Source organism: Ewingella sp. AOP9-I1-14, assembly GCF_052375995.1.
Lineage (GTDB): Bacteria > Pseudomonadota > Gammaproteobacteria > Enterobacterales > Enterobacteriaceae > Ewingella > Ewingella allii.
This window is the reverse complement of the sequence record NZ_JBQSVA010000002.1, coordinates 55,795-113,465: the sequence shown is the minus strand read 5'-3', so window position 1 is coordinate 113,465 and position 57,671 is coordinate 55,795. Positions and strand designations below refer to the sequence as shown.

56 protein-coding genes and 1 other annotated feature (2 of these 57 only partly in view) are annotated in these 57,671 nt (G+C 52.0%); of the genes, 44 read left to right on the top strand and 12 right to left on the bottom strand.

Annotated elements, in window-relative coordinates:
• The 5 genes from hisB to hisL form a co-directional block, all read right to left on the bottom strand.
• Positions 1 to 688, bottom strand: the 5' portion of a protein-coding gene (hisB, locus tag ACT3RT_RS05725; protein WP_353501834.1) for a bifunctional histidinol-phosphatase/imidazoleglycerol-phosphate dehydratase HisB. The gene continues 395 nt to the left of window position 1, outside the view; 688 of the gene's 1,083 nt are visible here — the first part of the coding sequence; its start codon is at positions 686 to 688; its stop codon lies beyond the left edge, outside the window.
• A complete protein-coding gene (gene hisC, locus ACT3RT_RS05720; RefSeq protein WP_496202641.1) occupies positions 685 to 1,821 on the bottom strand; it encodes a histidinol-phosphate transaminase in 1,137 nt (378 codons plus the stop codon). Before hisC ends, hisB begins: the two co-directional genes overlap by 4 nt.
• Complete coding sequence (hisD, locus tag ACT3RT_RS05715; RefSeq protein ID WP_396132473.1) at positions 1,818 to 3,134, bottom strand: histidinol dehydrogenase; 1,317 nt, start codon at positions 3,132 to 3,134, stop codon at positions 1,818 to 1,820. Before hisD ends, hisC begins: the two co-directional genes overlap by 4 nt.
• 4 nt (positions 3,135 to 3,138) lie before the next feature.
• A complete protein-coding gene (hisG, locus tag ACT3RT_RS05710; protein ID WP_353501837.1) occupies positions 3,139 to 4,038 on the bottom strand; it encodes an ATP phosphoribosyltransferase in 900 nt (299 codons plus the stop codon).
• A gap of 68 nt (positions 4,039 to 4,106) precedes the next feature.
• Positions 4,107 to 4,229, bottom strand: a sequence feature (His leader region).
• A complete protein-coding gene (hisL, locus tag ACT3RT_RS05705; protein WP_128124630.1) occupies positions 4,205 to 4,252 on the bottom strand; it encodes a his operon leader peptide in 48 nt (15 codons plus the stop codon). (Overlaps the previous feature by 25 nt.)
• A 350-nt stretch (positions 4,253 to 4,602) precedes the next feature.
• On the opposite strand from hisL, the gene ACT3RT_RS05700 reads away from it, so the two are divergent.
• From ACT3RT_RS05700 to ACT3RT_RS05555, 30 genes are all read left to right on the top strand, one after another.
• Entirely contained in the window at positions 4,603 to 5,433 is an 831-nt protein-coding gene (locus ACT3RT_RS05700; RefSeq protein WP_353501838.1) for an SDR family oxidoreductase, read from the top strand.
• 1,313 nt (positions 5,434 to 6,746) lie between these two features.
• Positions 6,747 to 7,091: a flagellar transcriptional regulator FlhD gene (gene flhD / locus ACT3RT_RS05695; protein ID WP_353501839.1), complete on the top strand. Its 345-nt coding sequence runs from the start codon at positions 6,747 to 6,749 to the stop codon at positions 7,089 to 7,091.
• A 2-nt stretch (positions 7,092 to 7,093) separates the two neighbouring features.
• Positions 7,094 to 7,723 (top strand): flagellar transcriptional regulator FlhC, encoded by a 630-nt coding sequence (gene flhC, locus ACT3RT_RS05690; protein ID WP_353501840.1) that lies wholly within the window; start codon positions 7,094 to 7,096, stop codon positions 7,721 to 7,723.
• 196 nt (positions 7,724 to 7,919) lie between these two features.
• Positions 7,920 to 8,807: a flagellar motor stator protein MotA gene (motA, locus tag ACT3RT_RS05685; RefSeq protein WP_353501841.1), complete on the top strand. Its 888-nt coding sequence runs from the start codon at positions 7,920 to 7,922 to the stop codon at positions 8,805 to 8,807.
• Entirely contained in the window at positions 8,804 to 9,979 is a 1,176-nt protein-coding gene (motB, locus tag ACT3RT_RS05680; RefSeq protein WP_353501842.1) for a flagellar motor protein MotB, read from the top strand. Before motA ends, motB begins: the two co-directional genes overlap by 4 nt.
• A 10-nt stretch (positions 9,980 to 9,989) precedes the next feature.
• Positions 9,990 to 12,017, top strand: a complete 2,028-nt coding sequence (gene cheA / locus ACT3RT_RS05675; protein WP_353503950.1) for a chemotaxis protein CheA — start codon at positions 9,990 to 9,992, stop codon at positions 12,015 to 12,017.
• A 77-nt stretch (positions 12,018 to 12,094) separates the two neighbouring features.
• Positions 12,095 to 12,592 (top strand): chemotaxis protein CheW, encoded by a 498-nt coding sequence (gene cheW / locus ACT3RT_RS05670; protein WP_034789926.1) that lies wholly within the window; start codon positions 12,095 to 12,097, stop codon positions 12,590 to 12,592.
• Positions 12,593 to 12,943: 351 nt separating this feature from the next.
• Entirely contained in the window at positions 12,944 to 14,632 is a 1,689-nt protein-coding gene (locus tag ACT3RT_RS05665; RefSeq protein WP_486030403.1) for a methyl-accepting chemotaxis protein, read from the top strand.
• Between the two features lie 135 nt (positions 14,633 to 14,767).
• A complete protein-coding gene (cheR, locus tag ACT3RT_RS05660; protein ID WP_496202640.1) occupies positions 14,768 to 15,640 on the top strand; it encodes a protein-glutamate O-methyltransferase CheR in 873 nt (290 codons plus the stop codon).
• Entirely contained in the window at positions 15,640 to 16,689 is a 1,050-nt protein-coding gene (locus ACT3RT_RS05655) for a protein-glutamate methylesterase/protein-glutamine glutaminase (protein ID WP_034789950.1), read from the top strand. The genes cheR and ACT3RT_RS05655 overlap by 1 nt, the downstream gene beginning before the upstream one ends.
• 51 nt (positions 16,690 to 16,740) lie before the next feature.
• Positions 16,741 to 17,130 (top strand): chemotaxis response regulator CheY, encoded by a 390-nt coding sequence (gene cheY, locus ACT3RT_RS05650; protein ID WP_100938303.1) that lies wholly within the window; start codon positions 16,741 to 16,743, stop codon positions 17,128 to 17,130.
• A 38-nt stretch (positions 17,131 to 17,168) separates the two neighbouring features.
• Positions 17,169 to 17,798 carry a protein phosphatase CheZ gene (gene cheZ / locus ACT3RT_RS05645; protein ID WP_353501843.1) on the top strand — a complete coding sequence of 210 codons (630 nt, stop codon included), beginning with the start codon at positions 17,169 to 17,171 and terminating at the stop codon, positions 17,796 to 17,798.
• Between the two features lie 516 nt (positions 17,799 to 18,314).
• Positions 18,315 to 18,512: a DUF4762 family protein gene (locus ACT3RT_RS05640; protein ID WP_353501844.1), complete on the top strand. Its 198-nt coding sequence runs from the start codon at positions 18,315 to 18,317 to the stop codon at positions 18,510 to 18,512.
• A gap of 99 nt (positions 18,513 to 18,611) precedes the next feature.
• Complete coding sequence (locus ACT3RT_RS05635; RefSeq protein WP_496202639.1) at positions 18,612 to 19,286, top strand: DsbA family protein; 675 nt, start codon at positions 18,612 to 18,614, stop codon at positions 19,284 to 19,286.
• Positions 19,286 to 20,233, top strand: a complete 948-nt coding sequence (locus ACT3RT_RS05630; protein WP_496202638.1) for an ABC transporter — start codon at positions 19,286 to 19,288, stop codon at positions 20,231 to 20,233. The genes ACT3RT_RS05635 and ACT3RT_RS05630 overlap by 1 nt, the downstream gene beginning before the upstream one ends.
• A 55-nt stretch (positions 20,234 to 20,288) precedes the next feature.
• The gene (locus ACT3RT_RS05625; RefSeq protein WP_496202637.1) at positions 20,289 to 22,412 is read left to right on the top strand and encodes a peptidase domain-containing ABC transporter; all 2,124 of its coding nucleotides are present in this window, start codon (positions 20,289 to 20,291) and stop codon (positions 22,410 to 22,412) included.
• Positions 22,409 to 23,590 carry an efflux RND transporter periplasmic adaptor subunit gene (locus ACT3RT_RS05620; RefSeq protein ID WP_485900305.1) on the top strand — a complete coding sequence of 394 codons (1,182 nt, stop codon included), beginning with the start codon at positions 22,409 to 22,411 and terminating at the stop codon, positions 23,588 to 23,590. The genes ACT3RT_RS05625 and ACT3RT_RS05620 overlap by 4 nt, the downstream gene beginning before the upstream one ends.
• On the top strand, positions 23,583 to 25,535 hold the full coding sequence (locus ACT3RT_RS05615) for a MacB family efflux pump subunit (RefSeq protein ID WP_496202636.1): 1,953 nt from the start codon (positions 23,583 to 23,585) through the stop codon (positions 25,533 to 25,535). The genes ACT3RT_RS05620 and ACT3RT_RS05615 overlap by 8 nt, the downstream gene beginning before the upstream one ends.
• Positions 25,532 to 26,902, top strand: coding sequence for an efflux transporter outer membrane subunit (locus ACT3RT_RS05610; protein WP_496202635.1), 1,371 nt, complete (start codon positions 25,532 to 25,534; stop codon positions 26,900 to 26,902). The genes ACT3RT_RS05615 and ACT3RT_RS05610 overlap by 4 nt, the downstream gene beginning before the upstream one ends.
• 31 nt (positions 26,903 to 26,933) lie before the next feature.
• Complete coding sequence (locus ACT3RT_RS05605; protein WP_496202634.1) at positions 26,934 to 28,205, top strand: beta-ketoacyl-[acyl-carrier-protein] synthase family protein; 1,272 nt, start codon at positions 26,934 to 26,936, stop codon at positions 28,203 to 28,205.
• A complete protein-coding gene (locus tag ACT3RT_RS05600; RefSeq protein ID WP_496202633.1) occupies positions 28,205 to 29,020 on the top strand; it encodes a MaoC/PaaZ C-terminal domain-containing protein in 816 nt (271 codons plus the stop codon). The genes ACT3RT_RS05605 and ACT3RT_RS05600 overlap by 1 nt, the downstream gene beginning before the upstream one ends.
• A gap of 33 nt (positions 29,021 to 29,053) precedes the next feature.
• Entirely contained in the window at positions 29,054 to 29,302 is a 249-nt protein-coding gene (locus ACT3RT_RS05595; protein WP_353501852.1) for an acyl carrier protein, read from the top strand.
• A gap of 3 nt (positions 29,303 to 29,305) precedes the next feature.
• Positions 29,306 to 30,040, top strand: coding sequence for an SDR family oxidoreductase (locus ACT3RT_RS05590; protein WP_496202632.1), 735 nt, complete (start codon positions 29,306 to 29,308; stop codon positions 30,038 to 30,040).
• Positions 30,041 to 30,734: 694 nt separating this feature from the next.
• Positions 30,735 to 31,403: a fimbrial protein gene (locus ACT3RT_RS05585; RefSeq protein ID WP_441656110.1), complete on the top strand. Its 669-nt coding sequence runs from the start codon at positions 30,735 to 30,737 to the stop codon at positions 31,401 to 31,403.
• A gap of 102 nt (positions 31,404 to 31,505) precedes the next feature.
• Positions 31,506 to 32,192, top strand: a complete 687-nt coding sequence (locus ACT3RT_RS05580) for a fimbrial biogenesis chaperone (RefSeq protein WP_496202631.1) — start codon at positions 31,506 to 31,508, stop codon at positions 32,190 to 32,192.
• Positions 32,193 to 32,295: 103 nt separating this feature from the next.
• Positions 32,296 to 34,851: a fimbria/pilus outer membrane usher protein gene (locus ACT3RT_RS05575; RefSeq protein WP_496202630.1), complete on the top strand. Its 2,556-nt coding sequence runs from the start codon at positions 32,296 to 32,298 to the stop codon at positions 34,849 to 34,851.
• The gene (locus tag ACT3RT_RS05570) at positions 34,848 to 35,951 is read left to right on the top strand and encodes a fimbrial protein (RefSeq protein ID WP_353501857.1); all 1,104 of its coding nucleotides are present in this window, start codon (positions 34,848 to 34,850) and stop codon (positions 35,949 to 35,951) included. Before ACT3RT_RS05575 ends, ACT3RT_RS05570 begins: the two co-directional genes overlap by 4 nt.
• Positions 35,952 to 36,021: 70 nt before the next feature.
• Positions 36,022 to 36,555 carry a fimbrial protein gene (locus ACT3RT_RS05565; protein ID WP_496202629.1) on the top strand — a complete coding sequence of 178 codons (534 nt, stop codon included), beginning with the start codon at positions 36,022 to 36,024 and terminating at the stop codon, positions 36,553 to 36,555.
• A gap of 150 nt (positions 36,556 to 36,705) precedes the next feature.
• Positions 36,706 to 37,425, top strand: a complete 720-nt coding sequence (locus tag ACT3RT_RS05560; RefSeq protein ID WP_496202628.1) for a LuxR C-terminal-related transcriptional regulator — start codon at positions 36,706 to 36,708, stop codon at positions 37,423 to 37,425.
• A gap of 66 nt (positions 37,426 to 37,491) precedes the next feature.
• On the top strand, positions 37,492 to 38,136 hold the full coding sequence (locus tag ACT3RT_RS05555) for a response regulator transcription factor (protein WP_353503954.1): 645 nt from the start codon (positions 37,492 to 37,494) through the stop codon (positions 38,134 to 38,136).
• Positions 38,137 to 38,233: 97 nt separating this feature from the next.
• Here the strand turns inward: ACT3RT_RS05555 and ACT3RT_RS05550 are convergent, their stop codons facing one another.
• Positions 38,234 to 38,779 carry a tyrosine-type DNA invertase gene (locus ACT3RT_RS05550; protein ID WP_353501860.1) on the bottom strand — a complete coding sequence of 182 codons (546 nt, stop codon included), beginning with the start codon at positions 38,777 to 38,779 and terminating at the stop codon, positions 38,234 to 38,236.
• A gap of 335 nt (positions 38,780 to 39,114) precedes the next feature.
• Between ACT3RT_RS05550 and flhB the strand changes: the two genes are divergently transcribed.
• The 3 genes from flhB to ACT3RT_RS05535 are packed head-to-tail and all read left to right on the top strand — an operon-like array spanning position 39,115 to position 42,759.
• Positions 39,115 to 40,266, top strand: a complete 1,152-nt coding sequence (gene flhB / locus ACT3RT_RS05545) for a flagellar biosynthesis protein FlhB (RefSeq protein WP_353501861.1) — start codon at positions 39,115 to 39,117, stop codon at positions 40,264 to 40,266.
• Positions 40,259 to 42,337, top strand: a complete 2,079-nt coding sequence (gene flhA / locus ACT3RT_RS05540) for a flagellar biosynthesis protein FlhA (RefSeq protein ID WP_353501862.1) — start codon at positions 40,259 to 40,261, stop codon at positions 42,335 to 42,337. Before flhB ends, flhA begins: the two co-directional genes overlap by 8 nt.
• On the top strand, positions 42,337 to 42,759 hold the full coding sequence (locus tag ACT3RT_RS05535) for a flagellar protein FlhE (protein WP_496200358.1): 423 nt from the start codon (positions 42,337 to 42,339) through the stop codon (positions 42,757 to 42,759). Before flhA ends, ACT3RT_RS05535 begins: the two co-directional genes overlap by 1 nt.
• 140 nt (positions 42,760 to 42,899) lie before the next feature.
• Here ACT3RT_RS05535 and ACT3RT_RS05530 read toward each other — a convergent pair whose 3' ends face one another.
• The 3 genes from ACT3RT_RS05530 to flgA form a co-directional block, all read right to left on the bottom strand.
• Positions 42,900 to 43,337, bottom strand: coding sequence for a flagella synthesis protein FlgN (locus tag ACT3RT_RS05530; protein WP_034789986.1), 438 nt, complete (start codon positions 43,335 to 43,337; stop codon positions 42,900 to 42,902).
• Positions 43,338 to 43,372: 35 nt separating this feature from the next.
• Positions 43,373 to 43,672 (bottom strand): flagellar biosynthesis anti-sigma factor FlgM, encoded by a 300-nt coding sequence (flgM, locus tag ACT3RT_RS05525; protein WP_353501865.1) that lies wholly within the window; start codon positions 43,670 to 43,672, stop codon positions 43,373 to 43,375.
• A gap of 107 nt (positions 43,673 to 43,779) precedes the next feature.
• A complete protein-coding gene (gene flgA / locus ACT3RT_RS05520) occupies positions 43,780 to 44,478 on the bottom strand; it encodes a flagellar basal body P-ring formation chaperone FlgA (RefSeq protein WP_496202627.1) in 699 nt (232 codons plus the stop codon).
• Positions 44,479 to 44,659: 181 nt separating this feature from the next.
• Here flgA and flgB point away from each other — a divergent pair, with 181 nt between their 5' ends.
• From flgB to flgL, 11 genes are all read left to right on the top strand, one after another.
• Complete coding sequence (gene flgB, locus ACT3RT_RS05515; RefSeq protein WP_034789994.1) at positions 44,660 to 45,070, top strand: flagellar basal body rod protein FlgB; 411 nt, start codon at positions 44,660 to 44,662, stop codon at positions 45,068 to 45,070.
• Between the two features lie 5 nt (positions 45,071 to 45,075).
• Entirely contained in the window at positions 45,076 to 45,480 is a 405-nt protein-coding gene (gene flgC, locus ACT3RT_RS05510) for a flagellar basal body rod protein FlgC (RefSeq protein WP_034789996.1), read from the top strand.
• Positions 45,481 to 45,491: 11 nt separating this feature from the next.
• On the top strand, positions 45,492 to 46,172 hold the full coding sequence (flgD, locus tag ACT3RT_RS05505; RefSeq protein WP_485900318.1) for a flagellar hook assembly protein FlgD: 681 nt from the start codon (positions 45,492 to 45,494) through the stop codon (positions 46,170 to 46,172).
• Positions 46,173 to 46,308: 136 nt separating this feature from the next.
• Entirely contained in the window at positions 46,309 to 47,565 is a 1,257-nt protein-coding gene (flgE, locus tag ACT3RT_RS05500) for a flagellar hook protein FlgE (protein ID WP_396130881.1), read from the top strand.
• Positions 47,566 to 47,599: 34 nt separating this feature from the next.
• Positions 47,600 to 48,355: a flagellar basal body rod protein FlgF gene (locus tag ACT3RT_RS05495; RefSeq protein WP_353501870.1), complete on the top strand. Its 756-nt coding sequence runs from the start codon at positions 47,600 to 47,602 to the stop codon at positions 48,353 to 48,355.
• A gap of 21 nt (positions 48,356 to 48,376) precedes the next feature.
• The gene (gene flgG / locus ACT3RT_RS05490) at positions 48,377 to 49,159 is read left to right on the top strand and encodes a flagellar basal-body rod protein FlgG (RefSeq protein WP_353501871.1); all 783 of its coding nucleotides are present in this window, start codon (positions 48,377 to 48,379) and stop codon (positions 49,157 to 49,159) included.
• Between the two features lie 111 nt (positions 49,160 to 49,270).
• A complete protein-coding gene (locus ACT3RT_RS05485; protein ID WP_084674068.1) occupies positions 49,271 to 49,993 on the top strand; it encodes a flagellar basal body L-ring protein FlgH in 723 nt (240 codons plus the stop codon).
• 10 nt (positions 49,994 to 50,003) lie between these two features.
• Positions 50,004 to 51,113: a flagellar basal body P-ring protein FlgI gene (locus ACT3RT_RS05480; RefSeq protein ID WP_353501872.1), complete on the top strand. Its 1,110-nt coding sequence runs from the start codon at positions 50,004 to 50,006 to the stop codon at positions 51,111 to 51,113.
• Positions 51,113 to 52,063 carry a flagellar assembly peptidoglycan hydrolase FlgJ gene (gene flgJ, locus ACT3RT_RS05475; protein WP_353501873.1) on the top strand — a complete coding sequence of 317 codons (951 nt, stop codon included), beginning with the start codon at positions 51,113 to 51,115 and terminating at the stop codon, positions 52,061 to 52,063. The genes ACT3RT_RS05480 and flgJ overlap by 1 nt, the downstream gene beginning before the upstream one ends.
• A 143-nt stretch (positions 52,064 to 52,206) precedes the next feature.
• Positions 52,207 to 53,859: a flagellar hook-associated protein FlgK gene (gene flgK / locus ACT3RT_RS05470; protein WP_353501874.1), complete on the top strand. Its 1,653-nt coding sequence runs from the start codon at positions 52,207 to 52,209 to the stop codon at positions 53,857 to 53,859.
• Positions 53,860 to 53,893: 34 nt separating this feature from the next.
• A complete protein-coding gene (gene flgL / locus ACT3RT_RS05465) occupies positions 53,894 to 54,856 on the top strand; it encodes a flagellar hook-associated protein FlgL (protein WP_353501875.1) in 963 nt (320 codons plus the stop codon).
• A 582-nt stretch (positions 54,857 to 55,438) separates the two neighbouring features.
• On the opposite strand, the gene ACT3RT_RS05460 is transcribed toward flgL, so the two are convergent.
• The 3 genes from ACT3RT_RS05460 to xylB form a co-directional block, all read right to left on the bottom strand.
• A complete protein-coding gene (locus tag ACT3RT_RS05460; protein WP_396130877.1) occupies positions 55,439 to 56,131 on the bottom strand; it encodes a CidB/LrgB family autolysis modulator in 693 nt (230 codons plus the stop codon).
• Positions 56,128 to 56,526, bottom strand: coding sequence for a CidA/LrgA family protein (locus ACT3RT_RS05455; protein WP_485900320.1), 399 nt, complete (start codon positions 56,524 to 56,526; stop codon positions 56,128 to 56,130). The genes ACT3RT_RS05460 and ACT3RT_RS05455 overlap by 4 nt, the downstream gene beginning before the upstream one ends.
• Before the next feature lie 201 nt (positions 56,527 to 56,727).
• Positions 56,728 to 57,671 carry the 3' portion of a xylulokinase gene (gene xylB / locus ACT3RT_RS05450; RefSeq protein ID WP_485900939.1) on the bottom strand. It continues 511 nt past the right edge of the window, so 944 of the gene's 1,455 nt are visible here — the last part of the coding sequence; its start codon lies off the right edge, out of view; it ends in the stop codon at positions 56,728 to 56,730.

Sequence of the window (57,671 nt, the reverse complement as noted above, 5' to 3'; positions counted from 1 at the left end):
ACAAATCACCTTTCACTTCAATATTCATGCGGAAGCCGCCGTGGGTGGCGATTTGGTCCAACATGTGGTCGAAGAAGCCGACGCCGGTGCGAATTTTGCTGTCGCCTTCGCGATCCAGCCAGACATCTACGTCAATGGCGGTTTCGCGCGTCACGCGGTTAACCTGGGCGTGGCGGTCGCGTTTGGTCAGCTGTTCAGCAATCGCTGGCCAGTTGAGCGTATCGCGCTGGTAACGTAAGCCAGCAATGCCCATATTGGCCGCCAGCTGCAGGTCCGTGTCACGGTCGCCAATCACATAGCTGTTAACGACGTCCATCACGCCGCTGTCCAGATAACCCTTCACCAGCTCGGTTTTCGGCTTACGGCACGCGCAGTGGTCAGCAGGCAAGTGCGGGCAAATCAGCACTTCGTCAAACACAATGCCTTGTGAAGTGAGGATCTGCATCATCAGGTTGTGAGGCGGGTCGAAGGTTTCTTGTGGGAAGCTCGCCGTACCTAAACCATCCTGATTGGTGATCATCACCAGTTTGAAGCCTGCGCCTTGCAGGGCCAGCAGAGCGGGGATCACTCCCGGTTCCAGCGCCAACTTATCCAGACGGTCTACCTGAAAATCTTCAGGCGGCTCGGAAATCAGCGTACCATCGCGGTCAATGAATAAGATCTTTTGTACTAACGGGCTCTGGCTCACATAGGCTCCTTGCTTGGGGCAAATTCATTATTAGTGGTTACTGCCGTCTGGCCTGCACCGGGCAGTGGGCGCAGTGCGTCGATGACTCGCTGGCACTCGGCACGGGTGCCTACGGTAATGCGTAAGCAGCCGGAAAGACCCGGTTGTTTATTCTGATCACGTAAGATAATGCCCTGATCCCACAGTGTTTTAAAGACCTGACTGGAAGCAGTGAAGCGAGCCAGCACGTAGTTGGTTTCGCTGGTAAATACCTGTTCTACGCAGTCGCACTGATTTAATTGGTCGATCAGCCAGCCACGGGTTTTACTGATCTCTGATACCCGCGCACGCATAACCGCCAAGCCTTCATCACTCAGCGCCTGCGCGGCAATGTCGGCGACCGGCGTTGCCAGTGGATAAGGTGCGATCACTTTCATTAATAGAGCAATCAGTTCACTGCTGGCTAAGGTGAAGCCACAGCGCAGTCCGGCCAGAGCAAAGGCTTTGGAGAGGGTGCGCAGCACGGCGAGGTGCGGATACTCTTGCAGCCAGCCGGCGACCGAGGCCTGCGGGCAGAACTCAATATACGCTTCATCTATAGCAACAATCGCCTTGCCGCGCGTGAATTCCAGCACGGCTCGCAAATCATCGGGATTGATCAGGTTGCCGGTCGGGTTGTTTGGGCTACAGATATAGACCAGCTTTACGCCGTCGAGCGCCGCCTCTATGGCAGGCAGGTTCAGCGACCAGTCTTCATTGGCGTCAACCGTGCGACCTTCCACGCCGATAGTCTCGGCGCTGACGCTGTACATGCCGTAAGTAGGCGGGCAATAAAGGATGGCGTCTTTGCCCGGCTCGCAGAACGCGCGGATCAGCAACTCAATGCCTTCGTCGGCGCCACGGCTGACGATTACCTGACTGGCATCCAGACCGGCGTAGGCCGCGTAGCGCTCCACCACCAGCTTCGGCTGGCATTCTGGGTAGCGGTTGAAAGTCTGCGCGGTGAGTTCGAACTGCGGAGCCAGCGGGTATTCATTGGCATTTAACCAGACATCGCCATTGCCACCCAGACGACGAGCTGACTGATAAGGTGTCAGCTCGCGAACGTTTTTACGGGCCTGCGCCTGAACGCTGAGATTGCTTTTATCACTCATTGTCCTTGCTCCTTCAGCGCATTGACGCGCAGGGTTACGGCATTTTTGTGAGCAGTCAGTTGTTCAGCCTGCGCCAGCGTCTCGATGGTGGTCGCCAGACCCAGCAAGCCCTGCGGCGTAAGCTGTTGTACCGTCATGCGTTTCTGGAAATCCGCCAGCCCGAGGCTTGAGTAAGTGGCGGTATACCCATAGGTCGGCAGCACGTGGTTGGTGCCCGAGGCGTAGTCTCCGGCAGATTCCGGTGACCAGTCACCGAGAAACACCGAGCCCGCGCTGGTGATGCTGTCTACCAAGGCTTCCGGCTCGCGGGTTTGTAAAATCAGGTGCTCCGGGCCGTAGGCGTTACTGATTTCAATACACTGTGCTAAGTCTTTCGCCACGATTAGGCGGCTGCTTTCCAGCGCCTGGCGGGCAATTTCTTTGCGCGAAAGCAGGGCAAGCTGACGCTCTACGGCTTCGGCCACGGCTTTTGCCATCTCCAGACTAGGCGTCAGCAGCACCACCTGTGAATCCGGGCCGTGTTCTGCTTGCGACAACAGGTCAGAAGCCACGAAGTCAGGCGTTGCGCCACTGTCGGCAATCACCAGCACTTCGGACGGTCCGGCTGGCATATCAATCGCCGCGCCATTGAGGCTTTGGCTAACTTGACGCTTGGCTTCGGTGACGTAGGCATTGCCCGGCCCGAAGATTTTAGCCACTTTAGGCACGCTTTCTGTCCCGAAGGCCAGAGCGGCGATGGCCTGCGCGCCGCCGAGTTGGTAAACCTCACTGACGCCACACAGCTTGGCGGCATATAAGATTTCATCGGCAATCGGTGGCGGTGAGCACAGCGTCACACGCTGACAGCCCGCAATCGCGGCAGGCGTCGCTAACATTAATACCGTCGATACCAACGGCGCAGAGCCGCCAGGAATATACAGGCCTACCGACTGAATCGGGCGGGTCAGCTGCTGGCAGCGCACCCCCGGCTGGGTTTCAATATCTACCACCGCCAGCTTTTGCGCTTCGTGGAAGGTGGTGATATTGCGTACCGCGTGCGCCATCGCCTGTTTCACGTCGTCGCCAAGGCGAGCCGAGGCGTCTTCGATTTGCCGGGCGGTGACGCGAATGTCGGCGACATCGGTTTTATCGAATTTGGCGCAATACTCGCGTAAGGCGCTGTCGCCTTCGTTGCGAACGCGGCTAAGGATCTCGCTGACTGACTCGGTGATTCGGTCAGAGGCGGAGATTGCCGGACGAGTCAGCAAATCGCGACGCTGCTCTTCGCTACACTGCTGCCAGTCTATAGGGGTGCTGAACGCGGTTGGCTGCATGGTCTTACTCCATCATTTTTTCGATTGGTAAGACCAATATGGAGCTGGCGCCGAGGGCTTTCAGCTTTTCCATGGTTTCCCAGAACAGGGTTTCACTGCTGACCATGTGCATCGCCACGCGCTGCTGGTCGCCCGCCAGAGGCAGAATAGTAGGGCGCTCGGCACCTGGCAGCAGGCTGATGATTTCGTCCAGACGCTCGCTTGGCGCGTGCAACATAATGTATTTGGATTCGCGAGCCTGAATCACGCCCTGAATACGGGTCATCAGGCGGTCGATCAGCAGCTGTTTCTCTTGCGGCATTTCGCCGTCGCGCTGAATCAGACAGGCTTTCGAACGGTAAATGACTTCCACTTCGCGCAGGCCGTTGGCTTCTAAGGTTGCGCCGGTAGAGACCAAGTCACAAATGGCGTCGGCCAGACCGGCGCGCGGTGCCACTTCGACAGAGCCGTTCAGCAGGCAGGATTTGAACTCTACGCCTTGCTTGTCGAGGTACTGTTTAAGGATGTGTGGGTAAGAGGTGGCGATACGGGCATTTTGCAGGCTTTGCGGGCCGGTGTAGTCGCAGTCCAGTGGGGTGGCCAATGAGAGGCGGCAGCCGCCGAAGTCCAGACGACGTAGGGTGAAGTAACGCGGGTCTTCGCCCTGTGCGCGGCGGTTCAGCAGCTCTTCTTCCAGCACGTTTTCGCCGATAATGCCTAAGTCCACCACGCCGTCCATCACCAGCCCTGGGATATCGTCATCGCGCACGCGCAGGATATCGATCGGCATATTCTCTGCGAAAGCGATCAGGCGTTGCTCTTGCAGGTTAATTTTGATCCCACAGCGTGCCAGCAGTTCGCGTGAATCGTCGCTCAGGCGACCTGACTTCTGCATTGCTATCCGTAAACGTGATTTATCCAACATAAAAACCTCGACCTTATAAGTATTTAATTTTGTTGTGTTTGCTTAATTCTTTCTGAAGGGGGAGGGGCAAAAAAAAACCCTCGGAAGTCAATCTTCCGAGGGCTCTCTTTAGGTTCTGCGCCACTGGAAGATCTAAACAGTCTCCCAGCACCAAACGCCTGAAAGACTAGTCAGGGTGATGGTGATGATGGTGGTTGAACAGAACGTTAGTCATGAGTCTTTCTCTTATTGGTGGTGCTTAGTGTTTTAACTGCGTCGTCAATGCCATTAAAGGTATCATTCACAGCGCGTATCAATTCTTGTGTCAATAAAACTAAACTATGAGGTAGCCGCGACGCAACCTTTTTTTAGGAAGATAAATTTTTCTTATCACCGGCGCTACTTTCATCTAAAACGTGAATGATCGCGTAGGAGAACCAGTCTGTAACATTTATAAGAAAAAGCTGACAGCTTCCGACATTGCCTGAACGAATGAACAGGCATAAATTGTTAAACTAAGTGGGATGAGAACTTTTCGGCCTTGATCATGCAGGAACGCATGGCGCGAACAGAATGGAGTAATAAATGAAAAAAGTCGCAATAGTGGGGTTGGGGTGGTTAGGTATGCCACTCGCAATGTCTCTGGCCATGAAGGGGTATGAGGTTGTCGGCAGTAAGACCACGCCGGACGGCGTCGACGCCGCGCGCATGTGTGGTATCAACTGTTTCCCTCTGGTCTTTAAGCCGGAGATGGAGTGTGAAGCGGCCGATCTGGATGTACTATTAAATGTCGACGCGCTGATCATCACCTTGCCGGCGCGCCGGACGGTGGAGGGCAGTGAGCTCTATTTTCAGGCGGTTCAGCAGCTGGTGGACAGCGCGCTGGCGTACAATGTTGGCCGCATCATCTTTACTAGCTCGACATCTGTCTATGGTGATGGCACGGGAACCATGCGTGAGAACTCACCGCTGCGTCCGGTAACGCCAAGCGGCAGAGTGCTTGAGGAGCTGGAAAACTGGTTCCATCGCTTGCCTAATACCTCGGTTGATGTACTTAGACTGGCGGGGCTGGTGGGCGCGGATCGTCATCCGGGACGCTTCCTTGCCGGCAAGACCGACGTACAGGGCGGGGACGATGGCGTCAACTTGGTCCATCAGGATGATGTTATTCAGGCCATCACTCTTCTGCTCGGCTTGCCGAAGGGCGGACATACTTATAATTTGTGCGCGCCGGTGCATACCCAAAAACGTCATTTCTATCCTGCCTTTGCTCGCCAGCTTGGGCTTACGGAACCGCAGTTTGCTGAAGTTGCTGAAGGGCAGCCGAGCGGCAAGCTGATCGACGGCAGCCTCATCTGCAAAGAGTTGGGTTTCGAGTATCAATACCCAGATCCTGAAATGATGCCGGTTAGCTAATCTGCCGCAAGCTAATCAATCGGAAAACCCTCTTAAAAGCAGAGGGTTTTTTTTGGGTTTATAAATAAAGAAAACCGATTAATAAGAGTAAATAGGGTGATAAAACTTAGCTGTTAACGTTTTCAGTTGAGCTTTTAATTATTTATTGATCGATATTGGAGGGTTTTAATAACTCTTTAGATGACAAATTGGTGATGGATATTTTAATTCTTCTTTACTATTACTCTGCGAAATAAATTTTCACCGCCCTTGGCTACGCTTCTGCTAGCACTTTTTGGACCTAAAACCCCATGGCTTATGTTGCCTTAATAATAAAAATCCTAAGACTGGTCTGAGCTTTTACTCTTTGCTGGTCTAAATCCCCTTATGCATTCGGCACTAAAGTTTTTGTTTTCGGTGCCGATACCTCTCTTGCCCCTACATTGGGCCACTCACTTTACCGCCACTTCTGTATCCTCCCTGAGGGCAGAAGGTTTTGTGCTGCAAAAATTATTTGTTACACACCTTGACTTTATGCGCTTATAAAGCCGTACTTACTGACGCAATCCCCTCGTTTATCCCAGATTTACCCTGAAAAACCTTCCTAAACAGCACTCAATCTAGCCATTTTTGAATAAAAAGTTATTTTTCAGTCAATCTGGATTTATTGCTAATTCAGGTCTTAAATGTAGATTATAAATCTAAATAAAATGTGTTAATCATGTTTTTGTATGGTTAATTTCGCTTTAATTAGAAGTTGTACAAAATGATCTAAAAATGAATGAAAAAACGGGGCTGAGAAGGGATTTTAAGACGCATTTTTACTTTTGGTTAAATTCTGAGCTGATTTTTTACCCAAATCACTCTTTTTGGATAAAAATAAGTTTTATTTTTGTGATCTACGTCACACTTTATCCAAAATTCGCTGAGGCCTAGATTGTATGTGCTAATGATTCGGGGTTACATTTGCGTCGTATTAAGATTAATCCTAATAATGTATGTAAAAGCGTTTCACTGAATGACACGCAATCACAGCAACGGACCCTGCCGAAAAGCTACAACTGATAAATTATTAAATTTAATTAGCCGTGAAATTGTCACATTTATAGTTTACATCAGGAACTACTTTGTATTGGCGGTGAATATAAAACCGCGAGATAAACCTGTTTTGTCCTCGCAAACATTTCTTTGAAAAAATGAAATGTGATGTTCATCGTCCAATGAGCCAATTGTTTTGATAGTAAAAAAATACTCTGTCGGACTAAAAAACCAAGCAGTGATTATATCTATCAACCAGTTATGAATTCATAGCTGACGGTATGGGGTAAACAAGCATGTCAGAATTGCTTAAACATATTTATGACATCAATCTGTCATATTTGCTGTTAGCACAGCGGTTAATAAACGACGAAAAGGCTTCCGCGATGTTCCGGTTGGGGATCGACGATGTCATGGCTGACGCGTTAGCTGGCCTGACTTTGCCGCAAATGGTGAAGTTAGCTGAAACGAATCAGTTGCTGTGCCAGTTTCGTTTCGACGACAGCAAGACGATTGAGCGTTTGACGCAAGAGTCGCGAGTGGATGATTTACAGCAAATCCACACAGGTATTCTGTTGTCTAGCCATTTGCTGAAAGGGCTTTCAGCTAAAGACAGCAGCGCCTCTAAGAAAAGGGCATAACTATGTCCCTGATAAAAGCACCATCGACACCGAGAGAGGCTTCGGCCAAACCCGTCGAAAAAAGTATTGTTCAGGAAGCGCGGGATATTCAGTTAGCGATGGAATTGATTTCGCTGGGTGCCCGTTTACAGATGCTGGAAAGCGAAACGCAGCTTAGCCGTGGTCGGTTAATCAAACTCTACAAAGAGCTGCGTGGTAGTCCTCCACCGAAAGGGATGTTGCCGTTCTCCACCGATTGGTTCATGACGTGGGAACAAAACATTCACTCCTCGATGTTCTACAACGCCTACACCTTCTTGATGAAGAGCGGGCATTGCAATGGCGTTGAGGCGGTTATCAAGGCATATCGTCTGTATCTGGAGCAGTGTCCAGAGCAGCCGGGTGAAGCGCCGATTTTGGCCCTGACCCGTGCGTGGACATTGGTTCGATTTGTTGACAGCGGCATGCTGCAACTCTCTTCTTGCAACTGCTGCGATGGTTCTTTTATTACCCATGCACATCAGCCACGTCACGGTTTTGTGTGCAGTCTTTGCCAACCACCTTCACGAGCAGTAAAAAAACGTAAACTTTCCCCGGAAGCTGCCGATAGTACATCTCAAGAGCTGGACGAAAAGGTCAAGCGCGCAGTTTGAGATGATGTGGGCAGCAGAGTGCGACAGGTAACGTGATGATAAAGAGTGGTGAAATGCCACTCTTTACAATACCTCCCCAACATCCCCGATCGTTTTTTGTTGTCTCCTGACGATACAAAAACCTCAATTCTCTCCTCAAGCGCGCTTTCCCTGGTCTGGCCTATACCCAAAAGCCACATCGAATTAAGGAATTATCGTGCTAGTACTCATCGGTTACATCGTGGTCCTGGGCTCAGTCTTTGGCGGCTTCATGCTGGTTGGCGGCGAGCTGGGCGCGCTTTATCAGCCCGCAGAACTGCTGATCATCGGCGGCGCCGGTATTGGTGCGTTTCTGGTTGGTAACAACGGCAAAGCCATCAAATCAACGCTTCGCGCACTGCCGAAACTGTTCCGCGCATCGCGTTACAGCAAGGCGCTGTATATGGATCTGATGGCGCTGCTCTATCGTTTACTCGCCAAATCGCGCCAACAGGGGATGCTATCGCTGGAAAACGACATCGATAATCCGCAGGAAAGCGACATTTTCACTAATTATCCGCGCATTCTTGCCGATAAACATTTGGTGGAATTTCTCACGGACTATTTACGCCTGATGGTCAGCGGCAACATGAATGCTTTTGAAATCGAAGCGTTGATGGATGAAGAGATTGAAACCTACGAGCAAGAGAGCGAAGTGCCCGCCAACAGTCTAGCGCTGGTGGGGGATTCACTCCCGGCGTTCGGCATCGTGGCCGCGGTCATGGGGATTGTTCATACCCTGGCCGCCGCAGACCGTCCGGCGGCTGAGTTGGGTGCTTTGATTGCCCACGCGATGGTCGGCACCTTCCTTGGTATTTTGCTGGCCTACGGCTTTGTCTCCCCGCTGGCAGCAGTGTTGCGTCAGAAATGTGCTGAGAACACCAAGATGATGCAGTGCATCAAAGTGACTTTGCTTTCAAGCCTGAATGGCTATGCGCCGCAGATTGCCGTCGAGTTTGGTCGTAAAACGCTTTACACCTCCGAGCGTCCTTCATTCGTCGAACTCGAAGATCACGTTCGTCAGGTCAAATCGCCTAACAAGCAAGCGGAAGAAGAAAACGTATGAAGCATCAGAGTCATCCCATCGTTGTGGTGCGCAGGAAAAAGGCCAAGCACGGCGGCGGGCATCACGGCGGGTCGTGGAAGATTGCTTATGCCGACTTTATGACGGCGATGATGGCATTCTTCCTGGTGATGTGGCTTATCTCCATTTCCAGCCCGAAAGAGCTGGTGCAGATTGCTGAATACTTCCGTACGCCATTGGCCGTGGCCATTACCAATGGTCCGCGCAGCAGTGACGCCACCAGCCCGATTCCGGGCGGCGGGGATGACCCAACCCAGCAGGATGGCGAAGTGCATAAGATGATCCAGTCGCAGGGCGACCAGCGTGAAATCGGTGATTTGCAGCGCCTGCAAGAGAAGCTAGAGCAGATGCTGATTTCCGATCCGCGTCTGAAAGATTTGCGCCCGCACCTGATGATTAACCTCACGGAGCAGGGGCTGCGTATCCAGATTATCGATAGCCAGAACCGCCCGATGTTCCAACTGGGCAGCGCCACGGTAGAGCCTTATATGCGCTATATCTTGCGGGCGATTGCTCCGGTGCTGGATGATTTTCCCAACAAGATAAGCCTCGCCGGTCATACCGATGATATGCCGTACGCCATGGGCGAACGCGGCTACAGCAACTGGGAACTGTCGACCGATCGCGCCAACGCCTCGCGCCGTGAATTAACCGCCGGTGGCCTGAGCGAAGGCAAAGTGCTGCGCGTGATGGGCATGGGTTCCACCATGCAGCTGAAAGACCATCCGTCCGGCGACGCGATTAACCGTCGCATCAGTATTTTAGTGCTGAATAAACATGCCGAAGAGGCCATCGAGCGCGAAAACAGCGAGGGTGAAGCCGTCACCATTAGCGACGCGGGCGAATTGAAAAAGATGGTTCCGGGCAGTGACACTCAGGCTCCGGCCCCGGTTGAGCCACCAAGCGCCAAGGCGTCATCGGCTTTCGCGCCGCACCTGACATCCAAGGAACCGCCAACAGAATCAACAACACCACCAACATCAGGGCAATCTTTACCGACGCAGCCCTCACAAGAACAACAACAACCCAAGAGTGAGACGGTGACTCCGGAAAGTTCTTCTTCGTCTAACAGACCAACCACGGCGATCCCTGCCGCGGCGGACGTTACGGCGCAACCGGCATCATCGGCAAGCCGCGATTCACAGCAGAGGTGATCACGTGAGCATGGATATTAGTGATTTTTACCAAACGTTTTTCGATGAAGCAGACGAACTGCTGGCGGATATGGAGCAACACCTGTTGCTGCTTGACCCCCAGACGCCTGATATCGAGCAGCTCAACGCGATTTTCCGCGCGGCGCACTCGATTAAAGGCGGGGCCGCCACCTTTGGATTCTCAGTTCTGCAGGAAACCACCCATTTATTGGAAAACCTGCTCGACGGTGCACGACGCGCAGAAATGAGCCTGAGCACTGACATCATCAACCTGTTTTTGGAAACGAAAGACATTATGCAGGAGCAACTGGACGCCTATAAATCCTCTCAGGACCCTGATGCTGAAAGCTTCGAATACATCTGCGCCGCGCTGCGCCAACTGGCGCTTGAAGCTCAAGCACAGCTGCAGGGCGCACCGACGGTCGATCTTCACGTTGTGACGGAGTCAGCGGCGGTGAACTCTGCGCCGACGGCGGCCTCGAGCGGCGGTTTACGCATTCTGCTTTCTGGCTTGAAAGAGGCCGAAGTGCCGCTGATGCTGGAAGAGCTGGGCAATCTTGGCGATGTGCAGGACGCCGTACAGACAGCGAATAGCGTCGAAGCGACCCTCAACACCACGCTGAGCGAAGACGACATCAGCGCCGTGCTTTGCTTTGTTATCGAACCTGAACAAATCAGCTTTAGCCAGCCCGCCGCCAATGACGTCGAGCCGGCCGTTGCTGAACCACAGGCCGTGGCCGCGCAACCTGTCGCGCCAATTGAGGAGGCCGCGCCGCGCGCTGCGCCCGCTCTGGCTGTCGTGCCTGACTCGGCGCCACCGGCGAAAGCGCGCGCGCCAAAAGCCGCTGAATCAACCAGCATCCGCGTGGCGGTTGAGAAGGTGGATCAGCTGATTAACTTAGTCGGCGAATTGGTCATAACCCAGTCTATGCTGGCCCAGCGTTCTGACCTGCTGGACCCGGTGGCCCACAGCGATTTGCTCAACAGTATGGGGCAGTTGGAGCGCAACGCGCGTGACCTGCAAGAGTCGGTGATGTCCATTCGTATGATGCCGATGGAGTACGTTTTCAGTCGCTTCCCGCGTCTTGTCCGTGACCTTGCCAGCAAGCTGAACAAGCAGATTGAATTGACGCTGCTCGGCAGTTCGACCGAGCTGGACAAGAGCCTGATCGAAAGAATCATCGACCCATTAACCCACCTGGTGCGTAACAGTCTGGACCACGGCGTGGAGTCTCCCGACGTGCGTATCGCCAACGGCAAGCATCCGACGGGCAATCTGACCCTTTCCGCAGAACATCAGGGCGGGAATATCTGCATTGAAGTGGTAGATGACGGTGCGGGTCTGAACCGCGAGAAGATTTTGGCCAAAGCCGCGTCGCAGGGGATGAACGTCAACGACAATATGAGTGATGAAGAAGTCGGGATGCTTATCTTCGCGCCAGGTTTCTCGACTGCGGAAAAAGTGACTGACGTTTCAGGCCGTGGCGTGGGCATGGACGTGGTGAAACGAAATATCCAGGAGATGGGCGGTCACGTTGAAATCCATTCTCAACAGGGTAAAGGCACCACCATCCGCATTCTTCTGCCGTTGACGCTGGCGATTCTGGACGGTATGTCCGTCAAAGTCGGCGAAGAGGTGTTTATCCTGCCATTAAACGCGGTGATGGAATCTCTGCAACCTTTGGCTGAAGACTTACATCCGCTGGCCGGTGGCGAGCGCGTTCTGCAAGTGCGTGGCGAATATCTGCCGCTGGTCGAGTTGTACAACGTGTTTGACGTGACCGGGGCGAAAACCGAGGCGACGCAGGCCATCGTGGTGATCCTGCAAAGTGCCGGACGCCGCTACGCGCTGCTGGTGGATCAGTTGATCGGTCAGCATCAAGTGGTGGTGAAAAACCTCGAGAGTAACTATCGCAAAGTACCGGGGATTTCCGCCGCGACCATTTTGGGCGACGGCAGCGTGGCGCTGATTGTTGATGTATCAGCCCTGCAGGCGCTTAACCGTGACAAACGTGCCGTAGACTCGGCCGTTGCATAAAAAATTTAAAACGAAAAAGCCCTCACTGGTGACGCCGGTGAGGCTCAATTTTAGCCGAACGATGAAGGGTGAATAACATGGCCGGACTTGCAACCGTGACAAAAATGGCAGGTGAAACGGTAGGACAGGAATTCCTGATTTTTACGCTGGGTGATGAAGAATACGGTATCGATATTCTCAAAGTGCAGGAGATCCGTGGTTACGATCAGGTAACCCGTATCGCCAACACCCCGGCATTCATCAAGGGCGTCACCAACCTGCGCGGCGTCATCGTTCCAATTATCGACCTGCGGGTGAAGTTCGCCCAGCAGAACGTTGAATATAATGAAAACACCGTGGTTATCGTGCTGAACTTCGAAAACCGGGTAGTGGGTATTGTGGTTGACGGCGTGTCTGACGTGCTGTCGCTGACTCAGGAGCAAATTCGCCCTGCGCCAGAGTTCGCGGTAACGCTTTCTACCGAATACTTAACCGGCCTTGGTTCACTGGGCGATCGGATGTTGATTTTGGTCGACATCGAGAAGTTGCTGAGCAGCGAAGAAATGGCACTGGTAGAGAGTGTGGCAAAAGCTTGATTTTGCCATTGGGGGCTGTGAGCCCCCAATCCCCCGTTTTGGTTTTTCATTTCAAAGTTAAATCTAAATTCAAATTCAAGGTCGTGGGCGTCGGCCCACACCGACCAAGGGAGGCGTAAACGCGCCTCCCTTGGAACCCTGCGTTTTTTCTGCTGCGAAGCCTCGCTCTTCCAGTAGCAAAAAAACGCAGGATTCCAAAGGGTTTCGTTTAAAACCCTTTGGGCCCGTGTGGGCGGCGAGCCCACGGTTTAGAAGTTAAGTTTTCAGCGGTTTTACAAAACCGCTCTCAAGTTATACATCGCCCTGCCGATAACCCTCTGTAGATGAATTAATGGAAAAAGGCACAACATGATGTTTAAGCGTATGAAAGTGGTCACGGCCATCGTTGTCTTACTGGTGGTCTTTGGGGCGTTACAGTTGGTTTCTGGTGGGCTGTTCTTCAAATCGCTTAAAACCGATAAAGATAACTTCGCCACTTCGCAGCAAATTCGTGTGCAGCAGGCTGAGCTAAATGCCAGTTGGATTTATCTTCTGCAAACCCGTAACACCCTCAACCGCGCGGGCATTCGCTTTATGCTCGATGCCAACCAAATGGGGAGTGGGGCGACAGTTAAAGAGCTTATCGACGTCGCGCAAAAGGATTTGAAAGTTGCCGGCGAGCACTACGCCAAATATCAAAAAATTCCTAGCGATGCGAGCCAGAATCCGGCATTAGCGGCTGATATTAAAAAGAATTATGACGTTCTTAACGGCGCGCTGAGCGAGCTGATTGACCTTATCGGCTTGGGACGCATCAATGACTTCTTCGAACAGCCGACCCAGCAATATCAGGACGGATTTGAGAAAGCGTTCGTCAACTATATCGACCAAAACGACAAACTGTATAACCACGCGGTTAACGTCAGCGAAAACTCCTTTAGCAGCTCACTTTGGGTGCTGGGTGTGATCCTGACGGTGCTGGTGCTGTTTATCGGCCTGGCGTGGTTCGGCGTGCAGCGCGTGTTAGTTCACCCACTGCGTTCACTGGTGGAAAGCATTCAGCACATTGCTCGCGGCGACTTGACGCAGGAAGTGACGGTGGAAAGCCGTAACGAAATTGGTCTGCTGGCTGAAAGCATCAAAGACATGCAAAGCGAGTTGATCCGCACGGTGTCTGGCGTGCGTCAGGGCGCGGACGCTATCTATAGCGGCGCCAGTGAAATCTCTGCGGGTAACAACGATCTCTCTTCACGCACCGAACAGCAGGCGTCTTCTTTGGAAGAAACGGCCGCCAGCATGGAGCAACTGACCGCGACGGTGAAACAAAACGCCGAAAACGCGCGCCAGGCGAGCCAGCTTGCACTAAGTGCCTCCGAAACGGCGCAGAAGGGCGGCAAAGTGGTGTCTAACGTGGTGCAAACCATGAGCGATATCGCCGCTAGTTCGAAGAAAATTACCGACATTACCGGCGTTATCGACGGTATTGCTTTCCAGACAAACATTCTGGCACTGAACGCGGCGGTTGAAGCTGCCCGCGCCGGTGAGCAAGGCCGCGGATTTGCCGTGGTTGCTGGGGAAGTGCGCAGTCTGGCGCAGCGCAGCGCTCAGGCGGCGAAAGAGATTAAAGGCCTGATTGATGACTCGGTAAGCCGCATTAATACCGGTTCCGTTCTGGCCGAAAGCGCCGGTGAAACCATGAGTGATATGGTCAGCGCCGTCACCCGCGTGACCGACATTATGGGCGAAATCACCTCTGCTTCTGATGAACAGAGCCGTGGCATCGAGCAAGTGGCGCAGGCCATTACCGAAATGGACCGCGTAACCCAGCAGAACGCCGCGTTGGTTGAAGAATCAGCCTCGGCCTCCGCGGCGTTAGAAGAGCAGGCGAGCCTGTTGACGCAGTCCGTGGCGGTATTCAGCCTTGGACAGCATCAGGTGAATGTCGTTCGCCCGACCACTACCTCGGCCCGCCAGCCTTTGCTGACGCCAAATCTTTCTTCCACGCCAGCTGGCAAAGGTGCCGCCAGCAACAACCTGACTGAAAACTGGGAAACCTTCTAAGCAGTAAGTCATTGAGCATTTAACAGTAGCAATAGCATGACAGGGGCGGTTTCCGCCTCTGATGCGTCGGTAATGAGAGTAGGGAAAGCCATTTGGGCAACAGCAACAGAATCTGTCGTTTAAGGAGTCCGCATTATGAGTGCTCCTAATTCAAACCATGTTCCGGATAACGCGTCAATTATGGCGCAAATGATCCAACGGCTACCGCTGTCGGACATCCATTTTCGCCGTATCAGTGAGCTTATCTATCTGCGCGCCGGTATCGTTCTGGCGGATCACAAAAGAGAGATGGTTTACAACCGACTGGTTCGTCGATTGCGAATTCTAGGAATTAATGATTTTGGCCAGTATCTGGCGATGCTGGAAAGTGATGCGAATAGCGCCGAATGGCAGGCATTTATTAATGCTTTAACCACCAACCTGACGGCTTTTTTTCGCGAAGCTCATCATTTTCCTATTCTCGCTGAACATGCTCGCTCTCGGCCGAACAATTACAGCGTCTGGAGTACCGCCGCCTCAACCGGGGAAGAGCCTTACTCCATCGCCATGACCCTGAGTGAAGCACTGGGGCCAAGAATGGCCAGTTGCAGCATTCATGCCAGCGACATTGATACGCAGGTATTAGAGAAGGCCGTTGCTGGCGTCTACCGACAGGAAGAGTTGCGCACGCTCAGTGCCCAGCAGATGCAAAAGTTCTTCCTGAAAGGCACTGGCCCGCACAGTGGGTTGGTGCGCGTTCGCCCGGAGCTGGCGCAAATGGTGGCTTTTCAGCAGATCAACTTGCTGGCTGGCCACTGGCAGCTTAATGGGCCATTTGATGCGATTTTTTGTCGGAACGTGATGATCTACTTCGACAAACAGACGCAGGAAAAAATCTTACGCCGATTTGTTCCGTTACTAAAACCGGGCGGCCTGATGTTTGCCGGACATTCCGAAAACTTCAGCCAGATTAGCCGGGAATTTTATTTGCGTGGCCAAACTGTTTACGGTCTCGCCAAGGAGAGGTAATGAATAAAATCAGAGTGTTGAGTGTCGATGACTCGGCGTTGATGCGGCAGTTGATGACCGAAATTATCAACAGTCATCCGGATATGGAAATGGTGGCAACCGCGCCTGATCCGCTGGTTGCGCGCGACCTGATAAAAAAATTCAATCCGCAGGTTTTGACGCTGGACGTCGAAATGCCGCGCATGGATGGACTGGATTTTCTCGAAAAATTGATGCGCCTGCGCCCGATGCCGGTGGTGATGGTTTCTTCTTTAACCGGGCAGGGGTCGGAAATTACCTTACGGGCGCTGGAGCTGGGGGCCATTGATTTTGTCACCAAGCCGCAGTTGGGGATCCGAGAAGGCATGCTGGCCTATAGCGAACTGATTGCCGACAAGATCCGCACGGCGTCAAAGGCGCGGCTGAATAAGAACGTCAATGCTGATATGCCGCGCATGCTGAGCCATACGCCGCTGCTCAGTAGTGAGAAGTTAATTGCCATTGGCTCATCTACCGGCGGGACCGAGGCGATTCGCCACGTGTTACAGCCGTTGCCGCCGACCTGCCCGGCACTGATGATCACTCAGCATATGCCGCCTGGGTTTACCCGCTCTTTTGCTGACCGGCTGAACAAGCTGTGCCAAATCACGGTGAAAGAGGCGGAAGACGGCGAGCGTGTGCTGCCGGGACATGCTTACATCGCGCCGGGGGACAGGCATATGGAGCTGACCCGCAGCGGGGCAAACTATCAGGTCAAGTTGAACGACGGCCCGGCGGTGAATCGCCATCGCCCGTCGGTTGACGTGTTATTCCGTTCGGTGGCGCAGTTCGCCGGACGCAATGCTGTTGGGGTGATCCTGACAGGAATGGGCAATGACGGCGCTGCCGGCATGCTGGAGATGCACCGCGCCGGGGCCTATACCCTGGCACAAAACGAAGCCAGTTGTGTGGTGTTCGGGATGCCCCGTGAGGCGATCGCCTCCGGTGGGGTCAATGAGGTGGTGGATCTCAGCCAAATAAGCCAGCGCATGCTGGCACAAATATCAGCCGGACAGGCTTTACGTATTTAATTTTTCATCCCGCTAGGGTGATGAAGCAGCACAATTTAGGAGCACTAAAACATGGCCGATCCAAATCTGCGTTTTCTGGTGGTAGATGACTTTTCAACTATGCGCCGCATCGTGCGCAACCTGCTGAAAGAACTTGGTTTCCAGAATGTGGAAGAAGCCGAGGATGGCGTTGATGCACTGAACAAATTGCGTGCCGGTGGATTCGACTTCGTGGTGTCTGACTGGAACATGCCAAACATGGACGGTCTTGATCTGCTGAAAACTATCCGCGCCGACGCCGCATTGGCAAAAATGCCGGTGCTAATGGTCACCGCAGAAGCCAAGAAAGAGAACATTGTGGCAGCCGCTCAGGCTGGCGCCAGTGGCTATGTCGTTAAGCCATTTACTGCCGCGACTCTGGAAGAGAAGCTCGGCAAAATTTTTGAAAAACTAGGCATGTAGGAGCAGATATGGCTGACTTACTTCCTCCAGGAATGACAATGCCTGCAAACGATGCAGCAACCGCGGGTGATATTATCGCCCGGATTGGGCAACTGACACGCATGTTGCGCGACAGTATGCGCGAATTGGGGCTTGATCAAGCCATCGCCCAGGCAGCGGAAGCCATTCCTGATGCCCGCGATCGTCTGGATTACGTTGTCACCATGACCGCTCAGGCGGCAGAACGTGCTTTAAACTGTGTTGAAGCGGCGCAACCGCGCCAAAACAAACTTGAATCCGCGGCGAAGAAACTGGATGCGCGCTGGGACGAGTGGTTCGAAAACCCAATCGAGCTGTCCGATGCTCGTGAACTGGTGACGGACACCCGAAGCTATCTGAAAGAAGTTCCTGAGCACACCAGTTTTACCAATGCGCAGTTGTTGGAAATCATGATGGCGCAGGACTTCCAGGACTTAACCGGGCAAGTTATCAAACGCATGATGACCGTGGTCCAAGAGATTGAGAATCAGCTGCTGTCCGTGCTGATGGATAACATTCCTGAGCAGAACATTAAAGCCAAGCGTGAAAACGACAGTCTGTTGAATGGCCCGCAACTCAATGCAGAAGGCGTCGGCGTGGTGGCTTCCCAAGAACAAGTTGATGACTTGTTGGACAGTTTGGGCTTCTAAATCGACGCCTTCCTCTCTTATCTCTACCTCCCATATTCCATCCGTTTGTATTCTGGGCAAACGGATGGAGTCAGTAATAGCGATCTTTAGCGCAGCTTAATCATTTTTTCTCAAAAAATAGTTACCCGGCTTATTAGAATAAATCTAAACCAATGATCCTTTTTTCTTAGTTAATTCTAAGCGAGAAATAATTGCCTCTACTGTTTAATTTCTAAGAATTTCATTCTCATGAGTTTCTTATGCACGATGCTTGGAATATATAACCGAGAAATATCCCAATTAAAGGCATTTAATGTATGTGGTTTTATTAGCAAATACGCTTTCCAAAGTATTGCTCCATTAAAATGCTGTCGTTATACTGCGCCGCATCAAGAGGTTATTAGCGTTATCAATAACTCTTCTTGTTATCTTTGAACATATTTCCTCATTTTAATTAACAGAGGAAAAAAAGGATATTGGTTATTGTTAACCAATAAATGTAGCAGTAACAATTGACTATATATAAGGAAATTACCCATGAAAAAGATGACTATGTCACAAGCAGCTACCATCGTTGGCGGTACTTTTAAAAGCTATTGCAACAACACCTATGAGCAGAGTATGGGCCCTAACGGTAAAGTCGCATGCTATTCTGTAAAAACCTGTACTGATAAGCACGGTGTTATCAACAAGAAAATGACCGTTAGCTCGGGTTCAAACTGTTTAGCAAACTGATGAGTCGATAAGTTGATTTAGTCAGTTGGGTACATTGTTAGTTATAACTTTGTACCCATTTTTTTAATTACCTCCCTATACTCAAGGATTGAGTGGACCATGCGTAAAAAAATAATCTCCGTTACTTTATATACGATTTTCATTGCGGTAATTTCTGCCTTGATCACTACGGCCTATTTTCACCAGTTTGTTTTAAATAAAAACGAACAAACCTCTCAAGATTTATTAACATCGCTCAGTACAGATAACGTCACCAACAGCATCATTGAAGATGGGCAGGATATTATTGAAATCCTCTCTTATGGTTGCCATTACTGTGCATCGAATGAAGAAAATATCCAACAGCTTGAAAAACGACTGCCTGCGGGGAAAAAGCTGGTGCGTTTGCATGTAAGCTATGACGACCAGTCCGGATTGGGGCGCTATGCCGCAGTATTTGCCACCCTTGATGCCATGGGCGTAGAAGCCAAATATCGTGATAGCGCTTATCAGGCAGTCAATAAAGATAATATTGATTTAGGTGATGTCGCACAGCTAACAGCCTGGCTTAAAAGCAACAAAATCAGTCTGGCGGAATACAACAAAGCGCGCCAATCACCTGTCGTGAAAGAGAAGCTGGCGTATATGACCCAGTTGACCCGCGATTATAATATCACCGTCACACCGACTTTTATCGTTGCTAAGAAGTGGGTAGCGATTCAGGATCGTTCATTCCCTGAATTTGCTGACCAGTTATTATCCTTGCTGAATACAGATCGTCCGCTGGAGCAGTAATGAAACTCCTGCTGTTGCGATGCTTATTAGCCTGGATGAATCTTGCCACTTATTTTCGGCGAGTGGGTGATCTCTTTCCGCGTATTGGGACGCGAATTAGCTATTTTTTACTGCGCCATATTCGCTATCGCTGGCTTTTCATTTTACCGCACATGAGTCGAACGTTAGGCATGACCGGACGTGGGCTCAGGCTGCGGGCCGAGGTTGCGCGGGCGAATAAAGCGTCCTTGCTGCAAGACAGTAAACCCCTTGATTATATCTGGTTAACCCAGCGCCGCGAGTGGCTGGTGAAAGCCGCGACCTATGGGCGTAATGCTCAGGTTCTTCAAGAGATTGCTGCCTGCACCGTGCAACTTAATGCAGTGGTTGAACCCTTACATCGACAGGGACAGCCAGTGATGCTGGCTCCGCTCCATATGGTGTCGGACATTCTGGCGACCATGGTGGCAGCCGGGGTTTATCCTGGTAAAGCCACGGTGATTGCCTCCTTTGGCGAGCAGGTTAATTCACCTGAAGAGCTGACACTAGGCGGGTTGAACCTTGATTACTGTTCGATTCATGACCAGAGCAATGTTATTGCCGGAAACTTAATGACGTCTGTGATGGGAGCGGCGCAGGGTGATCGTAATATTATATTGTTCCCCGATATTACCCCTGAATTCACTCTTGGCGCTTACCAAGGGCAAACCTCTAAATTGGCGTGCCAATTATTTCAACGCCCGGCCAAATTACATAATGGCATTGTGAGGTTGTCACGTGCGATATCCGCCCAGGTGGTGTTTTATCATCTCTATTATGAAGGGGGCGTGAAGATAAAGATTTATCCGCCGATGCAGGCCAGGCAATTAAAACAGCAGATGCCAGAAATTATTGAACAGTCGATTAGAGAGCATGCCGATGATTGGATGTTATGGCATGCACATTCACTCTACTTTATTAATGAGTAACATCCGAGATCCCATTACTGCGCATTAATTTAACAGGACGTTAAAACAGTCAATTATGGATAATATTATTCCGAAATTAATTTTTCAGGGCGAAACCAACGAGTGCGGCTTAGCCTGCATCAGTATGCTTGCTGAAACGCAGGGGATCAGCATCTCTCTGGAAGAGCTTCGCGAGCGTTTTCCCGCTTCGGCTCACGGCACTGCCTTGTCGACGCTATGTGAAATTTTATCCGAATTGGCTATTCCGGCCTATCCGGTGGTGTTCGAGCGGCAAGAGCTCGCTGAGATCCCACTCCCCGCCATTCTCCATTATGGGGCTAGCCACTATGTGCTGCTGGCCTATCGGCAGGGCAACTATGTTTGTGTGATGAATCCCGGCATAGGTGAACAGTTGCTGCCTGTGGAGGCCCTTAAGGCAGAAATCAGTGGCTACGCGTTGGTGATTGACTCAGAGACGCCGCCTGACCCACAGGCCGTTGCCGCCGTGCAGCGCAATCGCCGTTTTCGCCTGCTGGAGTGCATGAGCCTCAAACAAACGGCGGCCATTTGCGGTATCTACGGCCTGATGGTGCTGGCATTTCTGGTGTCGCTAACGCTCTTCATCATGCCAATCATGGTGAGTAGCGCCATCAATACGGTGTTTTCATCAGCGGGTAACGCTGATTTTCCCTATTTCTATTTCCTGCTCGCCTTTATTGTCTCGACCCTGCTGGCCTATGTGGTTAGAAGTGTCACAGAGCGATTTATTAAGCGTTTTGTTGTCTTGCAAAGCGTGGCGGGCTTTTCACGGTTACTCAGCAACACTTTAAGCTTTTTTGATAAGCGCAGCCCAGGCGAAATCTACAGTCGCTTCTCCAGTTGGCAGTTTGCCGCGGCGCAGAAAATCGAGCTTGATAACGGCCTGCGAACTGACTGGATCGTGGGTGCCATTGCATTCGGCGTGATGTGTTATATGAGTCCACTGCTGGCGATGGTGTCGGCGGTGGGGGTGACATTGATGGGTCTGGTGAGCGTCTGGGCGATTTATCGCGACCGGTTTTACACGCAGCAATTGCAGGTCAAAAGCGCCGAACAGAGTGATTTCTTACTGGAAACCATTCAGGGTTTTTCCACTATAAAGTCGGCGGGTATCAGTGCTCAGCGCCAGCAAGTTTTCGCCACCTACGCATCATCGCTATTCATCTGCCAGCAAAAACAAAAGATGTACGAGCAGGTGAAAAGCAGTCTGTATCAGTTTATCGGTAGTCTGGAAATGGTGCTGTTTATGCTGCTGGCCCTTCCTTTGCTGAAAAACAATGTTATATCGCTGGGAGAGTTTTTTGCCTATAGCTTTGTGCGCCAAATTTTTACTAATTACATCACGCAAATCTTCTTTTCAGTGCTGCAAAAAAACCAGCTCCATGTCATCGATACCCGTGCGAATGATTTGTTCCCCCATGGCGCAAGCAAGGTGGAGCCTGAGGGCCAGCGTGCTGCCCCGGCGGTTAACTTTCACCAGTGCCTGAGCTATCGACAGATCAATTTTGCCTATGATGCCGCCAAACCTCTGTTGCAGCAGCTGTCATTTAGCGTCCAGCGTGGTGAAAAAATTGCCATTGTCGGCGAGTCAGGGGCCGGGAAAAGTACTTTGCTGAAAATTATTACCGGGCTGGTTAGCCCTCAGTCGGGGGAAATATTGGCTGATGGTGATGCATTAGACAGTCAGCAATTGCAGAAACTGTTTTTCTTGCAGAGCCAGGAGGACATCCTGTTTAGCGCCTCGGTGCTGGAAAATATCACGCTGTTTGATAACCACGTTGATGGTGAAAAACAGAGCCGCATTGATAAATCGCTGATGGGATTGAAGTTGCACGAGGTAATTGAGCAGCTTCCGGGCAAACAGCACGCGCTGATCCGCGAAAGTCATGCCGCGCTCTCTTTGGGACAGCGCCAGCGCCTGTTGCTAGCCAGAGCCATGTACAGCAATTGCCCAGTCTTAGTGCTGGATGAGCCCACGGCCAATCTCGATGATGAGACGGCTTACCGGGTCATGGCCTATTTAATCGAGCACTGCCGCGAATTTAACAAATCGCTGATCACCGTCACCCACAGCGAATCGACCTTAGCGCTGTTTGACAAGGTCTACCGCATGTCTTCCGGCCATATTGCTCAACTGAGTCAAGAGGTCACGCCAGAATGAAAAGAGCTATCGCTTTAATGAAAAACAAGCCCGGCAAAGCGGCGGCGGTAGTGATTGTCGTCATTGTCATGCTGATTGTCGGCGCATGGCTGCGTCAGGCAAGCGCCATCGGCGATACCTCGATTGCCACGGTCGCGGTGAGCCGCGGTGATATTGAGAAAACCGTGCTGGCGACCGGTACCCTCAAACCCTCTCTGCAAGTCAACGTGGGGGCGCAGGTCAATGGGCAATTGACCAAGGTTCATGTCCGCCAAGGTGAGAGAGTACAGAAAGGCCAACTGCTGGCTGAAATCGACCCGACGTTGCAGCTTAGCGAATTGCGCAAGTCTCAGGCAGAGCTGGCAAGCGCCGAGGCGCAAAAAAGGGCGGCGGTGGTCACCCTTGAGCAATATCAGTTGGAACTCAATCGCCAGTTGCGCCTCGACAGAGAAGGGGCGGGGACGCGCAGCACCCTCGAACAAGCACAGGCCAAGGTGGCCACTCAAAAGGCGCAAATTGATGTCAATCAGGCTGGGATAGTGCAAGCGCAGATGTCACTAGAAACGGCACAAGCCAATCTGGGCTTTACCCGTATTGGCGCGCCCATCGATGGTGTCGTCTTGGGGATTGTTACCCAAGAGGGGCAGACCATCGTTTCTTCGCAAAGTGCACCAACCATTTTGGTTCTCGCTGACGTCAGCACTATGTCGGTCCACACCCGCATTTCCGAGACGGACATTCTAAAAGTAAAAGTCGGCCAGCCGCTGTGGTTTTACGTGCTCGCCGAACCGCAACGGCGCTATGACAGCCAGATGCAGGCGATTCAAGACGCGCCGACTCAGGCATTGCAAGACAGCAATGGCGAAAGCTCATTCGATGATCAACCCTCCGCAGTCTATTACAACGGAATGTTCAACGTCGCCAACCCACAGGGCGTGCTGCGCACCTCGATGACTGCGCAGGTGTTTATCGTTGTGGAGCAGGCGAAGAACGCACTGCGCCTGCCGGTGACCGCCCTCGGGCCGCAGCAGGGTAAAAATCGCTATCAAGTGCAAGTGCTTAAAGATGGCCGCGCTGAGTCAAGATTGATTAACGTTGGCATCAACGATCGCCAGTTCGTGGAAGTGCTTGAAGGGCTGCAAGAAGGTGAGTCGGTGGTGACGGCGGCTGAAGCTATGACGGAGAGTGAAAATGGCTGATTCGACAGCGCTGATCGAACTCAAGCATATCTCCCGCAGCTTTGTCTCTGGCAGTGAGCAGGTGGAGGTGTTGAAGAATATCTCCCTGAATATCTATCGTGGCGAGATGGTCGCCATCATTGGCGCATCCGGTTCGGGAAAGTCGACGCTAATGAACATTATTGGTTGTCTCGACAAGCCGACTCAGGGCGAAATGCACATCATGAGCGTCCCCACCGGCTCCGCCAGCAGCGCCGAGTTGGCGCAGCTGCGCAGCCAGTTTATCGGTTTCATTTTCCAGCGCTATCACCTGATACCTTACTTAACCGCGCAGGAAAATGTTTCTATTCCGGCGTTATACACCGCCATGCCCGCCGCAGAGCGCGAACTCAGATCACAGTATTTATTAACCCGTCTGGGCCTTGCCGGGCGCATGTTGCATCGCCCGTCACAGCTTTCTGGTGGCCAACAGCAGCGCGTGAGTATTGCCCGCGCATTGATGAATGGCGCGAATATTATTCTGGCCGATGAGCCGACCGGGGCGCTCGATAGCACCAGCGGGCAGGAGCTTATGGCCATTTTACACGGCCTGCACCATGCAGGGCACACGCTGATTATCGTTACCCATGACCGTAGCATTGCCCGCCAGTGCCAACGGATTATTGAAATTAGCGATGGCGAAATTGTGGCGGACGGCGCGAACCCAGAGTGGCAAAAGGCTCCGATCAACACCGCCTTGCCCGTGGCCGTCGACACCGGCCGATCTCCCGCGTGGCGAGATGTAAAAGAGTCTATCCGCATGGCGTGGCGTTCGCTGCTCGGCCATCGCGGCAGAGCGTTTTTATCAATGCTCGGGATCATCATTGGTATCTCCTCCGTAGTATCTTCAGTGGCGGTAGGAGAAGGGGCGAGACAGAGCATCCTTAGCGAAATCAGCCAGTTGGGCAGCAGCACTCTGGAAATACTTCCTGGATTGAGCTGGGAACAAATGCGCCCGGAGTTTCAATGGGCGCTGAAAATCAGTGATGTAGAACTGTTGCAGCGCCAGCCCTATGTCGACAGCCTTTCACCCGTGGTCAGCAAGTCAGTAATGGCGGTGCGCGGTGGCAGGCAGGTTTCAACTTCCTTGTCTGGCGTTAGCGAGGGGTATTTTGACGTGCTGGGGGCCGTTTTCAGCGCGGGCAGTCGCTTTACTCGGCAAGACGTGGACGAGCGCGAGCCGGTGATCGTCATCGATACCAATATCAAAAACACCCTTTTTCCTCACTCCGAAGAGCCTATTGGGCAAATTATCCAACTGGCCGGTGTGCCTTTTCGAGTGATTGGCGTTGCCAATAAGCCCGGCCCGAAATATGCCGGGGACCTATTGCAAGCCTGGATGCCCTATACCTCGCTGCTACAGCGAATGTCGGGAGATAAGCCGCTGGCGTCAATCACCCTGCGGGTTGCCGAGGGCTATGCCATTGCTAACGTGCAGGAGAAAGTTGAGAAACTGCTGGAGCGTGAACACGGTCAACGCGACTTTTTCACCATGACCAATGACCAAATGACCAAAGCGATACAAAGCGCCTCCGACTCGATGACGCTGCTGATCACCGCCATTGCCGGTATTTCGCTGCTGGTGGGCGGAGTGGGGGTCATGAATATCATGCTGGTGTCGGTGACTGAGCGGACGCATGAAATCGGCATTCGTTTGTCCGTCGGCGCGCGCCCGGGCGACATCATGCGGCAATTTATAATCGAAGCCATGGTCATTTGCTCGCTAGGCGGCGCTATCGGCATTGTCGGGTCTGGCATTGCCGGTCTGATTTTCGCCCAGATCACGGATGCCTTCACCCTGGTCTTTACCTGGCCACCGATTGTCATGGCCTGCGCCTTTTCCGCTTTGATTGGCTTGGGATTTGGTTTTGTCCCGGCTCGCAACGCGGCCCGTCTACACCCAACGGAGGCACTGGCTCGCGAATGAGAAAAATACTTGGTTTGCTCATGCTGCTCTGCCTGTCGGGATGTGGACCCGCGCTCAAAAGTGACTATCAACGCCCGACGTTATCCGTCCCCGAACAGTGGCGCGCAAGCGAGAATACCGGCTCAACCGGCGCATCCTTCCTTAGCCACAGCGCCCATTGGTGGGACAATTTTCAGGACCCGCAGCTCTCCCGGGCCATTAACGCCATGTTGGAGAGCAATAACGATTTGGCTCTGGCAACTTTGGCGCTTCAGCAAGCCCAACTGACCGCAGGCCTGCGAAAGACCAATATGACGCCAGATTTCACCGCGTCGCTGTGGGCCAGCAATAGCAAAAATATCAGCACCTCGGCCCACGCTGATGAGAATTACAACGGCGCATTAAACGCTTCCTATGAGTTAGATTTGTGGGGGAGGCTGGCACGCAGCCGGGATCAGGCCGAATGGTTGGCTCAGGCATCAGAGCAAGACCGGCAGGCCACGGCGCTGACGCTGATTGGCACGCTGTCGCAGCTGTATTGGCAGTTGGGTAGTCTCAACCAGCAAATTATTAACGGCCAGCAAGGCCTTAATATCGCCGAAAGCTCTCAGCGTTTGGCCATGTCACGCTTTAACGCCGGGGAGGTCAGCCGTTTAGACGTGGTGCAGGCGGAACAGGCAGTGCTCAACCGCCGCGTGACCCAGCGTGACCTCGAGCGGCAGCGCGAAGAAGCGCGTAACGCGATGGCGATCCTGTTTAACCGTGGTCCTCATCAGAGACAGGCGGAGCCAGCAACGTTAAATATTCATCAGTCGGTCGCGGTCGTAGAGCATTTGCCGTTGGAGGTCATCGCCAAGCGACCGGACGTGCAGGTCGCGGAGTGGAACCTTCGGGCAGCCCTCGCGGGGTCAGACGTGGCACGCCTCGATTTTTATCCCAAACTGACCTTAAGTGCTGGACTCGGGGCCGGAGCCACGGCCTTTCAGCAGTGGTTCAGTAATCCGGTGCGCACGCTGGGAAGCACGCTTTCCCTGCCGTTCATTGAATGGAATAGGGTGCAGCTGACCATTGAGCAGTCAAAGCTTGAGGTACAACGGGCAGCTATTCAATTTCGCAGCAAGGTGTATAGCGCTCTGAGTGACGTGGATAACGCCATGTCGCAGCGCGTGACCTATCAACAGCAGAAACAGAGCCAATTGATTGATTTGCAACTTAGCCAGCAGCGGCTGCAACTGGCAAACAGCCAGTATCGCGCGGGTGCGGTTTCCTATCAGACATTGCTTGATGCACAGGACAGTTTGCTAAACAGCGAAAATACGCTGATGCAAACGCAATACAACTATCTCTATGCCACGATGAAACTCTGGCTGGCGTTGGGCGGAGTTTGATTTAACCGCCAGAAATTTAAAGGAATGCAAGATGAATAAGGATATTGCTGGCGCGGGGAATTCTCCACGCCGTGTAGTGATCACAGGTTACGGCGCGGTGACGCCAATGGGAGCAAATGCCACTGAAAGCTGGGACGCTATCATGAATTACCGCCTCGGCTACCGTTACTACGACAGGTCGGCGGCGGGGATTAAATCACGCTTTTTCGGCCTGATTGATAATGAGCCGCCGCTTAAGTCGGTGCCCGCCGCGATCCGTCGCCGGCTGCCGCGCTTTGCACATATGGCCTTACTCTCCGCGCAACAGGCCATGCAGATGGCCTTTGGTGAAAAGCGCCCTGAGCAGTTCTACGATTTGCTTGAGTGCGGCGCAATCATAGGCTCAGGCTGGGCTGGGCAGGATGAAACGCAGGTGCAGCATGAAGATTACCTGCGCAGCAATATTGGTTCACCCTTTGGTTGCTTCTTTTCGATGCCCAGTTCAGCAACGGCGGCGGTCAGTTTGTTGTGGGGCTTGAGGGGATATCAAAACTCGCCGGTGGCGGCTTGTGCCACTGGCACCATCGCCATTGGTGATGCTTTCGAACTGATTCGAGCCGGGCGCGCCAAGATGATGCTGGCCGGGGCGGGTGAGTCGCTGCGTTCTGACTCGTCGACCTGGAATATCGATATTCTCGGGGCGCTATGCCGCGAGCCGCAGGACATCACTAAGGCCTGTTGCCCGTTTAGCTCCGAGCGGAACGGCTTCGTCTTGAGCGAGGGGGCAGCCGTGCTCTGTCTGGAAGATCGCCAAAGCGCCCTGGCGCGCGGAGCAAGGATCCTTGGCGAGATTAAAGGTTATGGCAATTACTCTGATGCCTTTGATTTCACAGCCCCTGCGGAAGACAAAATTGCTCGCGTAGAAACGATTCGCCGCGCATTGGCGCAGGCCGGGATAACTCCCGATGACATTGATTATATCAATGCGCACGGAACCTCAACCCCGCTGAATGACCTAAACGAAACACAGGCCATCAAACAGGCTCTCGGCGAACAGGCCGCCTATAGTACCCCCTGTTCCAGCACTAAATCCTATTCCGGACACCTTATTGCCGCGGCAGGCAGCTTTGAAAGTATCGTCTGTTTGCAGGTGCTTGAGCATCAAATCATGCCCGCGACTCATCATATGCAGACTGCCGATCCCCATTGTGACCTTGATTACATCGTCGAAGGGCACCGTCGCGGCGACGTGAAAAATACGCTGAATCTTAGTTTTGGATTTGGTGGAGCAAACGCCGCCCTGATCATAGGTAAGGGGGAGTAATGTCAATGCAGTACCAATTGCAAGATGCCGAGCAGTGGGCGGCATTTTCCGGCGATAACAATCCTATTCACTTTAATTTAGCTGCAGCCCGCCAATTGGGGCTGGATGTGTTATGCATCCATGGCATGCGCGCCATGCTGGATATCAAAGCGAGTCTGGGGATTCAGGCACCCGTTGTCATGCCACAGGATCAAAGCCTGCTGTTTAGCTGTCGTTTGGATAAGCCGGTTTTTTATCAGCAAGCCCACCTGCTGGAGACCGAGCAACTCTCACGCAACGGCCAGATCCAACTGCGTAGCACCCTGCGTAATGCGCTAAGCCAGGAGGGGTGTATCAATGCCAAACTGGTCGCAGCACCTGACCTGACTAAAGGCCCGGAGGCCGAGGATGGCCAGATCTCAACGCTGGAAATGCTCACATCGTCGCGGCAATTGTCTGCAATGACCGGGCAGAGTCTCAACTCATGGAATGTGCTAGACGCTCTGCTGTTTAAGCAGCTTATTCACTCGCCAGAGACCATGTGCCGCGTTCGTGATGTGTTGCCAGAGCTGGATTGTACAGATTTGATGGCAGTATTTAGTCAAATGCAGATGGTGCAAACTCATCACGAAACGCATTTCTCTCCCAGTCTGTTAGCGCATGATGACATAACCGTTTTCGCCGAACCCCTGAGCTTCTCTATTTTACCTGCGCTAATGGTTGGTAAAAGCCATAGCGGGTTTATTTTGCGAGTAGCTATCCAAGCTTTTGTGGATAGGAAAGCGTTGATAAGAAGCTCCATTACATTGAAAGCGACAACTTTTGGCGCTGAATAAAACACCTAAAACATAGTTTTTAAGGGAATTAAAATGATTGATTACAATGAAGTTTATAACAAAGTTTGCGCCATGCTGTGTGAAGCAAAAGACCTCGAAATGGAGTCCATTTCTCCAGACATGCCCCTTTCACAGCTCAAGTTAGACAGTTTGGATTATGTTGAACTGATGCTTCTGGCCAACAAAGAGTTCAGCGTTACGATAGAAACGGACGTTTTCGCTGACCAACCTGATCTCACTCTACGTGAGCTTTGCGAATTCATTAGTGAGAAGGGTGAATAGCCAATGCTGGACAAATGGATCTTGGTCACCGGCGGAAGCCGCGGTATTGGCCGGGCGACGGTTCTCGAGCTGGCGAAAGAGTGGAATGTTGTGTTCACCTGGCAGAGTGCTGAACAGCAAAGCCAATCACTTCTGGCATTGTGCGAGTCATTACCTGGGCAGGTTGAAGGGATTCGCTGTGACGGTCGGAATGAGGCGGCGGTAAATGACACGGCTTCTCAGCTTATTCAACGCCTTGGCGCTCCCTATGGCATCATTCACAACGCGGGCGTTACGCTTGATGTATTGCATATGTTTCAGACATCCGACAACTGGCGACAGGTGATGGATACCAATCTTAATGCCGTGTTCAATTGGAACAAGGCCTTGCTTCCCGCGATGATTGCGCAAAGGGAGGGGGCGATAGTCATGATGTCGTCAGTATCAGGCATTAAAGGCAATATTGGGCAGACGGCCTACAGTGCCAGCAAAGCGGCCATGATCGGCTTGAGCCGCTCTCTCGCAGTAGAGTTAGGCAGGTTTGGCATTCGGGTCAATAGCTTATTACCTGGCTTTATTGATAGTGAAATGCTGCACTCTCTACCCAAAGAGAAAATGACAGCCATTCGCAGCCTCATTCCGATGAGAAGATTGGGGCAACCTGAAGACATTGCCAATGCCGTATCATGGCTGGTCGGCGAGGGTGCCCGTTACATGACAGGCCAGACGTTAGTTATTGACGGCGGCCTTACCGCCTGACACCTCTCTCCAGTACTGACTTATCAACGTTAAATGAACATCAAGGGCACCTTTACTCTTGATGTTCAATTTGATGCATTTGTTTTCCCACTCCCTCTTCCTCTCTTTCACAACACTCTCATCCTGTTTTGTTAATTTTTCTCCAATCTCGGTCAGTAGTATAAACAGAAGCTAAACATTAGAAATATCTTACCCAGTTCCTTTTAAAGTAAAGGCTTCGCTTAGCCATACCTCTACGTGTTTAATTGTTAACTACAAGGCTGTTATCGTTGCCTTTTATTAGTGAGTTAGTTAACTCGTCTGGCTTAATGTGACAGTGGATTTGAGTGTTTACAGGTATCTTGACGTCAGGGGCTAATATAAATACTAGGCTTTAATTCAAATAATTCATTTTAAACTGAAATGACACATTTGGCTTTATATGCTAACCAAACATTGCTTATGGAGCATGCGTTCAAAATTTCTATATTTCTTGGAATAAAAAGTTAGTGCTTTCATATCAGGCGTTCATATAAAAGCAAAGACTAATTGTAGCGTAAGAAAATACTTAGATTTAAATGGAGGCAAAAGTTCGAATTTATAAAGCAAGCTACTGATTTGTAATGGTTAATTTAAAGTTTTTTATTATAATGGACTGTCTATTGACAGTTTTTTTTAGCGGAACTAAAGTAGAGCCACTTTGCTTCGGAATGAATTGTTGAGCATTTACTGTAATGACTTAGCCGTTTATTTAAGAGGTGGAACCTCTAAAGAACAAAGTAATGGAATGGCAGATGGTTTTGTCAAAAACAATGCGAACGCCAATGACGGCGTCCTCTATGCATATGTTCAAAGGAAATTTGAAATGAAAAAAAATATTACTGGTCTTGCTTTGTTGGTTGCTTCTGTAATCTCTTCTTCAGCTTTCGCTATTGACGGTACTATAAATTTTAAGGGCGACGTTATTAGTAACCCATGTACTGTTAGTGCAGCATCCAAAAATCTGGATGTTCAACTGGGTAAAATTGGTACTACAGCGTTTCCAACATCTGGATCTTTATCTGCTGCTCAAAAATTCACCTTGGTATTAACAGGTTGCCCTTCAACAGTGACCAGTGCCAAAGTGCGTTTTGATGGTACGCAAGTGGCGGGTGATAATACCGTATTAGCCGTTGCTACTGGTACAGGTAAAGCGACTGGCGTCGGTATTAAAATTTATGACAAAGATGATAACCCGATTAGTTTGTATCAAGATTCAGCGGCCTATACTTTAAAGACTACTGCTAATAACCTTGATTTCAAGGCACGTTATGTCTCTCTCTCTAGTACCGTCACCGCTGGTGCAGCAGAAGGTGCAGCCCAATTTACAATTATATATCAATAAATCTCAGTCATTAAACACAATGGTTTAGAAGCGATTTGATATATCAGATCAGGGGTAGATATTGCCCTTGATCTATTTAAGATATTTTATTGGGTAAACATCATGGAAAGATGGCGAGTTACGGTTATCACAGCATTTTTGCTGCTCATAACCACATCGGTACAAGCAGGGATTGTCATTGGCGGCACACGTCTTATTTACGAAGGTAATAAGAAAGAAGCATCAATCACTGTAAATAATCCTGACAAGGTTCCTTTCCTTATTCAATCCTGGGTAGACGGCGAGCTTGTTTCAGGGCAGAACAAAGCAGAAAAAGCGCCATTTCTCGCTACACCGCCATTATTCCGTCTGGATGCTGAACGGCAGAATGTTTTGCGCGTGGTACGCGCCGGAGGAAATCTGCCGGAGGATAGGGAATCTATATTCTGGATGAATATCAAATCAATTCCTTATGCGGAAAAAAGAGAGAATACACTGCAAATTGCCGTCAAGACGCGGATTAAGTTGATATATAGACCTGCGGGTATCGAAACTACACCTGAAGATGCCGTAAAAAATCTGACATGGAAACGTACGGGAAATTCTGTGCAGATCACCAACTCTTCAGCCCACTATTTCACTTTCTTTAACGTCAAAATTAACGGCGCGGAAATTAAAGATGTCCCAATGGTGGCGCCATATTCAAGCGCCAGTTTTACATTACCGAATAATATCTCCGGTAACACCTTAAGCTGGCAATATATCAACGATTATGGCGGCACAAGCCAATCATTTGTTCAGACATTATGATCGCTAATAGCCACTAAGTAGGCGTAAATAACGTCAGGGCGCTATGGATGCGCACTACCTATCACGCCGATTATTTGGCGGTGATAAGAATGGAATCAAAATAATGAAAAAACCGAAGAGTTACCGCTCAGTCGGCTTCAAACATTCCTATCTCGCTTGGTTCATCTCCTGCCAGCTTGCTGCAATGCTTGGCGGAGCCGGGATCGCGAACGCTGAGGAATATTTTAGTCCGGCTTTACTTGAAATAGATAACCCAATGCAGGGAAATGCTGATCTTTCAATTTTTGAAAAAAGTGGAAATCAGCCACCAGGGACTTATCGCGTTGATATTTATCTCAACGGGACAATGATCACCACACAGGATGCCAACTTTAACTTATTCACTGATGCAGCAGGAACCCAAAGCCTTCAACCCTGCCTAAATAGTGAGATGCTAAAAGAGTTGGGCGTCAAACTCGCGCTGTATCCAAAAATCAATGCAACGGATGAGTGCGTGAACCTCAGCCAGGATATTCCGCAGGCATCTGCACGTTTTGATTTTGAACAGCAGCGTTTAGACCTTAGCCTTCCTCAAGCAGCACTAAATCAACAGGCTCGTGGCTACGTATCGCCGGAAAAATGGGATAACGGTATTCCAGCATTGCTGATGAACTACAACTTCACCGGCGCCAACCAAGAAGCCAAAAATAGTATATCCCAGGATAGTGACACCTATTATTTAAACCTCAGAACTGGCATTAACCTAGCCGATTGGCGATTGCGTAACTACTCCACGTGGAGCCGAGACGATGATGGTAAGGATCGCTGGAAATCGATTAATACCTATATGCAGCGTGATATTAAAGTATTAAAGAGCCAGTTAACTCTGGGTGATAGTGCTTCGCCAAGTGAAGTATTTGATGCTGTTTCGTTTCGCGGTGCGCAACTGGCCTCTGACGATGACATGCTCCCTGACAGCATGAAAGGCTACTCGCCGGTAGTGCGTGGGATTGCGCGCAGTAATGCGCAGGTCACTATCAGGCAGAATGGTTATATTATTTATCAAAGCTATGTTGCACCGGGTCCATTTAATATTTCGGATCTCTATCCAACATCTGGCTCTGGTGACTTACAGGTCACTATCAAAGAGGCCGACGGAAGCGAACAGAATTTGGTTGTGCCTTTCGCCGCTGTCCCGGTACTTCAGCGCGAAGGCCGACTCAAATATAGCCTGACCAGTGGTCAATACCGCTCAAGCAACAGTGATGTTGAGAAAGCAGTCTTTTCACAGGGCACTGCTATTTATGGCATGCGCTATGGGGCCACTGTTTACGGTGGGGTACAGGCTGCCACTAAATATCAGGCTTTAGTCGCTGGTTTGGGGCAAAATTTAGGGCGAATTGGTGCGTTGTCTGCTGATGTCACTCAGGCTTGGACCACTCAGCAAGATACCCCTAAAACCAGTGGTCAATCATATCGGTTGCGCTACGGGAAAAGCTTCGTAGAAACAGGGACTAACTTCAGTCTTGCTAGCTACCGTTATTCAACGGCGGGTTTCTATACCCTGCAAGAAGCATTAGACAGCTACAACAAAGGCAATAGCTATACTTCGGATCAGAAAAAGAACCGTTTTGAGCTGACCATGAGCCAAAATCTGTGGCAGAAGGGCGGTGCGATTTCAGTCAGCATGGTTAAAGAAAAGTATTGGAATAATAATCGCAGTACTGAATCTGTCGGAGTGGGATATAACAATACATGGTCTGGTATTTCGTATGGCCTGAATTACACCTACAACAAAAATGGTACGGACGGCTACGGTTCCCGTACTTTATATACTGACCAAATTTTTGCCCTTAACGTCAGCATACCATTGAATAAATGGTTACCGGGCGGATACGCCACCTATGGTATGAGCACCAGTAAAAAAGGCAATACCACTAATAATCTAGGCATAAGTGGTACAGCTTTGGCTGATGATAATTTAAGTTATAACCTGAGCCAGGGCTATGGCAGTCAAGGTCAGGGATCCAGTGGAAGCGCCGCCGCCGATTATAAAGGGGGCCAAGGCGAATTCAATGTTGGCTATAGCTATGACAAAAACCAACGCCGTCTGAGTTATGGTTTAGAAGGTGGAGCGATAGTCCATGAAAATGGTTTAACCCTCTCTCAACCTTTAAGTGAAACCATGGTCTTGGTGAAAGCACCAGGGGCTGGAAATGTAAGAGTAACTGGTAACTCAGGCGTTATCACTGATGGGCGCGGATACGCGGTCGTACCTTATGCAACGCCATATCGTAATAACCAAATTGTGCTTGATACTCAATCCCTGCCTGACGATGTAGATATCACCATGAGTTCAACATCGGTCATTCCTGCTCGTGGGGCTGTAGTACGTGCCGATTTCAACCCTCGCGTTGGCCAGCGTGTATTAATGACTCTTATCCGTAGCAATGGTGAGCCAGTGCCCTTTGGTGCCATGGTTACTGATCTTAGTAACAAGAGTTATAACGGAAATATCGTCGGTGACGGTGGTCAGGTTTATCTTACTGGGATGAGTGACTCAGGACGATTAAGTGTGAAATGGGGTAATGCTGCATCGCAAACCTGCGAAGTGGATTATCGCCTGCAAAAATCGATTGACGCTGCCAATATCGAGTTGTTGAAAGGGGAATGTCGATGAAATGGAATTCGAATATGAATAATATAAATAGCACTGTTTTCTCGCAGTTAATGAACTCTGCCAAGAACAAAGTTGGATATGCCAGAGCGTTTACGCTGTTAGGGACGAGTATTGCATTATTCGCGTTTAGTGGGACAGCAAATTCTGCTACCTGCGGGCCTGATACCAGTACTAAAGTATATAATTTTAATATGAATTATACCTTAACCACGCCATCAGAAAATACCGCGGGAATGTTGAAGCCCAACGCTTTTAGCTGGAATACCGCGGGTGATTACATCATTCGATGCAATTGCCGTGGGGTTTTTTGGGCACCATACATTACCGCAAAAGTACCTGAAAGTGGTGGGGTGGTTTATAACGATGGTACTAATAAATACTATGGGATAAGCCCTTACTTGGGGGTGGCTAGTAGTATTTTTGTCGCGGGTGGTTTAAGGAAAATTATCCCTGCACCCTTCCATATGAGCAATCAAAATCCTACGGGTACATCCTGTGAAAGAAGTGGTTCTTGGGAAACCGGTAATAAAGGTTCAGTTTCACTCTATTTTAGAAGAGCCTTCGTCGGCGTACAGACTATTCCAATGACAAAAGTTGTTGATATTTTTGTTGCTACTGATGGTGACAGTAAATCAACAGTGCCCGTTTCTTCTGTTTATATGAGTGGAACAGTAACTGTACCCCAATCCTGCACTATCAACGGCGGCGGAGTGATCACTATTCCTTTCGGCGATATTATCGCCACAAATATTAATACTAAAGGTGAGATGGCCAAAGGTTTTGTGCCTAAAAACCAGCAACTTAATGTCGCCTGTAACAATATTTCAGAGGGTGTCAAGGTGAGCCTTTCGTTTCAGGGGACGCCAGACCCAAGTGAACCCAGCGTCCTGGCAACCACTAACGAAAATGTCGGCGTAAAAATTGAAAATGCTTCAGGCGCAGTTATCCCACCAATAAGCGGAGACCTGCCGTTAAATATGAATTACGCGTCGCAATCTGCATCTACCCAGATAAAGCTCTACCCCATTAACACCACTGGGCGAACACCGGGCACCGGTAATTTTACTGCGACTGCAACGATTCAGGCTGAGCTTGAGTAAGCTGACAAGCAGCATCCCATAGCATTCACCTTAAACGTGAATGCTACTTAAAGGTTAGAAGGATGTAGATATGACGATTTTTACAGCGACGAAATTCAAGGTGATTTCGTCAATAATGCTGATTTTAAGTGCAACCTCGTTTTCCTCAAAGTCAGCCACGACTTTGCAAATCACCGGCAATATAAAAGCCGCGGCTTGCCGGGTTAATTTCCCGACCTCTGGCGTTGAGGTAAACCTGGGTGATGGTATACATCAATATGTTCTATCATCAGCTGGTTCAGCAGCACCCTGGGTCAATTTTAGTCTGCAATTGAGCTCATGCCCTGAAACCACCAAAAGTGTCACAATGACAGTGAATGGGACCCCAGCCTCCGCAGGCTCAGATACTTTTATCAACACAGGTTCAGCAACTAACCTACAGATCCAAGTACAAAATATCAGTGACAGTCGGATGTTAGGTAACGGCGCTAATGTTACGCAGGCAATAGAGCGCGCAAGTTCTACGGCAAAGTTTAATTTACAAGCGCGTGCATATACTGTTTCCGGTAATGTCACCCCAGGATCAATAGTAGGCAGTATGCAGGTTAGCTTCACATATCAATAAGTAGTATTTTGATGCTGAGAAGCGATGATACTTTGTTCCTCTGAGTTTGTAATAAATAAAAGGACTTCACTATTGTTGCTAACTATTAGAAATGAAAGCGTTAAGCCAGTTTAATAACACTCTCTATTTTCCGAACATAAAGATGAGAAGATGAATAATTTTCCAATGTCGCAGTTACACCGTTGTACATCGTCATCATCCATGAAACCTCAAGCCGTTAAAAATAACGGGGTGATCATTATGGAGAGCTGCCCCGTAACAGCTTTAGGGATGCGTCGCCTTTTACTGGAGAGTTGCGATGTAGGTAAGGATATTATTCATACCAATTCGCTAGCGGACATCATGCCGCTAATTAAGGCTCATCGCCCAAAACTTTTATTGATGGATTTATGCGGGGAAAAAGAATCTGTTTTGGATGGATTAAGGCTTTTGCCTTCATTACATTCTCGCTGGCCGGAGGTAAAAGTTATTGTCTGCACCGCTTTTAGCGAATACAGAATACTTCAATTGGTCGTTTCATCGGGTGCTCACGGCATTTTATTGAAAAGTGAGCCGACGATAGCCTTTGTTCAATGTATCTCGCAGATTGTATCAGGGGGGAAATTTTACAGCCCTAAACTGCGACAGTTGTTGAGCTTATCAGACTCGGGAAAAGAGATAACTGCGCTGACACGACGCGAGTTGGATGTGTTGACCTATCTTTTTTCCGGTATGAATGTCTCATCAGTGGCAGCGAAAATGCATCGTGATATCCGCACTATTAGCACTCATAAACGCAACGCCATGGCGAAGTTGGGATTTAAGAACGACAGTGAGCTGTTTGCACAAGGAATATGGATGATGAAAGCTTGGCCCGGCGTTGTTTTCTGACGTAATAACGGTTGACCAATAAAACGGCATACATCTAATAATACAGGGAGTTATATTTTGCGTGTCATGCCAACTACACCACTTAAAATAGCATTAATGGATAGCAGCCCGCTAGCACTTGCCGGTCTATGCTATTTTCTTGATTCACTAGGTATCGTGAAAGATGTCATTTTGCAAGAAAACAGTCTTAAAAAGGTGAGCGAAGCCTTTATGTATCAGTCAGTTGATGTACTCGTCACTGATTTGTACAGCCAGAGTGAGTCCTTCATCGAAGGGCGAGATATTATTCTAAATCTATGTTCGCAGTATCCTAATCTGATTATGATTGTCTACACATCTTGTCAGTCAGGAGAGCAAATGCGCCCCTTGCTTTGCGAGCCTAATATCAGTCTTATTGCACGTAGTGAGCCTTTAGCCAAAATTGTTGATTCTTTTAGGCAGGCTTTACAAGGGAGACGTTTTCTAAGCCAGAAGATCTGTGGCTATCTTGCCTTGCAAAATAGTTCAGCCGATCTCTCTGCTCGTCAACTTACCTGCAGTGAAAAGGAAGTGCTTAAGCATCTGTTTAATGGAATGAGTCTGGGAGAAATTGCTACTCTGAGAAGTCTTAGTATTAAGACGATCAGTGCCCATAAGTGTAATGCTATGCGTAAATTATCCGTTAAAAACGATGCTGAATTATTTTTGATGAAAGATAAACTTTATCTCTAAACATAGTGTGTATCTAAATTAGGGTGCAGATAAGTAGGCTCGCCCTTCAACTTTATAGTGAAGGGCGAGAGTCAAACATCAGATTCGGCAACTGAGATTAAATCTCTACCGCCACAAAATGTGGCGTATTGCTGGTAGTATAAATAGCGGTGTTTTGAATATTACGATGCCCTAAATAATTTTGAATCAATCTTGTATCAAAGCCTTTATCGGCTAAAGCATAGCCGCAGGCATGCCTAAGCATATGGGGATGAACCTGAGTATCCAGCCCGGCCATTTCGCCATATTTACGCACGAGTCGATAGAATTGCTGTCTGGAAAGCTGTCCGCCATGTTTTGATAGGAACAACCAAGGGGTATCTGCATCTAAAAAGCCTGAACGTATCTGTAACCAATTTTCTATAGCTACAATTTCGCGGGGCTGCAAAGGGTGCTGGACAGTAAAACCGTTTTTTAAACGGGAAATGGAAATCCTTTTTGTTTGTAATTCGATATCACTGAACCGCAAATTAATTAACTCTGTCACGCGCAGTCCATGTATAAAACACATTAACAACATGCATTCATCACGCGCACGGTTTTTACCCATTGCCGTTGCCGCAATCATTTTCTCTATTTCTTGCTGATTTAAAAAGTTCTGCATTATTTTGATTACCTATCCATGGTTTTTTGATGGTGTATATATAACGATTTGTAAGAGTTAGTGCCGCTTATTTAATTATGTGGCTCCATTTCATGGCAATATGAGAGGAATTATGAAAGTTGTCATGAAAAAACCTTCGCTGGGTAAGTCACTCCGCGTTCTATAGTTGCGCGTGGCGTAATCTCAGCAATCACCTTCAAGCCATTTATCTCAAGAATAACCCCCATTTATCCCCTTTGTTCCAGCAATCAGACCCACAAGGTTTTGGCATGCTATGCCTGAAATTGTATCCATGGCTTTTTGGCGATGGATGATGCACCAACAGGAACCGACCGGTGGCTGAAGAAAGCGATCTCGAAAAAAGCGAAGCCCCCACACCCCACAGGCTTGAAAAGGCCCGCGAAGAAGGGCAGATACCGCGCTCGCGCGAACTGACCTCCATGCTGATGCTGGGGGCCGGTTTTTCATTGCTATGGGTATCCGGGGAGTCGATGGCGCGGCAGTTAGCGGTGATGATTTCACAAGGTCTGAATTTCGATCACGACATCATCAGCAATGACCGGCAAATGCTGCGGCAAATGGCGTCGTTGCTGGGGCGTGCAGTTTGGGCACTGCTGCCCGTAATTGGTGGGTTAGTTCTGGTTGCGCTGGCCGCGCCTCTGCTGCTCGGCGGGTTGAACTTTAGCGGCAAATCTTTTGCGCCGAAGCTCAATCGTCTGGACCCCATTGCCGGGCTGAAGCGCATGTTTTCAGCGCAGGTGCTGGCAGAACTCCTGAAAGCCATTTTGAAAGCCACCATTGTTGGCTTCATTTGCGGTCTTTACCTGTGGCATCACTGGCAGGACATGATGCGCCTGATGGCGCAGCCGACCATTCCGGCGTTGGCCGAGGCTCTAAGCATGGTGGCGTTTTGCGCCATGATGGTGGTATTCGGCCTGATCCCAATGGTGGCGTTCGACGTCTTTTGGCAAATCTGGAGCCACATTAAAAAGTTGCGGATGAGTAAACAAGACATTCGCGACGAGTTTAAGAGTCAGGAAGGCGATCCGCACGTTAAAGGCCGTATTCGCCAGCAGCAGCGGGCCATGGCGCGTCGCCGCATGATGGCCGACGTGCCTAAGGCCGACGTTATTGTTACCAACCCGACGCACTACGCCGTTGCGCTGCAATATAGCGAAAGCAAAATGAGCGCGCCGAAAGTGTTGGCGAAAGGGGCGGGTGACGTGGCGCTGCGCATAAAAGAACTGGCTGCCGAACATAGAATTCCGACGCTGGAGGCCCCGCCGCTGGCGCGTGCGCTTTACCGTCATAGTGATATTGGTCAGCAGATCCCCGCCGCGCTTTATGCCGCGGTCGCGGAAGTGCTGGCGTGGGTGTATCAGCTTAAGCGCTGGAAGCGTGAAGGCGGATTAATCCCGAAAAAACCTGAACATTTACCGGTGCCTGAAGCATTGGACTTTGCTGGAGAAACAGAAACACATGGGTAATCTGGCCGCGCTGCTGCGCTTACCGGGCTTCAAAGATACACAATGGCAGGTGCTCGCCGGGCCTATCCTGATCCTGATTATTTTGTCGATGATGGTGCTGCCTTTGCCGCCGTTCATCCTCGACCTGCTGTTTACCTTTAACATTGCCCTGTCGATCATGGTGTTGCTGGTGGCGATGTTCACCCAGCGCACCCTTGAGTTTGCTGCTTTTCCAACCATTCTGCTGTTCTCTACCTTGTTGCGACTGTCGCTCAACGTGGCCTCGACGCGTATCATTTTGCTCGAAGGCCATACCGGCGCAGGGGCGGCGGGGCGCGTGGTTGAAGCGTTCGGCCACTTCTTGGTTGGCGGTAACTTTGCCATCGGTATCGTGGTGTTCATCATCTTGGTATTGATTAACTTTATGGTTATCACCAAAGGTGCCGGGCGTATTGCTGAGGTGGGCGCGCGTTTCGTGTTAGACGGAATGCCGGGTAAACAGATGGCCATTGACGCTGACCTCAACGCCGGGCTGATTGGCGAAGAAGAAGCGAAAAAACGCCGTTCCGAAGTGACTCAGGAAGCCGATTTCTACGGCTCAATGGACGGTGCGAGTAAGTTCGTGCGCGGCGACGCCATCGCGGGCCTGATGATCATGGTGATCAACGTGGTTGGCGGCCTGCTGGTGGGTGTGTTGCAGCACGGAATGGATCTCGGCCACGCGGCTGAAAGTTACACCTTGCTGACCATCGGTGACGGCCTGGTTGCGCAGATCCCAGCATTGGTTATCTCGACCGCGGCGGGCGTTATCGTTACCCGCGTGGGCACCAATGAAGATGTCGGCGAGCAGATGGTCACCCAGCTGTTCCGCAATCCTCGCGTGATGATGCTCAGCGCCGGCGTTTTGGGCCTGCTCGGTCTGGTGCCGGGTATGCCGAACTTCGTCTTCCTGCTGTTCACCGGGGCTTTACTGGCTCTGGCGTGGTGGACTCGCGGCCAGCAGCAGAAACCGGCAGTGGCGAAAGAGACGGTGCAGGTAAATACCGAAAGCCAGCAGCTGGTGGAAGCCAGTTGGTCGGATGTTCAGTTGGAAGACTCTTTAGGTATGGAAGTGGGTTATCGCCTGATCCCGATGGTGGACCACGCGCAGAACGGCGAGCTGCTGGGGCGTATCCGCAGCATTCGTAAGAAGTTCGCGCAGGAGATGGGCTATCTGCCGCCGGTTATCCATATTCGCGACAATCTTGAATTACCGCCAGCCGGATACCGCATCTTGATGAAAGGGGTGGAAATAGGTTCCGGCGAGGCCCATCCGGGTCGCTGGATGGCGATTAACCCTGGCAACGCGATTGGTCAATTGCCGGGTGAAGTGACTCAGGATCCGGCCTTTGGCCTGGCCGCCGTGTGGATTGAACCGGCGCTGCGCGAACAGGCACAAATTCAGGGCTTTACCGTGGTGGAAGCCAGTACCGTGGTGGCCACCCACCTTAACCACCTGATCAGCATGCATGCGCAAGAGCTGTTTGGCCGTCAGGAAACGCAGGAGCTGATGGAGCGCGTCAGCAAAGAGTTGCCGAAGCTGACTGAGGACTTCATCCCGGGCGTGGTAACGCTGACTACCTTACATAAAGTATTGCAGAACCTGCTGGCGGAGCGCGTTTCTATTCGCGACATGCGCACCATTATTGAGACTCTGGCCGAGCATGCGCCGAATCAAACTGACGCCAACGAACTGACGGCCGTGGTGCGCGTCGCGCTGGGCAGGGCAATCACTCAACAGTGGTTCCCGGGCACGGGTGAAGTGCAGGTTATTGGATTAGATACCGCCCTTGAGCGCCTGCTGCTGCAAGCACTGCAGGGCGGCGGCGGGCTGGAGCCGGGGCTGGCGGAGCGTCTACTGACGCAGGCCCAGGCCGCGCTGCAACAACAGGAGGTCAATGGAGCGCCGCCGGTATTGCTGGTCAACCATGCGCTGCGCGCTTTGCTGTCTCGCTTCCTGCGTCGTTCACTGCCGCAAATTGCCGTGATGTCGAATTTGGAGATGAGCGACAGCCGCCAGATTCGTATGACTGCCACCATTGGCGGAGAGTAATGATGAAACAAATGGCTACGGGGCTTTTAATCATGTGCTGCTCGGTGTCCGCTCTGGCGGCCTCTGGCTCCTGGTCGGACAGCAAGGCGGGCATCACGCTACAAAATCGCGGGCAGATGGCTTCTGCTTCAACGCTAAGCCCATCAGCCAACGCGCCGGTGATGCAGATGCCCTCGGCGGTTATCGATACTATAAGTTGGAGCTACAGCCTGCTGGGTCCGGAACCGGCGGGTTTGCAGGTGCAGCTGTGCAGTAGCAGCAACCGCTGCCAGCAGCTGGATGCCGCGCAGGGGCAAACGCGTAACTTCTTTGGTCAGTCGGCGCAGTCTTCTTTCAGGCTGGTATTTGGCGTCGAGGGACAAGGCAGGCTAAACCCGCCGCTGCGCGTGGTGAGTCAGCAGGTGATCGTGAATTATCGCTAAATGGGTTGCCAGGGCTGGCTTTTAAAACCAATCCTGCCGTCAATCACAAAAATATCGCTGATATCGGCGATATTTTTTTGTCTGAGTTTTGGCAGGCTGGGAATTTATGAGCAGGAGAAAGAAGGATAAAGTTGGAGAAGTTATACCGAAATTTTACGCACGGTCTGCCCGCTGACTGAAGTCTGGCCGTTTGGGCCATAAAGCTTTTGCGTTTGGCTGGCGCCCAGAATGGCCATGGCCTGCGTGTTGTAGTCAATTTGCTTATTGAGCAGCATACCGTTGTGGCGGTTTAGCGCGCTGAGCTTCTCACTCAGTTGAACCACGGCCTTCCACATGGCAGCAATTTCAGGCTGACGCGAATAGGGCGCAGTCTGCTTCAATCTCGCGTCATGTTCCCGACGCTGTTTATCAAGATAATCGACGGTGGTCAGCAGGGAGCTTTTTTGTTCAGTTATATTTTGCAAAGCTACCCCATTGACGCGGCCTGAGCAGAGCAGGGTTTGTTCATGTTGAATGATCAAATCCAGCGCTTCCAGCGTTTCCACCAGCGTCTTCATGGTCTTGATAAAATCTTTCATCGGGCTTCTTTACCTTTCAACTTAAGCTTATTGACTTAAATATCGTTGAGATAGGCCTGCGTGTCCTGCAACAACGCATCGGCGATTTTGCCGGTATCCATCGTCAGTTTGCCGTCACGGATAGCCTGCTTTAACTGTTCTACACGTGCAGTATTAATGTCTTGTGAACTTGATTTGGTCAGCACGGCCTGAGCATCACTCAGGGTGACAGCCGTGCCGCTAACTGGCGCGCTGTTGGTGCTTTCTTTGCGTGTCACTTGCGCATTGGTGTCAGACGGATCGCGCTGTTGAATCGGGCTAACCGGTTGCGATGCCTGAGTGCGTTCGATGCTCATAATACTTCTCCCAATCTGATATGCCGTCAAATTGCGGCTTTGATATCAGGTTATCGACACTTTACGGAAAAACTTTAGCCTTTATTGCAATGACAGGGAAACATTCGCTAGATGGCGATGCTCACCGTGCCATCTGCTGCTACTTTGCCGTTAACAATCTGCCCGGAAGGCATTCTAACCCGCACGGTTTCACTGGCGGCGGCGTTATTCATCGCCTTGCCCGAGCTGGAAACATTAAACCCGGTTCCCGTCGCCTGTACCTGAACTTCCTGCCCCGCGTGGACCATCCACGGGCGGCGCAGCATCGATAAAGTTAGGGGCTGACCGACATTAATATTGCGCAGCGTCACCGCGTTGATGGCTTGCTGGCTGTCAAGAATAGCCCGTGGCGGCAATAAGTCCAATCTCCCCGTTTTCTGCTGCATATCGGCCTGAGTCAGATGCGCGCCGGAAGAGACGTTTCGCGCCGCCACCCAGTAGCTGCCACTGACCTGCACCTGTGCCTGCACGTAGCTTTTCTGCCCGTTGCAGTTCACCGCCACGGAGACATTCCCCCAAGGCCGCGCATTGGGGGAAAGAGAAAGCTGTGGTGAAAGGCACTGCGGCTGGCGGGCGGCAGGGGTGTTAATAAGGCTTTTCACCTGAGTCCCATTCCCGGCGTACTGCTGACTGAAAAACTGCTGAATATGTCCAGCCAAGGGCGTGTTGTTATTGTCTGACGCCGCCGACGGCGCTGCTGCCAGCACCGCGCCCGGTATCAGGCTCAGTAAAAGCACGCCTGCTTGTCCACTCTTCAGCTTAGTCATTTCGCCTTGCGCCTCGTCATGATGGCCTCTGGGGGGAACCCCACTTCTGGCGACAAGTCTACCCGCAGTTTGCATTTCCTAAAGGGACAAATAGCGGGGCATTTTGCGCTTATTCCCGCGATAGGTTGTTGACATAGGGATTTATGCTGTCGGCTCCAAATTCTCACTTTGCGGAGGGCGCATGCTCGACAAATTGAACGCCGCACTACAGTTCCAACAGGAAGCGCTCAACCTGCGCGCCCAGCGGCAAGAAATTCTTTCGGCGAATATCGCCAACGCCGACACCCCGGGGTTTCAGGCGCGCGATATCGATTTCGCCAGTCAGTTACAGAAAGTGATGGAAGCAGGGCGAGCTAACGGCAGCGGCATGTCGCTGGAGTTAACCAACGCGCGCCACATTCCAGCGGCGACCAGCTCAGGCCCGGATCTTGACCTGATGTACCGCATTCCAGACCAGCCGTCGATGGATGGCAACACGGTGGATATGGACCGTGAGCGTACCAATTTCGCGGATAACAGTGTGCGATATCAGACTGACCTGACCGTATTGACCGGGCAGGTGAAAGGCATGATGTCGGTACTTCAAGGATAACCAGTATGTCGATGCTCAATATTTTTGATATCGCCGGTTCGGCGCTTTCTGCCCAGTCGCAACGCATGAACGTCAGCGCCAGTAACATGGCCAACGCCGACAGCGTGACCGGCCCGGATGGTCAGCCTTATCGCGCCAAGCAGGTGGTGTTTCAAGTCAACGCCGCGCCGGGCCAAGAAACCGGTGGCGTGAAAGTGGCCGAGGTGGTGGATGACCCGGCACCGATGCGCATGGTGTTTCAGCCCGGCAACCCCATGGCGGATGCCAAGGGTTATGTGCAGATGCCCAACGTCGACGTGGTGAGCGAAATGGTTAACACCATCTCCGCCTCACGCAGCTATCAGGCCAACGTCGAGGTGTTGAATACCACCAAGTCGTTGATGATGAAAACCCTGACATTGGGTCAATAACGGAGCCGCTTATGTCAGTTTTAAGTTCAGTCAACGACAGCACCGACAACACCATTAATACCGACAACAGCAAGCCGAAATCCACGGCGGATGACCTGTCGAGTAACTTCCTGACCCTGCTCGTCGCCCAGCTTAAGAACCAAGATCCTACCAACCCGATGGATAACGCCCAGCTCACCAGCCAGTTGGCGCAAATCAATACCGTGAGCGGTATCGAAAAACTCAACACCACCTTGGGTAGCATTTCCGGCCAGATCAACAGCAACCAGTCGGTTCAGGCCACGGCGCTGATTGGTCACGGGGTGATGATTGAAGGGCGGGCGATTCTGGTGGGCAGCTCTGACGGCAAGGTCAGCACCACGCCGTTTGGCCTGCAACTCGAAAGCGCGGCGGACACCAACAATGTGGTGATCAGTGACTCCACCGGCAAAGTGGTGAAAACCATCGCGCTGGGTTCACAGACTGCCGGCGTCCACAGCTACACCTGGGACGGCAAGCAGGATGACGGCACGGCGGCACCGGACGGCGCATACACCTTCAGCATCAACTCGACCAACGGCGGCCAGCAGATGGTCGCCACCGCGCTGAACTACGCGCTGGTCAACGGCGTCACCAATGACAGCTCCGGCGCAGTGCTGGATCTCGGCGTGCGCGGCACCACCACGCTCGCCAATGTTCGACAGATTTTGTAGCAGATTGAAGATTTCACACAGCAGCATAAACAGAAATTTATAATTTTAACCTATTGATTTTGCTTTTAATCACTCTCGTTTTAGGACTGGCTACAGCCCTGCAACAAGAAGGATGACAGGCAAAAAGGAGCAGACCATGAGCTTTAACCAAGCAGTCAGCGGCCTGAATGCAGCATCGACCAACCTGGACGTGATTGGTAACAACATCGCCAACTCCGCCACCGCTGGTTTCAAATCAGGCACCGCCTCATTCGCCGACATGTTCGCCGGTTCTCAAGTAGGTATGGGTGTCAAAGTGGCAGCTATTACTCAGGACTTCAGCGACGGTACCACCACCAATACCAACCGTGGTTTAGACGTTGCGCTGAGCGGCAACGGCTTCTTCCGCCTGACTGACTCCAGCGGCGGCGTGTTCTATTCGCGTAACGGCCAGCTCTCTCTGGATGACAAACGCAATCTGGTGAACACCCAAGGTTTGAGCGTGACGGGCTACCCGGCAACCGGGACTCCGCCAACCATCGCTCAGGGCGCACAGCCAGTGCCCTTGACCATTCCGAACACCATGATGATCGCCAAGCCAAGCAGCAGCGGCCTGATGGTGGCTAACCTGAACTCCAGCGATAAGTTGCCGAAGAACGCCACTTTCTCCAGTTCAGATCCGGACAGCTACAACTACGTCAACACCATTACCACCTATGACTCACTGGGTAATAAGCATGACAACAACGTGTATTTCGTTAAGTCATCTAACTCGGCTACCCCAAACTCTTGGGACGTCTATTCACAAGATACCAGCGTTTCAGGCTCTAAAGCGGGCAAGCTAGGCACCTTGAACTTCAACCAAAACGGTACTCTGGCGAGCACCACCAATGCTGACGGCACGCCAACTGCGACGGCTTTTGCTTTCACTCTGCCGATGGATAACAGCACCAACGGTGCTACGACGCCGCAAAACGTCTCGCTGAGCTTCCTTGGCAGTATTCAACAGAACACCGGTAGTAACAGCATCGGCGCGTTGAATCAGGATGGTTATGCCGCGGGCCAGATGACCGGCTACCAAATCAATAACGACGGTACCATCACCGGCGTCTACTCCAACCAGAAAACCCAGCTGTTGGGCCAGATCGTGATGACTAACTTCTCTAACCCGGAAGGTCTGAAATCCGAAGGCGACAACGTGTGGTCCGCCACCCAGTCCTCTGGTCAGCCAATCACCGGCATTGCGGGTGCAGGCGGTTTTGGTGAGATGAAAAGCGGGGCGCTGGAAGCGTCAAACGTCGACCTGAGTAAAGAGCTGGTCAACATGATCGTGGCTCAGCGTAACTACCAGTCGAACGCGCAGACCATCAAAACCCAGGACCAGATCCTGAACACGCTGGTCAACCTGCGCTAATCGCGCTGAATGACAGACGCAAAAGGAACGCACTATGGATCACGCTATCTACACCGCGATGGGTGCTGCCAGCCAGACGCTGAACCAGCAGTCGGTCACCGCGAGTAATCTGGCCAATGCCTCAACGCCGGGTTTTCGTGCCCAACTGATGGCGCTGCGCGCGGTGCCGGTCGATGGGCCAAGCCTTGAGACACGTACTTTGGTGACGGCTTCAACGCCGGGTGCCGACATGACTCAGGGCCAGCTGAACTACACCGGTCGCCCGCTCGACGTCGCGTTACAGCAGGACGGCTTTTTGGCGGTGCAGATGCCTGATGGTTCTGAAGCCTATACCCGAAACGGGGATCTTCAGGTTTCGCCGACCAATCAGTTAACCATTCAGGGGAACCCAGTGATGGGTGACAACGGCCCGATTGAAGTGCCGCCGAATGCGCAACTGACCATCTCGGCCGACGGCACCATTTCGGTGCTCGAGGCGGGTGCGGACCCTAACACCATGGGCCAGCTGGCTCAGTTAAAACTGGTGAAAGCCAACGGCAGTGAAGTGACCCGTGGTGATGACGGCATGTTCCGTCTCACGCCGGCCACTGCGCAGGCTCGGGGCAATACCCTGCAGGCCGACCCGACCATCCACGTGATGCCGGGAACGCTGGAAGGCAGCAACGTCAAACCGGTGGAAACCATGGTTGACATGATTGCTAACGCCCGCCGCTTTGAAATGCAAATGAAGGTCATCCACAGCGTGGATGAAAACGAACAACGCGCCAACCAACTGCTGTCGATGACCTAACGGCGGCAGAGGAGTAACAACATGATCCCATCGCTATATATCGCGAAAACTGGCCTTGACGCGCAGCAGACCAACATGGACGTCATCGCCAACAACCTGGCAAACGTCAGCACCAACGGGTTCAAACGCCAGCGCGCGGTGTTTGAAGATTTGCTGTACCAGACAATCCGCCAGCCGGGTGCCCAGTCTTCCGAGCAGACCAATCTGCCGTCAGGCTTGCAGATCGGTACCGGTGTTCGCCCGGTCGCTACTGAGCGTATCCACGCGCAGGGCAACCTGTCGCAGACGGATAACAGTAAAGATATCGCCATCAAAGGGCAGGGTTTCTTCCAGGTGCAGCTGCCTGACGGGACCTCAGCCTATACCCGTGACGGCTCTTTCCAGGTTGACCAAAACGGTCAGCTGGTGACCTCCAGTGGTTATCAGGTTATCCCGGCTATCACCATCCCTGCTAACGCCCTGAAAATCACCGTCGGCCGTGACGGCATTGTCAGCGTGACCGTGCAGGGGCAGGCGGCAGCGCAGCAGGTAGGGCAACTGACGCTCAGCACTTTCATCAATGACTCAGGCTTAGAGTCCACCGGTGAAAACTTGTATCAGGAAACCCAAAGTTCTGGCGCGCCAACGGAAAGCACGCCGGGCCTGAACGGCGCAGGCCTGCTGTACCAAGGCTATGTTGAAACCTCAAACGTTAACGTGGCGGAGGAGCTGGTCAACATGATCCAGACCCAGCGCGCGTATGAGATCAACAGTAAAGCAGTATCAACATCCGACCAGATGTTGCAGAAGTTAACTCAGCTTTAAGAGTAAGAAAGGTAACGCCCGGCGTTACCTTGGCCTGCGGGGGACGGTACGCCGCCCCCGTTACTTCAGGCTCCGATTCATTCTTTTTCGAAGGCGATTTCCGTGGTGACCATGAAATTAACGTCGGTAAACAGTGCACATTTTCACCGACATGGCGTGTTGGCTCTGCCGCTATTAGTGACCTTATTGCTCAACGGGTGCGCGTACATGCCGCATAAACCCTTGGTCGAAGGCGCCACCACGGCTCAACCTGCTCCTGCGGCACCACCGGTTCCGAACGGTTCGATTTTCCAATCCGTTCAGCCGATGAACTATGGCTATCAGCCCCTGTTTGAAGACCGTCGACCGCGTAACGTCGGCGATACCTTGACGCTTGTACTGCAAGAAAACGTCAGTGCCAGCAAAAGCTCCTCCGCCAACGCCAGCCGTAATGGCTCAAGCAAGTTTGGCGTGGCGACCGCGCCGCGTTATCTGGAAGGCCTGCTCGGCAATGCCCGCGCCGATATGGATATCTCCGGCGATAACACCTTCGGCGGCAAAGGCGGCGCGGCGGCGAACAACACCTTCAGCGGCACCTTGACCGTGACGGTTAGCGAAGTGCTGGCCAACGGCAACCTGCGCGTGGTTGGCGAGAAGCAGATTGAAATTAACCAGGGCACCGAATTTATCCGGTTCTCCGGCGTGGTGAACCCGCGCACCATCAGCGGCTCCAACAGCGTGGTTTCCACGCAGGTGGCGGACGCCCGAATCGAATATGTGGGTAACGGCTACATCAATGAAGCGCAGAACATGGGCTGGTTGCAGCGGTTCTTCCTAAATGTATCGCCGTACTAATGAGGCACTCATGCGAAAACTAATTTCCGGCTTACTCTGTATTACGCTCTGCGCGGCGGCCGCGCTGCCGGCTTCGGCGCAAAGAATTCGCGATCTGGCGACCATTCAGGGCGTGCGTGATAACGCCCTGATCGGCTACGGCTTGGTGGTTGGCCTCGACGGCACTGGTGACCAGACCACCCAAACGCCATTTACCACCCAGACTCTGACTAACATGCTTTCCCAGTTGGGGATCACCGTGCCACCCGGCACTAACATGCAGCTGAAAAACGTGGCGGCGGTCATGGTTACCGCCAAGATGCCGCCGTTCGCTCGCAGCGGACAGGCCATCGACGTGGTGGTGTCATCCATGGGTAATGCCAAAAGTATTCGCGGCGGCACCCTGCTGATGACCCCCATGAAAGGGGTAGACAACCAAGTTTACGCACTGGCACAGGGTAACGTGCTGGTGGGCGGCGCCGGAGCCTCGGCGGGCGGCAGCAGCGTGACGGTTAACCAGCTCTCCGGCGGCCGTATTACCGGCGGGGCGACCATTGAACGCGAACTTCCAAGCACCTTCGGCACCGAAGGGGTGATCAATCTTCAACTCAATGATGAAGATTTCAACCTGGCTCAACAGGTGACCGACGCCATTAACCGTCAGGGCAGCATGGGCACGGCGACCGCTCTGGATGCTCGTAACATTCAGGTGATGGTGCCACGCGGCAACAGCTCGCAGGTGCGTATTTTGGCGCAGATCCAGAACGTTGAAGTGACCGTCGGCCCGATGGATGCCAAGGTGATCATCAACTCGCGTACTGGCTCGGTAGTGATGAACCGCGACGTGACGCTGGACTCTTGCGCCGTGGCGCAGGGTAACTTGTCCGTGGTAGTCGACAGACAAAACGACGTTTCCCAACCGAACACGCCATTTGGCGGCGGCCAAACCGTGGTGACGCCGAACACCAATATTTCCGTGCGCCAGTCGGGCGGAGCCTTGCAGCAAGTGCAGTCGAGCGCCAGCCTGAACAATGTGGTGCGCACGTTGAATGCGCTGGGTGCGACGCCGATTGACCTGATGTCTATCCTGCAAGCCATGAAAACCGCAGGTTGCCTGCGCGCTGATTTGGAAATCATCTAATGAGCGATCTTATGTCGATGTCCGGCGCTGCGTATGATGCGCAGTCGCTGAATAAACTGAAAGTGGCGGCCAAGAACGATCCGCAAGGGCAGGTGAGGGAAGTGGCGAAGCAGTTCGAAGGCGTTTTCGTGCAGATGATGCTGAAAAGCATGCGTTCCGCACTGCCGCAGGACGGCCTGCTGAGCAGTGACCAAACCCGGCTTTATACATCGATGTACGATCAGCAAATTGCGCAGGACATGTCGGCTAAAGGGCTGGGCATGGCCGATATGATGGTGAAACAGCTCACCGGCGGTAATCCCGAGCCCTCCGAGAAGGCGGGTACGGTGCCAATGGCGCTGGACAACGAAGTACTGAGCACCATGCCGCTTCAGGCAATGGAGCAGATGATCCGCAAAGCCATTCCTAACGCGCCGGACCGCACTTTGGGCGGCGCACCGTTGCCGCAGGACAGCGGCCAGTTTGTGTCGCGCCTGAGCATTCCGGCGCAGGTCGCCAGTCAGGAAAGTGGCATTTCGCACCAGCTGATCATGGCGCAGGCCGCACTGGAATCCGGCTGGGGCCAGCGTGAAATTCCCACTAGCGACGGCAAGCAGAGCTATAACCTGTTTGGTATTAAGGCGGGCGGCAACTGGACCGGGCCAACCACGCAAATCACCACCACCGAATACACCAACGGCGTGGCGAAGAAGGTGCAGGCCAGCTTCCGCGTCTATGGCTCCTATGTCGAAGCCATCAGCGATTACGTGAAATTGCTGACCAACAACCCGCGCTATGCCCACGTGGCGGCCGCCAACACGCCGGAACAGGCGGCCCACGCGCTGCAAGCAGCCGGTTATGCCACCGATCCTAACTACGCCGCTAAGCTGGTGAATGTTATCCAGAAAATCAAAGGGGCCGGCGCGCAGGCGGTCAAAGCCTACAGCACGGATCTCAGCAAAATTTTCTGAAAAAACTGTCTTTTACGTCTCAAGTTCTCAAGGCATTAGCCGATAACTCTTTCAGAGCGGAAAAAGGGCGCGAATCCCGATTTCCATAACACTTTGATTTTATATCATTCGCCGGGCTGGTTCCGGGAGCAGAAGGGTCACTCATGTCCTCAAATGGCTTAATTAATACCGCAATGAGCGGACTGAATGCGGCTCAGGCTGCACTGAGCACGGTGAGTAACAACATCGCCAACGTCAGCGTGGCGGGCTACAACCGCCAGACCGCGATCATTGTTCAGAGCAACGGCAATAGTACGGCGGCGGGTTACATCGGCAACGGCGTTAACGTCAGTAGCATCAACCGTGAATATAACGCCTTTGTTTCCAACCAGTTGCTAGGTGCTAGCACCATCAATAGCGCGCTGGGCACCCAGTACGCTCAGGCGAGCCAGATTGATAATCTGCTGTCGAACAGCACCACCAACTTATCGAGCACCATGCAGAACTTCTTCAAAAGTCTGCAAACCCTGACCAGCAACGCCGGTGACAGCGCGTCACGTCAGGCCGTTTTGGGGCAAGCGCAGGGGATGGCGGCACAGTTCAACAGCGCGGCAAAATACCTCGCTGATATGAATACCGGCATAAACCAGCAAATCACCGATAATGTGAACCAAATCAATAACTATGCTTCACAAATCGCCAAGCTGAACCAGCAGATCACCGCCACGCGCGGCAGCACCGGGCAGGAGCCAAACGCGCTGCTGGACCAACGCGATGAGATGGTCAGCAAACTGAATGATATCGCCGGTGTAACCGTGACTCAGCAAGACGGCGACGCCTATAACGTCTCGTTCGCCAACGGCGTGCCTTTAGTGCAGGGCAGCGATACCCGTACCGTAGTGGCAACGCCGTCCAGCGCTGATCCGAGCAAACTGACTGTGGGTATGACTCAGCCAGATGGCAGCGTGACCCAGGTTAGCGAAAGCCGCATCACCACGGGTGCCTTGGGTGGCGTGCTGGCCTTCCGTAAAGACAACCTTGAGCCAGCCATAAACCAGCTGGGCCAGTTGGCGCTCTCCATTGGCAGCAGCTTCAACGGCGTGAACAAAGCTGGTTTTGATGTATCCGGGAACGCCGGAACCAACTTCTTCAACTTTAGCAATCCGTCGACCATTTCGAATACCAAAAACACCGGCACGGCTAACATGACGGTGACCTACGCGGACGCCACGGCGGTGAAAGCCAGTGATTATGTGATGTCCTACGAAGGTGGCAAGTGGACGGCAACGCGCACCTCCGACGGGGCAAAAATCACCCCGACGCAGAGCACCGATGCCAATAACGTCACTACCATGACCTTCGACGGCATCAAGATTGATGTCACCGGCACCCCGGCTGAAAAAGACAGCATCACGGTGAAAACGGTAAGCAATGCCGCGAGCAGCCTGAATGTGGCATTGACCGACGGTTCGCAAATTGCCGCCGCCAGTAAAACAGATTCCGGCGCTAGCGATAACACCAACGCGCAGAAACTGTTGGATTTGCAAACCGCCAAGCTGGTGGAAGGTAAATCAACCCTGACCGGCGCATATGCCAGCCTGGTGAGCAGCGTGGGTAATCAGGTTGCCAGTTTGAAAACCAACACCACGGCGCAAACCAACATCGTCACCAACTTGCAGCAGCAACAGCAGTCGATCTCGGGCGTTAACACCGACGAAGAATACGGCGATTTGCAGCGTTATCAGCAATATTATCTGGCTAACGCGCAAGTGATTAAGACGGCATCAACCATTTTCGATGCGATCATTAACCTGTAACGCATTCACCGCGACTCGATAAGGAACTGATGCCATGCGCCTTAGTACCAACATGATTTACCAGCAGAATATGAACAGCGTCTCGAATGCTCAGTCGCTGTGGCAGGATACCGGTGTGCAGCTCTCTACCGGCAATCGGGTGAACAAGCCGTCGGATGACCCGCTGGCCGCCTCGCAGGCGATTATGGTTCAACAGGCGCAGGCGCAGAACGATCAATACGCCATCGCGCGTACCTTCGCGAACCAGAATATGAGTCAGGAAGAGAACATCCTGAACAACGTCACCACCGCGATTCAGAGCGCGCAGAGCCTGATCGTTAACGCCGGTGATGGTGCGTTGAGTGATGATGACCGCGCGTCATTGGCGACCAAGTTGCAGGGTATTAAAGACCAAATCGTCAATATGGCGAACAGCACAGACGGTAACGGGCGCTATATCTTTGGCGGTTACAAAAGTGATAAGCCGCCGTACAGCGTGGATGCAACGACGGGGGCGGTGACCTATAGCGGCGGGGATGAAGCGATTTCCCAGCAGGTTGATGCCAGCCGTACCATGACCATCAGCCACACCGGTACGCAGGTATTTAACACGCTGACGTCTAACCCAGTGAAAGAGCCGGACGGCACGGCAAGCCAGACCGATATCTTCAAAACCATCGACGGCGCTATCGCCGCGTTGAAAACGCCAAAAGCTAATTTCGCTAGCCCTTCTGATTACACGGCAGCCATCGACAAAAGCAACCGCGGCCTGTCGAACTCGCTGAACAACGTGCTGTCCGTGCGCTCTCAGTTGGGTACCCAGCTGGACGAGTTGGATAAGCTGGATTCGATGGGCGACGACACCAAGCTGATTAACGGCGATAAGCTTAACGCGCTGGTCGGCACCGACTGGACGGCGGCTATTTCGCAATACAGCTTGCAGCAAGTCGCACTACAGGCGTCGTACAAAACCTTTACCAGCATGCAAGGGCTGTCGCTGTTCCAAATGAATTCTTAATTCCCCGCGAATTCATTTCTAAAACGTCTCACTGAAAGGGGCCTGCTGGCTCCTTCTCATCTACACCTTTTCTGAGCGTACTTAAACCGGGTGCGTTCAGTTTGTATGTCACTTTGTCAGCCTAAGGGCAGGGTGACATACACTTTTTATTTTCAATTGCATCTTTGGGTTTGAATTCAAATTCAAATTTAAATTCAAGACCTTGCGTTGCCACGCAAACTGGCCCAGAAGGCGCGAAAGCGCGCGCCCTCTGGACACCCGCGCTCTTTAGTGCTGGAGGATCGAGGCTTCGCAGGGGGGGGATGGACGTGTTTCAGGTAGCTAAGTGATAGCCGCGAAATGCCGCCGCTTAGGCGGTTCCCTCGCTGCGGGATTACAACCCGCGTAAAAAGCCACGCGGTTTTCCACCTCTTGCTCGGCGTCACTTCTGAACGCGACCTACTGGCAATTACACCGTGCCGTTTCAGTGGGTTAGGTCAGGCTGGGATGAGGAGTGGTTTAAATCGTGCTCAATGAGGCAAACCTCACCCCAGCCCTCTCCTTAAAAAGGAGAGGGAGCAAAGCAAAACCCAATGATCTGCTTTACCCAAACATTGCCAGCAGCACCGGAAACAGGAAAGGTGCAATAAGCGACGTCATGATCCCGCATATCACCAGTGCCAGCGAGCTAAAGGCACCTTCTTGAAAATCAACTTCTGCGGCGCGGGCCGTGCCTAGGGCGTGGGAGGCGGTACCCATGGCTAAACCGCGTGAGGTTTTGGTGGTGATTTTCAGGACATTCAAAATACTGTGACCAAACACCGCGCCAAGAATACCCACGAAAATCACGCAGACTGCGCTAATCGCCGGGATGCCGTTGATCGAGTGAGCCGTTGCCATGGCAATCGGCGTGGTCACTGATTTTGGTAATATTGAGGCGGCCAACTCAGGCGTCGCGCCCATCCATAAGGCTATCGCCGTGCCGCTGGTCATCGCCACCATACTGCCAATAAAACAGACGCTGATGATCGACTTCCAGCGGGCGCGTATCTGGTGCAACTGCTCATACAGCGGGAAAGCCAGCGCCACCACCGCCGGTTGTAGCAGGTCATTCAGAATCTTACTGCCAGCAAAATAACGGGCGTAGGGAATGTTGGTCACTAACAGTAGTGGGATGATCACCACCATCGACATCAGCAACGGATTCAACAGCGGAAGTTTCAGCTTGATAGCCAGCTTGCGGGTGGCGAAAAACACCAGCAGCGTTAAAGGTAACGACCAGAGAATGTCGATCATGGCTTCTCCTCCACGTCGCTAACCAGCGGCTTTTCGCGATGGATGAAGTGCGAGCAGTAGGCCGTGATCACCAGTACGACTAAAGTGCTGACCAGACAAGAAACCACCAGGGGGCCGAACTGGGCGCGCAGCATATCGTAATAGGTCATCACCCCGACACCGATAGGTACGAAGAGCAGGGCCATGTAGCGAATGAGCACATTACAGCCTGGCTTCACCCAGCGATAAGGCAAAACTTGCGTCGAAAGCAGGCAGAAAAGGATCAGCATGCCGATAATGCTGCCGGGAATGCTGATTGGCAGCAGTGATGAAATTCCGATGCCAGCGTATAAGCAGGCATAGATCAAAATAAATGACCTTATATATTGTAAAAGCAAAGTTAATACGTCGCGCATAGCCTTCATCCCAGTAAGGTGACGCATTCATCATACAATTAAACTGTGATCTGCACCACAAAAAGGAGTATGAAATTAATGCATGAAGTGTATGCCATTTTGGAAACGTACTTAATGTAACTTTGCAGTTTTATCTCAGCTTTGACGTGGTTGACAGAACGTCCGCGTGCCCTTTGAAACGATAAAAGGGCACGTGGTGGCTCATTTCATTAAGGGCAGCAGGCTTTGATAAAGCTGGTGGAAGATTTTTCGTCGTTCAAGATAGCACTGCTGCTTTGCAGCGTCAGGGCGATGCGTTTGTTCCAATGGTAACTCAGGTAGCAGCTCTTCCATTGACTTATTCGGGTTCATCGCCAACTGCGCCAAACGCGCTGCACCAAGGGCTGGTCCAACATCGCCGCCGGTTCGATACTCCAGCGTCAGCCCGCTGATATCCGCCAGCATTTGCCGCCAATAGGCACTGCGTGCGCCACCACCTATAAGAGTGATGGAATCAGGTTTCAGGCCCGTGGCGTGAAGGGCATCCATACCTTCTGCGAGGGCGAATCCTACGCCTTCTAATACGGCCCGACCAATATCGGCCGGGCCGTGTTCATGTGTTAAGCCAAACAGGGTTCCGGTAGCGTTCGGATTATTGTGCGGCGTGCGCTCGCCAGAAAGATAGGGCAAGAACCAGACAGGGCTTTGGGCCGGTGTCGATTCTTCAACCAGCTTAAGCAGACTGGCTACCGAGTCCATCCCCGTTAGCTTTACCGCCCAGTCCAGACAAGAAGCGGCGCTCAGCATTACCGACATCAGATGCCATTTATTGGGCAAGGCGTGACAGAAGCTGTGCACCGCCTGCTGCGGATTACTGAGGAAGCCTTCGCTAACTGCAAAATAGACGCCCGATGTGCCGAGTGACAGCATCGCCTGGCCTGCCCGATAGAGGCCAACGCCCACCGCACCGGCTGCGTTATCTCCTCCGCCTGCGACCACCGGCACGCGTCCGATACCCCAACGCTGAGCCAATTCGGCACTCAGCTCGCCTGTGATCTGATTGCCTTCAAACAGGCGTGGCATATGTTTGCGCGAAAGGCTACAGGCGGCGAGTATCTCATCGCTCCAGTCTCGTTTGGCGACGTTCAACCACATCGTGCCTGCGG

Bases quoted from the DNA above. Each gene is read 5' to 3' on its own strand.
- flgG (WP_353501871.1), top strand. From the start codon at position 48,377: ATGATCCCATCGCTATATATCGCGAAAACTGGCCTTGACGCGCAGCAG.
- motB (WP_353501842.1), top strand. From the start codon at position 8,804: ATGAAGCATCAGAGTCATCCCATCGTTGTGGTGCGCAGGAAAAAGGCC.
- ACT3RT_RS05555 (WP_353503954.1), top strand. From the start codon at position 37,492: ATGCCAACTACACCACTTAAAATAGCATTAATGGATAGCAGCCCGCTA.
- ACT3RT_RS05630 (WP_496202638.1), top strand. From the start codon at position 19,286: ATGAAACTCCTGCTGTTGCGATGCTTATTAGCCTGGATGAATCTTGCC.
- ACT3RT_RS05590 (WP_496202632.1), top strand. From the start codon at position 29,306: ATGCTGGACAAATGGATCTTGGTCACCGGCGGAAGCCGCGGTATTGGC.
- flgK (WP_353501874.1), top strand. From the start codon at position 52,207: ATGTCCTCAAATGGCTTAATTAATACCGCAATGAGCGGACTGAATGCG.
- ACT3RT_RS05575 (WP_496202630.1), top strand. From the start codon at position 32,296: ATGAAAAAACCGAAGAGTTACCGCTCAGTCGGCTTCAAACATTCCTAT.
- ACT3RT_RS05580 (WP_496202631.1), top strand. From the start codon at position 31,506: ATGGAAAGATGGCGAGTTACGGTTATCACAGCATTTTTGCTGCTCATA.
- hisG (WP_353501837.1), bottom strand. From the start codon at position 4,038: ATGTTGGATAAATCACGTTTACGGATAGCAATGCAGAAGTCAGGTCGC.
- flgL (WP_353501875.1), top strand. From the start codon at position 53,894: ATGCGCCTTAGTACCAACATGATTTACCAGCAGAATATGAACAGCGTC.
- ACT3RT_RS05625 (WP_496202637.1), top strand. From the start codon at position 20,289: ATGGATAATATTATTCCGAAATTAATTTTTCAGGGCGAAACCAACGAG.
- ACT3RT_RS05460 (WP_396130877.1), bottom strand. From the start codon at position 56,131: ATGATCGACATTCTCTGGTCGTTACCTTTAACGCTGCTGGTGTTTTTC.
- ACT3RT_RS05605 (WP_496202634.1), top strand. From the start codon at position 26,934: ATGAATAAGGATATTGCTGGCGCGGGGAATTCTCCACGCCGTGTAGTG.
- cheA (WP_353503950.1), top strand. From the start codon at position 9,990: ATGGATATTAGTGATTTTTACCAAACGTTTTTCGATGAAGCAGACGAA.
- flgM (WP_353501865.1), bottom strand. From the start codon at position 43,672: ATGAGCATCGAACGCACTCAGGCATCGCAACCGGTTAGCCCGATTCAA.
- flgE (WP_396130881.1), top strand. From the start codon at position 46,309: ATGAGCTTTAACCAAGCAGTCAGCGGCCTGAATGCAGCATCGACCAAC.
- flhD (WP_353501839.1), top strand. From the start codon at position 6,747: ATGTCAGAATTGCTTAAACATATTTATGACATCAATCTGTCATATTTG.
- cheR (WP_496202640.1), top strand. From the start codon at position 14,768: ATGAGTGCTCCTAATTCAAACCATGTTCCGGATAACGCGTCAATTATG.
- cheW (WP_034789926.1), top strand. From the start codon at position 12,095: ATGGCCGGACTTGCAACCGTGACAAAAATGGCAGGTGAAACGGTAGGA.
- ACT3RT_RS05640 (WP_353501844.1), top strand. From the start codon at position 18,315: ATGAAAAAGATGACTATGTCACAAGCAGCTACCATCGTTGGCGGTACT.
- cheY (WP_100938303.1), top strand. From the start codon at position 16,741: ATGGCCGATCCAAATCTGCGTTTTCTGGTGGTAGATGACTTTTCAACT.
- ACT3RT_RS05615 (WP_496202636.1), top strand. From the start codon at position 23,583: ATGGCTGATTCGACAGCGCTGATCGAACTCAAGCATATCTCCCGCAGC.
- ACT3RT_RS05530 (WP_034789986.1), bottom strand. From the start codon at position 43,337: ATGAAAGATTTTATCAAGACCATGAAGACGCTGGTGGAAACGCTGGAA.
- flgC (WP_034789996.1), top strand. From the start codon at position 45,076: ATGTCGATGCTCAATATTTTTGATATCGCCGGTTCGGCGCTTTCTGCC.
- ACT3RT_RS05570 (WP_353501857.1), top strand. From the start codon at position 34,848: ATGAAATGGAATTCGAATATGAATAATATAAATAGCACTGTTTTCTCG.
- hisD (WP_396132473.1), bottom strand. From the start codon at position 3,134: ATGCAGCCAACCGCGTTCAGCACCCCTATAGACTGGCAGCAGTGTAGC.
- ACT3RT_RS05535 (WP_496200358.1), top strand. From the start codon at position 42,337: ATGATGAAACAAATGGCTACGGGGCTTTTAATCATGTGCTGCTCGGTG.
- ACT3RT_RS05560 (WP_496202628.1), top strand. From the start codon at position 36,706: ATGAATAATTTTCCAATGTCGCAGTTACACCGTTGTACATCGTCATCA.
- ACT3RT_RS05635 (WP_496202639.1), top strand. From the start codon at position 18,612: ATGCGTAAAAAAATAATCTCCGTTACTTTATATACGATTTTCATTGCG.
- ACT3RT_RS05600 (WP_496202633.1), top strand. From the start codon at position 28,205: ATGTCAATGCAGTACCAATTGCAAGATGCCGAGCAGTGGGCGGCATTT.
- ACT3RT_RS05480 (WP_353501872.1), top strand. From the start codon at position 50,004: ATGCGAAAACTAATTTCCGGCTTACTCTGTATTACGCTCTGCGCGGCG.
- flgJ (WP_353501873.1), top strand. From the start codon at position 51,113: ATGAGCGATCTTATGTCGATGTCCGGCGCTGCGTATGATGCGCAGTCG.
- flgA (WP_496202627.1), bottom strand. From the start codon at position 44,478: ATGACTAAGCTGAAGAGTGGACAAGCAGGCGTGCTTTTACTGAGCCTG.
- ACT3RT_RS05595 (WP_353501852.1), top strand. From the start codon at position 29,054: ATGATTGATTACAATGAAGTTTATAACAAAGTTTGCGCCATGCTGTGT.
- cheZ (WP_353501843.1), top strand. From the start codon at position 17,169: ATGCCTGCAAACGATGCAGCAACCGCGGGTGATATTATCGCCCGGATT.
- ACT3RT_RS05495 (WP_353501870.1), top strand. From the start codon at position 47,600: ATGGATCACGCTATCTACACCGCGATGGGTGCTGCCAGCCAGACGCTG.
- ACT3RT_RS05620 (WP_485900305.1), top strand. From the start codon at position 22,409: ATGAAAAGAGCTATCGCTTTAATGAAAAACAAGCCCGGCAAAGCGGCG.
- flhA (WP_353501862.1), top strand. From the start codon at position 40,259: ATGGGTAATCTGGCCGCGCTGCTGCGCTTACCGGGCTTCAAAGATACA.
- hisC (WP_496202641.1), bottom strand. From the start codon at position 1,821: ATGAGTGATAAAAGCAATCTCAGCGTTCAGGCGCAGGCCCGTAAAAAC.
- flhC (WP_353501840.1), top strand. From the start codon at position 7,094: ATGTCCCTGATAAAAGCACCATCGACACCGAGAGAGGCTTCGGCCAAA.
- ACT3RT_RS05455 (WP_485900320.1), bottom strand. From the start codon at position 56,526: ATGCGCGACGTATTAACTTTGCTTTTACAATATATAAGGTCATTTATT.
- ACT3RT_RS05485 (WP_084674068.1), top strand. From the start codon at position 49,271: ATGAAATTAACGTCGGTAAACAGTGCACATTTTCACCGACATGGCGTG.
- ACT3RT_RS05665 (WP_486030403.1), top strand. From the start codon at position 12,944: ATGTTTAAGCGTATGAAAGTGGTCACGGCCATCGTTGTCTTACTGGTG.
- ACT3RT_RS05550 (WP_353501860.1), bottom strand. From the start codon at position 38,779: ATGCAGAACTTTTTAAATCAGCAAGAAATAGAGAAAATGATTGCGGCA.
- flgD (WP_485900318.1), top strand. From the start codon at position 45,492: ATGTCAGTTTTAAGTTCAGTCAACGACAGCACCGACAACACCATTAAT.
- ACT3RT_RS05610 (WP_496202635.1), top strand. From the start codon at position 25,532: ATGAGAAAAATACTTGGTTTGCTCATGCTGCTCTGCCTGTCGGGATGT.
- ACT3RT_RS05700 (WP_353501838.1), top strand. From the start codon at position 4,603: ATGAAAAAAGTCGCAATAGTGGGGTTGGGGTGGTTAGGTATGCCACTC.
- flgB (WP_034789994.1), top strand. From the start codon at position 44,660: ATGCTCGACAAATTGAACGCCGCACTACAGTTCCAACAGGAAGCGCTC.
- ACT3RT_RS05655 (WP_034789950.1), top strand. From the start codon at position 15,640: ATGAATAAAATCAGAGTGTTGAGTGTCGATGACTCGGCGTTGATGCGG.
- ACT3RT_RS05565 (WP_496202629.1), top strand. From the start codon at position 36,022: ATGACGATTTTTACAGCGACGAAATTCAAGGTGATTTCGTCAATAATG.